The sequence below is a fragment of the Ensifer sp. 4252 genome, assembly GCF_050434565.1.
Taxonomy (GTDB): Bacteria; Pseudomonadota; Alphaproteobacteria; order Rhizobiales; family Rhizobiaceae; genus Ensifer.
In genome coordinates this window covers 1-56,861 of the sequence record NZ_JBNDIU010000023.1, presented here as the reverse complement: position 1 = coordinate 56,861, position 56,861 = coordinate 1, and the positions used below count along the sequence as shown (strand labels likewise).

Genomic DNA, 56,861 nt, shown 5'->3' with positions numbered 1-56,861 from the left:
ACTTCGTCTTCGAAATCCAGATGGAGAAACTGCAGAGCGGCGACCGCTTCTACTACCTGCAGCGCCTCGATGGCCTGCATCTCTTCGGCGAGATGGAGAACAACTCCTTCGCAGCCATGATCATGCGCAATACCGACGCGACGCATCTTCCGTCCGACGTCTTCTCGACGCCCGGCCTCATTCTCGAGATCGACCGGACCAAGCAGTATAACCCCGGCCTCGGCGAGACGGCTGGCGCGGACGGCATCATGGACGACAACCCGCTGACCACTAACGTCGACGAAAGCGCCGACAATCTCGGAAACGACCCCACCGGCGGTGGTATTCTGACGCCGCTGGTCGTGCGCAACAATCCGGCGACAGCCGGTCCCGACACCAACTACCTCAAGTACACCGGTGGCGACCACGTCGTCCTCGGCGGCACGGAGCAGAACGACATCCTGATCGCTGGTATCGGTGACGATACGCTTTACGGCGACGGCGGCAACGACCGGCTGGAAGGTGGCTTCGGCAACGACATCATCAATGCCGGGGCAGGCGACGATATCATCGTCGACTCCGGCGGTGACGACAACATCAAGGCAGGCGCCGGCAATGACGTCGTTCACGCGGGCCCCGGTCTCGACCTGGTCATGGGCAATGACGGCCAGGATTTCATCTTCCTCGGCACCGACATGGGTTCGGAAGTCTTCGCCGGAACCGGCAACGACTTCATCTACGGTAACAAGAACGCCGAACGCATCCTCGGCAACGAGGGCAACGACTGGATTGAAACCGGCACATTCGACGGTGCGCCTGGCGACAACTTCGACGAAGTCTTTGCCCATGACGGCGTTGACGGACACGACGTGTTCCTCGGCGATGGCGGCTTCGACGAGTTCATCGGGGAAGGCGGCGACGACATCATGGTCGGCAGTGCCGGCCGCGGCAAGATGGTGGGTATGTCCGGCTTTGACTGGGCGACCTACAAGGACAACGCGCGTGGGGTGAACGCCGACCTGTCGATCCCGATCATCTTCGACGAGGCACCGGTTCTGCCGGAGAATGCCGCGCTCGATGAATTTGAATCGGTAGAAGGTCTCTCCGGAACGAGGTTCAACGACGTCCTGGCCGGCACCGAAGACGTTGCGGCCGATCGCGCTCCGCTCAGCCAGGGTGGGACCACTGGTTACCTCGGCAGCGGGCTTGATGCCCAAGGTATCGCTCTCGTCAACGGTCTGCAGGCGCTGCTTGGCGCTGGCGTCACCTCGTTCGACGGCGGAGATATCATTCTCGGCGGCGACGGCAGCGACCGTATCATCGGCAACGCCGGCGACGACATCATCGACGGCGACAAATGGCTCGACGTTCAGATCGGCGTCTATGCCGCCAATGATCCCGAACATACAGGCACCCCTGTCCTGCACAACAGCATGACGACGCTCGCCGCCGCCATGTTCGCCGGCACCATCAATCCGGGTCAGCTGGCTATCGTGCGGACAATCCGCGACAGCAACGACCAGCCCGATAGCGACGGAATTGCCGATATCGACACGGCCGTCTTCTCAGGGGTCCGTGCAGACTACGACATCACCTTCAACTCCAACGGCACGGTCACAGTTGCCCATGCCCGCGGATTGGCGACCGACGGTACGGACACGATCCGCAATGTCGAGCTTCTGGATTTCACCGACCAGGACATCTCGCTACAGGCGCCGACGCTTGATCTGCACGGCCCCTCGACCACCACGACCACCACGACGGTCGCACAGGCCTATCGCGACACCTTTACCGCCGCCGCTTACACGAACAACGACGGCACTTCGAGCTGGGGCGGGCCCTGGGTCGAGGCCAACGATACCGGCGGCGCCACGGGGGGTGATGTCAGTGTCAGTCTCGCTAATGGCAGACTACAATTCATCGAAGGCACCGATGGCAATGAGACCCTTGCGCGTGCTGTCAATCTGACAGGCATTACCAGGGCGACGCTGAGCTTTAATTATGTAGCAGACGACCTGGATGGCGGCGAGAACGTCGTGGTCGAAGTTCGCAACACCACCAATGGCGCGTGGACTGAGCTTGGAACCGTCGGTGGCAATCAAACGAACGTCTTTACCGCACCAATCCCTGTGGGCTTGATCGGCGCGAATACTCAGATCCGCTTCAGAGCCGCAGGGACTTACGAAGGCGGTGAAAACCTCTTCATCGACAACGTTAACATCCAAACCGAGGTCGATACAATCACGCCGGTGGCTGGCGCGCCCGGGAACAACTACCAAACGAGCTACACTGAAAATGCCCCTGCCGTTGCCGTTGCGCTTGGCCCTGTCATCACCGACGACGGTACGACCCTGGCGTCTGCCCGGGTTGTGCTGACCAATGCCAGCGCCGGTGACGTCTTGTCGACGCAAGGCGCCCTGCCTGGGGGCATTACCGCAGCGGTGGACACTTCGGTTGCCGGCCAGATCACCTTGACGCTCTCCGGCACGTCTTCGATCGCAAACTATCGCACTGCGATCCAACAGGTGCGATATGGCAACAACTCGGACAACCCCACTGCAGGCGCTCGTACCATCCAGGTCACCGTCAATGACGGCCTTTTGACCAGCGCTGTCGCGACCACCACGGTCACGGTGAACGCAGTCAACGATGCTCCGTCCGTAAACACCGATACGGTCATCACCAATGTCGCACAGGGTGTGAATTTCACGATCTCTCACGCAGCCCTGCTCGCAAACGATACCGACCCGGAAGGAGCTGCACTAACCATCACAGGCGTCAGCACTCCGGATGGCGTCAGTGCTCCGGTCCTTGGGGCAGGCATCATCACTCTGAATGACACAGGCGGCGCAGGCGGCTCGTTCGTTTACACCGCAACCGACGGCGCTCTGACCGATACGGCGCAGGTCAACATCAACCGCGTGATCGGCAACATCACCGGCAGCGGCGGTGCCGATATCATTATCGGCAATACCGCGGGAACGACGATCAGCGGCGCAGGCGGCAATGACAACATCGATGCCGGCGACGGCGGAGACACGATCAATGGCGGCACTGGCAATGACATCATCGATGCAGGTACCGGCAACGACATCATCAACATGAGTTCTACCGAAGGCTTTGATCGTGTCGATGGCGACCTTGGCACCGACACCTTCCAGCTCACTGGTAATGGTGAGGCAGAAACGTTCCGCATCTATGCAAGGGCCGCTGCCATTGCCGCGGGGGTTCCAGTCACCGGGACGGACGCCGAGATCATCATCACCCGAACGGTCGGGCTGAACACCACAGTCATTGCGGAGCTCGACAATATTGAAGAAATCACGGTCAACGCTCTGAACACGACCCAGAACAACAACAACAATCCGAACACGCCTGACGGCGGGATCAGCAATGGCGACACGATCCAGGTGTTCGGCAATTTCAACGCGCCGTTCACCAGCCTGAACTTCAGCACCATTACCATCGATGGCAATGCCGGCAACGACACTGTCGACATAACGGGGCTCAGCTCCGAGCACCGGATCGTCTTCCGGTCCAATGGTGGTAACGACACGATTATCGGCCAACTGCGTTCGCAGGACGTGATCGAACTCGGGGGCGCGCTGACTGACTTCGTGACCACTGAGGCCAATGGCAATGTCACTGTCAGCAACGGCACGAACTCCGTCACGTTTAAAAAGCAAGAAGGAGGCGGGCCGCAGATCACAGGGACGGAGGACGATGCCGGTGAAACACCGAACACGCCTGCTCCCTCCGCAGGATCGCCGATCGCCGGTACAGCCAGCGCAGATGTGCTGCTTGGTACCGCAAACGCGGAAACGATCGTTGCTCTTGCAGGCAATGACACCGTCATTGGCGGCGAGGGTGCAGACGTCATCAGAGGCGATGAAGGCAACGACTTCATCACGTCCGGCGGCGGAAACGACCTGGTCTTCGGCGGTGAGGGCAACGATGACATTCTCGGTGGTGAGGGCAATGACATGCTCTACGGCGATGCGGGATCGGACCGTATCTTTGCCGATGCCGGGAATGACATGATCCAGACCGGTGCCGGCAGCGACTTCGTATCCGGGGGTGCCGGAGACGATATCATCGTGGCGGCCAAGGATGACGGGGACGACATCTACTACGGCGATGCCGGCAACGACACTTTGGACATGTCGGCCATAACCGCCAATCTGACTGTCGATATCGGCTCGGGCTTCATGAGCCAGGGGAGCGTGTCCAGTAGCCAAACCGGACAGGATACCCTGTGGGGCATCGAAAATGTCGTGACCGGTTCGGGCAACGACACGATTGTCGCCAACGCCTTCGTCAACGTCATCGAAGGCGGAGCCGGCAACGATACCTTCCGGTTCCTGTCGGAAGCCAATGCCGATGGCGATACGATCACCAGCTTCCAGGCCGGTGACAAGATCGACCTCAGCGGCACCGATGCCAACAACGGGGTGGCGGGAAATCAGTCCTTCACCCTGGTCTCGGGGGCCAATCTAAGTGGTCCGGCACAACTCGCCGTGACCCATGAAACCAGGGCCGATGGCGATTACACCGTCGTCTCGGGTAGCGTCGACAGTGACGGAGCCGCAGAGTTCCGCCTGAACATCAAGGGGAACCACAACCTCACCGGTTCTGACTTCAACTTGTAACCAGCGTTTTCCGGCGCGCCGACAAAGGGCGCGCCGGCCTACTCCATCAAACGCGGATTGGTGAGTATCATGCGCACAAAGACCCCATTGACTGGCACGAAACGCAAGAACGCCGAGAAGCTTACGCAGAGATTCAAAGGAATATTTCTCTTTCTCTTCATCACTTCCGGAATAATCAACATTCTGGCGCTGACCGGCTCCTTCTACATGCTGCAGATCTACGACCGGGCTTTGACCAGCGGTAGCATCCCAACCCTGCTGGGGCTCTCGATCCTCGCGATCGGGCTCTATCTGTTCCAGGGGTTCTTCGACATCATCCGGTCGCAGATACTGGTGCGTGTCGGAGCAAGGCTCGATGCAAAGATCGCTCCGCTGGCGCATGAGGTTGCGATCGACATGCCTCGTTTCGGCTTCTCGACGGCAGAGGCTCTCGAGCGCGGCCGTGACGTCGATACGGTCAGGGGATTTCTCGGCAGCCAGGGGCCGATCGCCTTTTTCGACCTTCCCTGGATGCCGCTCTACCTGATCTTCGTCTACATGCTGCATCCCTATCTGGGCGCTCTGACATTTGGCGGCGCTTTTGTCCTCACGATCCTCGCCATCCTGACCGAGGTGATGACGCGCAGATGGGCCGCCGCCACGCACAAGGCCGGCATTGAGCGAAATGCCATTGCCGATTCAAACACCCGCAATGCCGAGGTGTTGAAGGCCATGGGCTTTGCTCCGCGTGCGGTGAACCGGTTCAATGTTGCCAACAAGGAACATCTGGCGCTTCAAACCCGGACGAACGACATCAGCGGCACCTTTGGGGCGATTTCCCGTGTGCTTCGGATGGTATTGCAGTCTGCGGTTCTGGGCCTGGGGGCGTGGCTGACGATCCAGGGGGAAATGTCTGCCGGCGCCATCATCGCTGCGTCAGTTGCCTCGGCGCGTGCCCTTGCACCGGTCGATCTTGCTGTCGGCAACTGGAAGAGTTTCGTGACAGCACGAACCGCCTTCGGTCGTCTCAAGGAAACGGTGGTCGCATTGACGGCTGCTGTTGCGCCGATGGATCTACCTCCCCCTTCGAAGACCTTGAAGGTCGAAAAGCTCACGGTCGCAGCCCCCGGTTCCGGTCGCGTTCTTCTGACTGACGTCAGCTTCGACATCGAAGCCGGCCAGGTATTGGGCATCATCGGTCCGAGCGGCGGTGGCAAGACGACGCTCGCGCGTGCGCTGACCGGGATCTGGCCACCCCTTCGCGGTGGTGTTCGGTTGGATGATGCGGAGCTGACGCAATGGTCAGACAGCTGTCTCGGGCAGCACATCGGATATCTTCCGCAAGACGTGGCGCTCTTGGATGCCACGGTTGAGGAGAACATTTCCCGGCTTGACCCTGATGTCGATGCACGGGCAATCGTGGAAGCTGCGCAGACCACTGGAATTCATGAAATGATCGTGCGTCTGCCGGATGGCTACCGCACGGCACTCGGGCCCCAGGGCGCATCCCTGTCCGCCGGTCAGAGACAGCGGATCGCGCTTGCACGCGCATTGTACCGCAATCCTTTCATCGTCGTCATGGACGAGCCCAATTCCAATCTTGACGGAGAAGGCGAGTCCGCACTGACCCAGGCCATACAAGCGGTGCGCGCGCGCAACGGAATTGCCGTTGTCATTGCCCATCGTCCGAGCGCGCTGACCGCCTGCGACCTGATTGCCGTGGTTCAAAACGGCAAGCTGGTGGCGTTTGGGCCCAAGAACGAAATCCTGAAACCAGCCGCGATCGGGGACGCCGGTGGCCGACCCGCACTACCCGCGCGCATGACGTCAAAGGTGTCGGAATGATCGAGGCAAAGGGAACAAAAACGGTCAAAGAGGAAGACCCGCACCAGCGCTACAGCCTGAAGAACGAGGAAGCGCCGTCGAGAGCGCCGGCTGTTATCGCGATGTTTCTGACCGGCATAGCGCTTTATCTGAAGAGCGCCTTCAGCACGGCGTCAGAGCCGGTGGAGGAGCGTCCGCAAGCCAAGGAGCCACAGGAGGATATAGCCCCATTGCAGTTGGTGGCGGAGAACAAGCCTGAAGAAGTCAAGGACGAGGAACCGGAAGCGCCTGCCAAAAAGAAGGCTGGCGGCGCAATGCGGAACTATAACAGCCAGAACGAAGAGATGGATGCCGTCGACATTCGACCGCTCTCATTCCAGCTGGACGATTTCTCAACCTCGATGTCCGAGCGTTGGGAGCCGGGAAGTCCATCGCCCGTCTTGAGGGCATCAAACGACAATGTCGCGCCGGGGTCTTCTACTGGCGTCCCTCCCGTCGGATCTTTCCCGACGAAGGGAGACGAAGACGATAAGCCGGGCGATGATGACGACGATGATGATGATGACGACAACGAAGATAACGATCCCGTTAACCGCGCACCGCGCGTGAACGGCTCGGTCACGCTGAAAGATGTTTCAGGTTGCGCGGCGGTCGTCATCGCTCTTTCGGATCTATTGCGCGGTGCGTCCGATCCGGACGGCAATACGCTTTCCGTCACGGATATCGTCGTGACATCCGGCACGGTCACGGCGACCGCAGAAGGTTGGCTTTACGATTGGACAGAGCTTGGTCCGGTCACGATTACCTACCAGATCACAGATGGCCAGCTTTCGATTAGCCAGACCGCGTATTTTTCGGTGGTCAACGCCCCGCCAATCGTCGGGACGACGGGGGACGATCTGCTGCTCGGCACCAATTGCGGTGATGCCATCGACGGCAGGGCGGGCGATGACAGCATCGATGCCCGAGGTGGTGCCGACACGGTGGATGGTGGCGAAGGCAACGACAACATCGTCGCGGGCGGGGGCAACGACATTATTTTCGCAGGGATCGGAAACGACGTCGTCTTCGGCGGTACAGGCGACGATCAGATCCACGGCGGCAGCGGCAATGACCGTCTGTTTGGCGAAGAGGGGCGCGATATCCTGTCTGGGGATGAGGGAGACGATGCCCTTCATGGAGGCGCTGACGACGACTTGGCCTTCGGCGGCGACGGAAACGACTTGGTTGCCGGTGATGAAGGCAACGACGCCATCGACGGGGGTAGCGGAGACGATCGCCTGTCCGGCGGTAGCGGTAACGATACCCTGCTCGGGCAAGCGGGCAAGGATCATCTTTTCGGGGATGACGGCGCCGACGTTCTGGTGGGGGGGGCCGACCAGGATATCGTCATAGGGGGTGCTGGTAACGACACGATTGCCGGCGAGTTGGATCTCGTATCGGACCAATATGATGGCGGAGAGGGCTCCGACACGCTTGATTATTCCAGCGCGTCACAATCAGTCGCCATCGACCTGGGCGACGGCAAAGCCTCAGGTGAGGAAATTGGCGAAGATACCGTTTCGAATTTTGAGGTGGTCGTGACCGGTCAGGGGGATGACAGCGTGATCGCCGGCATTGAGGCCGAGACAATCGTCACGGGCGCCGGCAATGACACGATTAGAGATGTTGGAGGGGATGTTCTCCCAGATCTTTACGATGGCGGAGGTGGCACCGACACGCTCGATTATTCCAGCTTGTCACGGTCGATCGACATCGACCTTAGCGAGGGCAAAGCCTCGGGCGAAGACGTCGGCGAAGACACGGTCTTGAATTTCGAGGTGGTCCTGACAGGTCAAGGTGATGACAGCGTGATCGGCAGTAACAACGCCGAGACGATCGCCACGGGAACCGGCGACGATACTATTGACGATGGAGCAGGTGCAGATGTCGTTTCGGCTGGGGCGGGAAACGATACCGTCATGGCTGCGGCTGACAGCGCCGACGATCATTATAACGGCCAATCGGGTTTGGACACCCTGAATTATTCCGCAGCAACGCACGGGGTGATGATCGACCTTACGACCGGCGTTGCGACCGGTGTCGATATCGGCACCGACGCTGTCACGAGCTTTGAACAGATCGTGGGCAGCGCCCAGGCGGATGTCTTCCACGTCGGTCAAACCGCCTTGATCCTTGAGGGAGGCAGCGGCGATGACATCTTCCGTTTCAGTGTGCCGCCCGGCTCATCGACCAGCGACGCCATCCATCACATCCTCGATTTCATGGTCGGGGATCGGATCGAAATGTCCCGGTATCAGATATTCGAGGAGATCGTCGATAATCTCGAGGATCACTTCGAGGCTGTCTATGGGCAGGATGTCGATGAAGATGCTCTCCCCATCAGGATGCGGCATGAGGGGACAGAGGAAGACGGCATAACGCTGATCGAATTCGATACCGACAATGACCAGGAATACGAGGTGGCTGTCACTTTGAGCGGTCATCACATGTTGGTGGTCGTCGAGACCGCTCAAATATAAACTGGGGAGGGAAACAAAATGCTGAAATCACAACGAAATCCTCCAGCCATCGGAGACGATGAGCCAGACGCCGCCTTCCCGGTTACCTTCCGGGTCATCGCCGGCGCGATGCTTGGGGTTCTGCTTTTTGCCGGCGCCGGCGGATGGGCCGCCACGGCCCAGCTTACAGGTGCGATCGTTGCGGCGGGAATGGTCAAGGTCGATCAGAACCTGAAGGCAATACAGCATCGCGACGGCGGCATCGTCAGCGAGATCCTGATCAAGGAAGGCGACGCAGTCAGAAAAGGCGACATCATGTTGCGGCTTGATGACGTACAAACTCGAGCCGAACTTTCCATTGTCAAGAATCAGCTCGTCGAACTGGCGGCGCGAAAGACCCGCCTTGTCGCCGAGCGGGACAATGTGGCCGAATTGCAGTTCGGAGCAGAGTTCAGTGAAGCGATGACTGTGGTTCCGACGGTCTTCATGGGTGAGGCGCGGCTTTTCTACGGGAACCGCCAGAACCGGGAAAGCCAGAAGCAACAGCTGCAGTTGGGGATTTCCCAACTGGAAGAGGAAGTCAATGGCTTGAAGGTTCAGCTCTCGGCAAAGCAGGACGAACTGGCGCTGATTAAGACCGAGCACAAGAAGATCAAGCGCCTCACCGACAAGAACCTGCTCGAGAGCTCGCGCAAGTACATCATCGATCGCGAAATGGCGAAGATCACTGGCGAGTACGGCGAGATACAAGCCAACATCGCGCGGTCCAAGGCCAGAACCAGTGAAATCGAGCTCCAGATCATTGCCATCGACGAGGCCGCTCGAACCGAAGCACAGCGTGATCTAACGACCGTCGAACAGAAGATCTCGGAGCTGAGTGAACGAAAGGTGGCTGTCGAAGATCGATTGCAACGCACCGATATACGTGCCCCTTTGTCGGGAACCGTGAACGAGCTTTTCGTCCACACGATCGGTGGGGTGATTACACCAGCGGAAAGGCTGGTCACGCTTGTCCCTACCGATGCAGCACTTAAGATACAGGCCCGGCTTTCTCCCACGGATATCGATCAGGTGTTTTCCGGTCAGGTCGCGAAGCTTCGCTTCTCGGCATTCAATCAGCGCACTACTCCGGAGCTTTCCGGGCACATCACCTATGTGTCGGCTGCAACGAGCAATGACCCGAGCTCAGGCGAGACCTATTACCTGGCAGACGTCGGGGTTAGCCAAGTGGAATTGGCCAAGCTCGGCGACAACAAACTGTTGCCCGGCATGCCGGTGGAGGTTTTCGTTTCAACGGAGCAAAGAACAGCGCTGTCGTTCCTATCGAAGCCGCTCACCGACCAATTCAGCCGGGCCTTTCGAGAACAGTGAACAATTTTCGACCTTCCGCGCCGGGGCGTGACGTGCCTCGGTTCGGGGACGGGGTCATCCCAAGGCTGTTTCCGCGACATCCTTGGGATGACCGTCTGTCGCCGGACTGTCACGGGATATGCTTGACTGGACTTTAGTCCAAATAGTGGTGCGACTTCAGGCCTTTGACACCATGCTGAACCGATCGCACGATGCTGAGCAGTCTTGTTTCGGTATTGCAACGATGACGACCAAGAGGACTCTCCAGACCCAGATTTTGTCGTTAACAACGCAGCCTATCCCTGCGCGCCGGCCAGCTCTGGAAGTTTTTCTGGACTTCTGGCTGGCCTTCAACGCCGCCTCTTCGGAGCTGCAGCGATTGCGAGACGAGCCAAATCCGCGTCAAGGTCTGATCTGTGAATTCGAAGGGCTCTGCCGGGACACCGAGACGAAACTCACGTGGTTTCTTAAGGCGCCGGGTCGAAGCGGGCCTTGATGGTCGGCGACCAGGGGGCGAGCGATGCGCGCCCGAAATACTCGATACGTGGAGGCAGTGGACGGTACTTAACTGAGCGGCGACGATTTATAGTCGATCGCAGAGGACCATGCCGTTCGCCGGGTTCGGCACATGCCGTCCAATTCGAAAAGGTAAAACTGCACATGTGCGATACTTCAGCTGCGATCGCCTAAACAGCATTGCGACTTCGTTCAGGGGAATGGGTGATGGAATGCTCCTACTGTGGCGCAGATGCGCTTGTCCGAGATACACGGAACATTTCCTATGACTACAGAGGTGACAGCGTTCTTATAGAGAATGTCACCGGTCGCTTCTGCGGGCAATGCAATGAAGTCGTTCCGGATGATGCTGACGGGCGGCGGGTTGTCAGGACAATGCTCGAGTTCAAGAGAAAAGTGGATCTGGAGCATGTCGACCCTTGCTTCATAGTTACTGTTCGTAGGAAGCTTAAACTTGGTCAGCGTGAGGCAGCTGAGGTATTTGGTGTTGGCGTAAATGCGTTTTCGTCTTTCGAAACGGGCAGGTCGAAACCGTCAGTGCCTTTGGTAAAACTGCTCTGCATCCTGGATCGGCATCCAGACTTGCTGTCGGAAGTTCGGGCAGCGTGCCCAGTCCTGCCAGCAGAGTAGAGCGCTTGCCGTAGATTGAAACTCCGCGGCTCTCCCAATCTCCGACATCGATCGACTGCGAGAGGAGCCAAACTGGCGTGGGGACGACCAGGCCAAAGGTCATCATGAAACCGCGGATTTGATTTGCCAGATCAATGGTCATGCGGACCAATCGGGTGCGGGCCGCGACAAGCGTGCGCGTCAGCCTGCTGTCGAACCCTTTGACGCGCGCTTGCCATGCCAAACGCGCTTGCTGCGCATCGAATTGAGATCGCGAAGTGCTCGGCGGCTTCGTCGCGGCGCTGGGCCTCGGGCTCGTGTTCATGTTGGCCATCCTCGTTCTGCTGTTCAGTGCCCTTCGGCAACCCCTTGTCATCATGCTGTCGCTGCCGCTGTCGCTGCCGCTGTCGCTGACCGGCGCCATCCTCGCGATGTTCGCGACCGCGACGACGGTAAACCTGCCTGTCGTCATCGGCATCCTGATGCTGATGGGTATCGTTGCCAAGAACGGTATCATGCTGGTGGATTTTGCCGAGGAAGGGATCCGACATGGGATGACGGCGCGAGACGCCATCGTTCACGCCTGCCGAACACGCGCGAGGCCGATCATCATGACGACGATTGCCATGACCGCGGGCATGGTGCCAAGCTCACTCGCGCTCGGCGGCGGTGCGGCAATCCGCGCGCCCATGGCGATCGTGGTGATGGGAGGACGGACCTTTTCCACGCTGTTGTCATTGGTGACAATACCGGCGCTCTACCTGTTGGCCGAGGACTGCGTGAAGTTGACTGCACGAATGCGGCGTCCCAGGGAGCCGTTGCAGCCCGCTCGTGACGATGGTCGCGCAACGTGTCGGTGCGACGGAGCAGTCCTCTTTACTCGTCGATCCGCCGCCTCTGTTTCGCCCGTATCTCCTTCAAAGCTCACGCGTCGGATCGCGTCGTTTCTTCTTCGCGGGTGAGGCCGTCGCGCAGCATCTGAACCTTTTCGTTGAGCTCGATCATCTGCGGTACGGTAAATCCGGATCGCCTGAGCAGCGTGTCGGTGAGGCATGCGGTCTTGGGGTGAAGCTCCTTGCCCTTTTCGGTCAGGAAGACCTCGACCAGCCGTTCGTCGACCGTGCTTCTACGTCTTGAGAGGAAACCGGCCGCCTCGAGCCGCTTGACCGCCGGGGTGATGGTGCTCGGCTCCAGACAAAGCCGGTCGGCAATCGCCGAGATGCTCAGGCCGTCCTGTTCCCACAGGGTGCTGAGCGCGAGATACTGGGTGTAGGTGACGCCGAGCGCGTCCAGCATCGGCTTGTAGGCGCGATTGATGGCGATCGCCGTCGAGTAGATCGAGAAGCAGAGCTGGCTGTCGAGCGGAAGCGGTGCGGGTTCGGTCATGGTGGTCTCCATTTAAGTCTGTGGCTTTTCATGAGCTTAGCACAGAAATCATTATTGCGATAATAAAATGCTGGACAGGCGATTGGGTGAGGTATATCTAATGATTATCGCGATAATAAATATTGAGCCAACAAACCAAGGAGTAACGCACATGTTGAAGACATCGCTGCTTGCCGCCGCCGCCTCGCTCGCTGGCCGCCACCGGCACCACCGCTTCCGCCGCTGACGCGGCGGCAAAGAACGTCGTCCTCGTCCATGGCGGTTTCGTCGATGGCGCCGGCTGGAAGGGCGTCTACGACCTCCTGAAGAAGGACGGCTACACCGTCAGCATCGTCCAGAACCCGACGACCTCGCTTTCCGACGACGTCGCTGCCACCCGGCAGGCAATCGACAAGCTTGACGGACCGGTGGTGCTGGTCGGCCATTCCTATGGCGGCGTCGTCATCAGCGAAGCCGGCACCCATGAGAAGGTGCAATCGGTCGTCTATATCGCCGCGTTTGCCCCGGACAGGGGCGAGTCCGCCTCGTCGCTCATCGCCAATCCGCCGGCCGGCGCCCCGGTGCCGCCGATCCTGCCGCCGGTCGATGGTTTCCTGTTCCTCGACAAGGCAAAGTTCGCCGCATCGTTTGCCGCTGACGTCGATGCCGAGATCGCGGCCTTCATGTCGAAGACTGCGCGCAATTTGATCGACATTGCGAATTTAACCAAGCTTGGGCGCACTGCCTGACTTGGAATGCTAACGGGCGGCTTCGCAAATCCCGACTGCTTGGCGGGAATGCATTCGCCTCGCTGAGGCTGCTTGTATCGTTCGCGGCGTTTCAAAGACAGCGGCTCGTCTCATGGGTCGGGCCGGTTATAGACAGCACCGCTCTGCAAGGCAGACATCGGTATGGAGCGCGAAGCCCGCCAGCACACCGAAGACGGCTGGATCTCGATACTTTTTGGCGAGTTGCATGTCATCCCTTGCCTGAGCGGAGCGACTTGCCGGGTGGTCTGTCGCGAGGCAACGCGAGCAGATCCAAGCCTACGCCAGGCTGTTGGTGTTCTGGTCAGGCGAACCGGATCGCCATTCTGGCGCGGGCCTTGGCTGCTTCTTCTTCGCGGTTGCGTGGGGGCTGCGAGGTCTCAAGCGAAACGAGCAATTCTCGGGCGCATGCCGCGATCGAGTCGACCGCGTGCACGAAGGCCGCCTGATTGCGTTTGGACGGTTTGGTGGTTCCGCTCAGCTTGCGCACGAACTGCACCGCGGCGTCATGGATCTCCGCGTCAGTCGCTGGAGGGTCGAAATTGAACAGCGGTTTGATGTTTCGGCACATGGCTGGCTCCCGGTCCGCTTTGTTCTCGCGTGTCTAGATTATTCCATTGTTTCGTTGAAACAGTGGAATAATCTAGCTCTTTGAAATGACGCAATTCCGGACGGACAACCGTTTCGCACTTTCCTGGAATTGCTCTAGAAGGCGAGATCTTAATGCCCACACCTCGCTGACGAAAGGCCTTCGTCACGATGTCTTCGCTCAACCACTCGACTGTCGCGGGGCTACAAGGTGTTCTTTCCGTTCGATGCCATATACATGCCGGCCGCGCGCCCGCCGCTTGGAACCACGACGATCTGCCTGACCTTGCCTTTTTTGAACGCCGTGAGGAAACGCGCGTAATCCTTGAAGGCGACGCAGCCGTGCGATTCCGCCCGGCCGCCGCGCAGCAGGTAGCTGTGCGTCAGGAAACCGTCGCGGCCGTGCTTGTTCTTTCCGTCGACAGGCAGCATGCGGATCGCCTCGACCCCATGGAAGCGCGTTTCGCGCATCTTGAGATTGTAGGTGTGCGGTGGGGTGGGGCCGGTCATCTTGACATTCACGTAACGCGGATTATCGGCCATCTTGCCGATGCCGGAATGGGCCTCGAGCACACTGCCGTCGGGCATGTATACCTTCGCGGCGGTGATGTCGTAGACCGCGACGCCATTTCCTGCCCGGGTTCCGCCGCCGAATAGGTTGCGCAGCGTCCCCAGACCACTGCGGGATCTGTTGTCGGCCGGATTGTCCGGCCGCACAAAGGCAAGTTTTTGCTGCTTTTGCGTTTCGCGTTGATCGGCCTTCGGCGCTGCATCGTCCTGGGCCCGCCTCGTCTCGGATTTCGCCGCTTCAGCGGCGGGCTTTTGGACTTGATCGGCGCCGGGACGGAACTGTGGTAGCGGTCCGGAGGGCGGCGTATCCTCAAAGTCTGGCAGGGCAGCGGCCTCATCTTCGGCGTTCGGATCCTGCGAGGCCGCGAGGTTGTCCTCCATTGGTACCGTCAGCAACGCCGAAAATACAGCGCTGTCCGTTGCGCTCTGGGAGGGGCCCGCATAGGCCAACGAGACCAAGGGCTTGTCGGTCGCTACGGCGCGCGGTGGCCCGAACCGTTCCGGCGCAGGCGCGTCGATACTGGCGATCGCGCGGCGCGGCGTGATGGAATGAGAAGCCTTGAAGTGGCGGGCGAGCTGCTCGGATGTCAATGCAGCCTGCTTCGCCACGGGAGTGAAGCGTGCAGCCTTGCCACTCGTCTCGGCATCTCCAAAGATATTGACACTGCGGGGGAGTTTCCCTTCGGCGCCGCTAAGGCTAGCGAGCTCGACGGGCTCGGCCACGGCGACCAGCCTCGGCGTCTGTTCGACCCTTGCCTGCTTGACCCATGGACGCTCTTTTTTGTGCTGCGTCGCATAGAGCTGTGGTTTGGGCAGGAGGTTGCCCGAACCGTGACCGAAATAACTGCCCATCGCGACTGCACCGGCCACGGATCCCACAGCCGCGCCGGCAAGGGCGATGCCGCAACAGGTGATCAGCAATGGACGCAACAGGCGGCGCAAAGACTGTGAACGAACGACCTTACTCAACAACGCATCTCAAGCCAGTACATCTCGCAAACGTCCTCAGGCCGACGAGCGACCACCGCTGCGCGAATTCCCGGATTGTCCCTTTTTTGACGACGGATCGACAAAGAATGAACAAGTATGGTTAAATTTTGCTTTCCATAAACCGCGATCGATCCGAACTGGCTTCAAGGCGTCCGCTGGCCGACCTCCGATAGGCTTCTGTGTCCTGTCGGGGCTGGGATGCCTGCTGTTGGTCATGCCCGGAATGCCCGTGCTGATCGGCGCCTCGTTGCTGATCATGAGCTTCGCCTTGCTCGGTGCCTGGGGTGCTCTCTATGCCCTTAAGCCGGAACTCCACCCGACGGCATCGCGGGCAGCCGGTATGGGCATGGAAGAGCCGCGGCCCGGCTCGGCGGTTTGCTTGCCCCATCGTTGACAGGGCTTGTGGTGGAACGGAGTTTCGGCCTCACCATCGGCATCTTTGCCGGCTTTCTGTTCGCCGCCGCCGTTGCGGCCTTCCTGATCGACGCATCGGCGTCAGTCGGGCATTCTTGTGGATGTTCATTCGGAGCGATCCTGGAAACTGAGGTGCGGTAGCTCCAGTCTCCTAAATCCGCTCCGAATGGACAACCTCCTGAAAACTCACACCTCGAGCGCTTCCCAGAAACGCTCTAAGCTCTTTTCTACGCATTTCCTGACGGAAAACCGCTTCGCGCTTTTCCTGGAAACGCTCTAGTTGAGGGGAATTGCATTGCCCCCCTTGCTGGCTTGATAGACAGCAGAGAGGTCGTCGTATTTGCGGCCTATTGCCGATGCTCTTTCCTTCAAGCGAGAATGCTGTGGCTCCGAAAGCCGATCGATCAGCCCCATGATCGACTGTCCTTTCCAGAATGAGTTCGACCGATTGTAGCCCCCTGGCTCCAGCGTGAAGACTTCCTTCAGAATCTTCAAATCGTGCGGAATGGAAAACGCATCCCGGGAATCTTCGTGGCTAAAGAAGTAGAAGAAGTTGTCGAATCCCGCCCAGGTGATCGCCGAAAGGCACATCGAGCAAGGCTCATGTGTCGATAGGAAAATGAGATCTGTCGTATCCGGCCGCTCGGATCCGGTCATCTCATAGAAGCGCTTCAGGGTGTGAACCTCCCCGTGCCACAACGGGTTCTCGGTTTCGTTGTTGGTTTCGACAAGCACGGTCGAAAGGTCCGATTTCCGCAGCAGCGCCGCTCCGAAGATCTTGTTGCCGGCCGCAACGCCGGCCTCCGTGGCGGGGATGATGCCAGCCTCCATGGTGGTGAGCAGGGCCTCGAGCAGACGCGTCGTTTCGATTTCTTCTGACATTCTTCATCTCCTTGAAATGTCGGGGATAAATTTGATCCATTCCAAAGATTGGACTTCGTTCCGGAACGCTTTTTCAAAGCAATGCTCAATGAGCGCCCTCGGGAACCATCGGTATTTCGATGCCTTTTTCGTCATAAAGCTTGCCGTTGAGGAAGTAGTCACCGTCGCGAAGCCGCACGATGTCCTTGTAGCGGATCGTCCGTTCTGTCCCCGCCACAAACACTGACTGCTGATCGGCATTTCCTGCTTTGAAATGGTTGAACAGCAGGTTGAGGACAATCGCCATCAAAGCAGCGGAACTGATCCCGGAATGAAAGATCGTCGCAACCCAGGCCGGGAAGTGCTCGTAGAATCCCGGTGACGCGATGGGGATCATGCCGCAACCGATCGACGTCGCGACGATGATCAAATTCATGTTGTTGTGGTAGTCGACCTTGGAGAGTGTGCGTATGCCACTTGCCGCGACCGTACCGAAAAGGACGAGGCCGGCCCCGCCGAGAACGGAACTTGGCACCGCTGCAACAACGCGTCCCATGACAGGCAGAAGGCCGAGGACGACGAGGAAAAGGCCGCCTGTCGCCACCACATAGCGGCTCTTCACGCCGGTTACGGCGACAAGTCCGACGTTTTGCGCAAAGGCGCTCTGTGTAAACGAACCGAAGATCGGTGCGAGAATGCTCGACAGCATATCGGCTCGAAGACCATCGCCCAGGCGGCGGGAATCGACCTTTGTTTCGACGATCTCGCCAACGGCGAAAATGTCGGCCGATGTCTCGACGAGCGTTACGATGATGACGATTAGCATCGAGACGATGGCGGCGATCTCGAAGGTGGGGTAGCCGAAATGAAATATCGTCGGCAGGGCGAAGAAGGGGCCATTTGCCACTTGCGAAAAGTCCGTCATGCCGACGGCATAGGCGACGGCTGTTCCGATCACGAGCGCAAGCAGGATGGAGAGCCTTGAAACCGATGCGCTTCCGAGTTTGCTGAGCAGGAGAACAATGGCGAGCGTGGTAGCGGCCAGCTGGATATTTGCCGGACTCCCGAAATCGGGTGAACTATTGTTGCCACCCATTGCCCAGAACGCGGCAACCGGCATCAACGTCAGTCCAATGGTGGTGATGACGATTCCGGTGACAAGGGGCGGGAAGAAACGGGTAATCCGTGAGAATACAGGCGTAATCATCAGCCCGATCAAAGAAGCCGCGATAACGGCGCCCAGAATCGACGGAATTCCCCCATTGCCGGAAATTGCGACCATTGTCGCAACCCCCGAGAACGAGACGCCCTGTACAAGCGGCAGACGGCTCCCGAAAAATGGCAATCCCAATGTTTGCAAGATGGTGGCCAGACCACCGGCAAAAAGCGACGCCGTCACCAACAGGCCGATGTCACCTGGGCTGAGCCCCGCTGCCTGACCGACAATAAGCGGTACGGCGACTATGCCGCCGTACATCGTCAGAACGTGTTGCAGCCCATATGCGATGTTGGCGCCGATGCTGAGCTTTTCGTCTTCCGGGCGCCGGTTTGATACACTTCCCTCTTCTCTATTTGCCAAGGTAAACTCCTCCATTCCTTTGCGAGTGTTGCGCTTTGCGTTGAACCCCATTTCGATCAGGCACTGCGGCAGTGCCATCGGGGCACAGGCCCGTGCCGAGCATTGGCTCATGCCTGAAGCAGAGATCGTTGCCGATTGCCGTCGTCGTTGCTGGAACGCGCACGAGAATCGTGTCGTTGCGCAACAGGGGCGGGGTGCCCGAACGGATTTTCAGGAGCGGTGCCCAGCGTCGCTGCGCTCTCTAAGAGGCGAACCGGGCCATCGAAGGGGGCGGGCGGCGAGGTAGTTTTACCATCCTCAATGGAACGGATCCCGATGCCGTGAGCCGAAAAGAGACTGTCGCCAATTTCATTGGCAACCGCGGACCGCGCAATGCTTGTGACGCGCTTTGAGTAGGCGTCGATCAGCTCTGATGCGACCACGTCGCTATTGGCGGAGACCTTGTAACCTGCGTCAGACTGGCTTCCGTTGCGACAGGTAACGCAATGATAGCCATAGATTAACCCATCTTCGCATGGGGTCTCCCAACGATGATCAAAGCAAAAGATATTGCGAAAGGGAATATCGGTTTCCATGCCCCCACCAGCTCCATAGTTGAACTGGCAATCGGCCAGTTTCGCTAGGACCCTGTTCCAGGAGGTGCGAACTCCGGATCGTCATCAACGTGGGTTGAACGGGGCAATTCTTGCGAGGCATAAGCCTACGCTTCAATTAACGATGCAATGTTTTTATAGATACTGTCAAGAGGGCCAAGGAGACGATATCGCTCATCGAGATCGTTCCTTCACGAGATCGATGAAGGCGCGCAGCTTGGCGGGCGCGTGCCGCCGCCCGGGATAGTAGAGACTGAGGCCGGGATACGCCGGGGTCCAATCATCAAGCACCTGGATCAGCCGTCCCGTCGCCAGATCTTCGGCCACCAAGTCCTGCGTGATCAGCAACAGTCCCGCGCCGGCGAGAACCGCCTCGTGCATCAATGCGGTTTCGTCGAGCGTCAGGACGCCGGGAACGTCAATCTCCACCGCCTCGCCGCGCTTCTCGAACTCCCAGCGATAGATCGAACCGGAGGCCATGCGCATGCGGATGCAGACGTGACGCAGCAAATCGGCGGGCACGCGCGGGTGTTCGCGGCCTGCAAAATAGGCGGGCGACCCGACAACGATGGAACGGATCGTCCGGCTGAACGGCACGGCGATCATGTCCGCCGGCAAGCTTTCCTGAAGGCGGAAGCCGGCGTCGAAACCTTCCTCCACCAGATCGATCAGCCGATTGTCGGTAACCAATTCGACCTTCATCTCCGGATGGCGCCGGAGATATTCGAGGATGAGCGGGGACAGGATCATCCGCCCTGCGCCGAGCGACGTGTTCAACCGCAGCGTGCCGGAAGGCCGCTCGCGGTGCTGATCGACATTCTCGATGGCGGCATGGATTTGCGAAAGGGCCGGAGCGACCTCCGCGATGAACTGTTCACCCGCCGCCGACAGGGAAACGCTGCGGGTGGTGCGATCGAACAGGCGTACGCCAAGCCGGGCCTCGAGACCCGCGACCGCGTGGCTGAGTGCCGAGGAGGACATGCCGAGGTCGCGGGCGGCGGCGCGAAATCCACCACGTCGAGCCACCGCCACCACGGCTTCCAGTTCAATCAGACCGCTGCGATTCATTGTGCTGGTTTCCGGGACATTTTGCGCCTCTTTCGTGGACTTATACACGCAATTGAAAGGCGCTACATCCCGTTTAGTTAGGAGAACGACTATGCGTGATATCAACGAGATCTATATCGACGGCGCCTTCGTCACACCGCACGGGACCGAGCGGTTCGAGCTTTTCAACCCGTCTACCGAACAAGTGATCGGCGCGGTGCGCCTGGGCGACGTCGAGGACGCCCGCGCCGCAATCACTGCCGCGAAACGCGCGCTGCCCGCGTGGTCGCAGACCAGCAAGGAGGAGCGGGTCGCCCTGCTGCGCCGCTTCCATGACGCGGTTGCCGCCCGGTTCGACGACCAGCTTGACGCCGTCGTTGAGGAATATGGCGCACCGAAGAGCCGCGCGGGATGGATGGCGAGCATGGCGGCAACCGCCTTTCTGGAGGCGGCGGAAACGCTTGAGGCTTACGATTTCGACCAGACCATCGGCCGTGCTGAAGTGCGCATGATGCCCTTGGGCGTCGTTGCGGCGATCACGCCCTGGAACAGCAATGCCAGTTTTATCTGCGGCAAGATGGCGATGGCTATCGCGGCCGGCTGTACTATCGTGATCAAACCCAGCGAAATGAGCGCGATCCAGACCCAGATCGTCACCGAGGCGCTGCATGAGGCGGGCGCTCCTGCAGGTCTGTTCAATATCGTCACCGGACGGGGCGATGTCGTCGGCGCGGAGTTTAGCTCCCACCCCGACATCGCCAAGGTAACATTCACCGGTTCAACCGCAGTTGGCCGGTCGATCCTGCGTTCGGCGGCCGAAACGATGAAGCGCGTGACGCTGGAGCTCGGTGGCAAGGGGCCGCAGATTATCCTCGACGACGCCGATCTCGATGAGGCGATCCCGGTGGTGGTGGCGTCCGGTTTCATGAACAGCGGTCAGGCCTGTGTTGCGGGGACGCGGGTTCTCGTTCCGGAAAGCCGAATGGCAGAGACTTTGGCCCGCCTGAAGGCCGAGGTCGAGGCGGTTCGCGCTGGCGATCCGACCGATCCCGAGGTTTCCGTCGGTCCGATGGTCAGCGGCCAGCAGTGGGATCGGGTGCAATCCTATCTGAGGCTTGGACAGGAGGAAGGCGCGACGCTGCTGGTCGGCGGAGAGGGTCGGCCCGAAGGCCTCGATCGCGGCTGGTTCGTACGGCCGACCGTCTTTGCCAACGTCACCAACGACATGCGGATCGCACGCGAGGAAATCTTCGGACCTGTGCTGAGCGTGATCGGATACGCCACTGAGGAGGACGCCATCGCCATTGCCAACGACACGAGCTACGGCTTGCAATCCTATGTCCTGTCGTCCGATCCCGGGCGGGCGCGGCGGGTTGCCGCGCGCCTGGAGGCCGGGCGCGTCGTGATCAACGGAGCACCCCACGAGCCCCTGGCACCCTTCGGTGGGTTCAAGCAGTCGGGCATCGGCCGCGAACGCGGCGTCGTGGGCCTCGAGGCTCATCTTGAACCCAAGGCGGTCCTTGCGTGAGGCAATCGGTAGCGCCGTTTCGAGGTCTGTCTCGACCTCGAGCGGCGCTGATCGTCCTGCTCGACGCTTATCATTTGGATACCGCCGGAACGGATCGCTTCGCAAGCAGCGACGACGCCGCCTCCCGCTTCCAATGGGCAGCCACTGCGGGCGAACATTGGTCACATTGGCGTTCAGGTTCATGTCAGTGGTTGCATCCATGGTGCTTGAAAAGGAGCACATTGGATGAACATTGGATCCATCAAACCAATTCTGTGGGCAACGCTCTCGGCCGCATTGATCATCGGCGGGTACCTCGGAGGAATCCAGCTTTCCGGTAACTTTCATGAGGTCGTTCCGGGTGAGCTCTACCGTTCGAACCAGCCGACGTCGGCGCAGATCGCCGACTATGCCAAGCGGTATGGCATCAAGTCGATCGTCAACCTTCGTGGTGTCGACAACGGCGCGGCCTGGTATCGCGATGAGGTGGCAACAGCCGCAGCGCTCGGTGTGAAACATGTGGACTTCAGGATGTCCTCGAGCCGGGAGATGACGCTCGATCATACCTTGATCCTTGTTTCGCTGCTGCGTGATGTTCCCAAACCGGCCCTCATTCACTGCCGGTCGGGTGCCGACCGCACAGGGCTTGCTTCGGTCATCTATCTCCAGCAAATCGCCAGGGCCGACGAAGAGACCGCGGAAAAGCAGCTGTCGATCCGCTTCGGGCACATCGGGATTCCGTACCTCTCGCCAAGCTACGCGATGGACGAGAACTGGGAGAAGTTGGAGAAAGCCTTCGGCCTGGCCGGTTAGAGCATTTCCAGGAAAAGTGCCAAGCGACTTTTCGTCAGGAAATGCTTGGAAACAAAGAGATAGAGCGTTTCTGTCCCACCGCTTGAACCGGAAACGCTCTAGCTGCCGGTGCGCTCCTCGGGGCGGGGCAGATAACGCCTGGCGATCATCCAGCAGATCGTTGCCCATGTCGCACCCGCACACCAACCGCCAAGAACATCGGTCGGATAGTGAACGCCGAGGTATATCCGGCTCAATCCGACCATCAAAGTCAGCACCAGCGCCACGGCGATGACGTAGAGGCGCGTGGCGCGGCTCGATTGGACCCGCGAGAGAAGAAGTCCAAGCGTCAGGTAGGTGACGGCCGACAGCATGGCATGCCCGCTTGGAAAGCTGAGATCGTGGACATCGACCAGGTGGGGCACGATGTCGGGCCGAGGTCTCGCAATCCCGAGTTTCAGAAGCGTGCTCAGCAACCATCCACCCAGAACCGAGAACAGCACGAACATACCGGTTGCGCGACGCGAGGCGAGAACCAGATAGCCGACTGTAACGATGGTGACAAAGGTCAGTACGGTGGTGCCACCGAGACTGGTGATGTCGGTGACCACATGCGTCAACCATCCAGGCCCGATGGGAGCGGAGAGGTCGCCGGCCTGGCGCAGGGCGCGCAGGATCGCCTCATCGAACGCGCGCGTTTCTCCCTCGACCACCTCGCTCGTCAGCCTAAGGAAGACGAAGGCGCCTCCGCAAACCAGTGCAAAGGCGGCGATGCCCAGCGGCCCATACGCGCTCATGCGTCTGGAAATCCCTGCGGTTAGCGCGGCGATCTTGGACAAGGCGGGCTCCCACTGGGTTAAAGGCGCACGGCGGCCTCGAAGCCGCCCAACCTGCCGGTTGCTGGAGATTGGAGCGTCAAGCTACCGCTCATCTGCTCGGCGAAGCGCTTGACGATCGACAGCCCAAGTCCAGAGCCGGCCGCTTGCGTCGGCCCGCGCGTGAACCGCTTCGTCAGGCCCGCCAATGTCGCTTGATCGAGGACGGCGCTTTCATTGACGACGCGGATGCCGTCGTTGCCGAAATAGACATCGACGATACTGCCCGGCGGGCTGTGGACCAACGCATTCTCAAGCAGGTTGCGCACGACGATCGCGAAGGCATCCGGGCGGATTTGCCGATCGAGGCGCGCCTTATCCGGCGCATGAAGCACGATACGCCCCGCACCCAATGCAGATCGTTGGAGGTCTTCGATGACAACCTTCAGGATTGGGAAGAGGTCCGTTTTTTCGTCCGACATGCCGATGCCGGCTTCAGCGCGCGACATCTGCAGCAGTTTCTCCGCCAGCCGCCCCAGGTGTTGAAGCGATCGTTCGATCTGTCCGGCACGGGCAGACAGCGAAGGCGGCACCTCGGCGAGCAGGCGTTGGGTCTGCGCCAACGCGCCGGCAATCGGTGTGCGCAACTCGTGTGCGCTGTTGGCGGTGAATTCCCGCTCGGATTCGAGTGCGGCCCGCAGTCGGTCCAGCAGCAAGTTGACGGAGCGGGCGATCGGGCGAAGCTCGACCGGGAGCCCGGCTTCATCCACCGGGATCATGTTGCCGCCGTCCTTGGTGCCGATATCGTCGCGCAACCCTTCGATTGGAGACAGCGTCATCCGCACAACGAGGATGATGGCAATGATGCTGGCGGGAATGAGTGCGAGGATCGGAAGAAAGAGGGCCATTCCCCCCTCGATTGCCGCCTCGCGCCTGTGGTCCAGAGAGTCCGCCACTTGGATGTAGAATGAGCCGTCTGCGGTCCCGGCCGTGTATATCCGGTGCGTATCGTTATGCGAGAAGCCGACCTCAAGCGGGACCGGGAAGGGCTCGGCAGGCGCATCCCTCGATTTCAACAGGATCTGCCCGTCCCGACCGCGAACCTGGTAGATAAGATATTCGCGGTTGCTGGCTGCTTTTTCTGCCGGGCGTCGTAGCGCATTGCCCGCATCCCGCCCGGCCAGATCGTCGATTGCGACGGGAAGCAGGCGTTCGGCAGTTTCCTGCATGCCGCTATCGAATATCTCGGAAAACTCGTCCTGCATGATCAGCATGCCAAAACCCATGGCGACGAGCCAGAAGACAGCAACGACGCTGGTGATCGCGACGACGAGCTTGCGGGTCATGCTTGGTCTCTGGAACATGGTCACTCACTTGATGCAGTAGCCGACGCCCCGCACGGTTTCGATGCGGTCATGGCCGATCTTTTTTCGCAGCCGGCTGATATAGACCTCGACCGTGTTGCTTTCGATCTCGGCGCCGAAGGCATAAAGCTCATCGTGAAGCTGAGCCTTGGACACAATCGCGCCGGGTCGGGCCGCCAGCCTGTCCAGAACGGCCCATTCACGGGCGCTTAAGAGCTGGATCTCGTTGTCCACCACCACGTTTCGGTTGATCTGGTCTATCTCGATCCCGGGCAGGCGAATGGTCGAGGTTGGCTTGCCCGCATAGCGCCTCGACACAGCCAGCATGCGCGCGGACAACTCGTCGAGGTCGAAGGGTTTGACGAGATAGTCGTCTGCCCCGATGTTAAGTCCCGCGATCCGATCCGATACCTGATCGTGCGCTGTCAGGATGATGACCGGTGTTGCATCCTGACGTGAGCGCAAAGACCGGAGCAATGACAGCCCATCTCCATCCGGCAATCTCAGGTCGAGAAGGATAAGCCCGTATTCGACTGTCCCCGTTGCCGACATCGCATCAACGACGCTCAAGAACCAGTCTACAGCATGGCCCGCGGCGGCGACGTGATCACGCAACGCCTCTCCCAGGACCTGATCGTCTTCCACAAGCAGAACGCGCAAGCTACCACCCGTCACCGAACAACCCCTGCCTATTGTCGCCCATAGGCATGCGTCAAGTCGATTGTTTTTCGATCGGTCGGATTGCTCACGAGGCCATGGCTCCCTTGCCTGCCGAAAAGGCGCCGAGTTGTGGATCGCAGGTCGCGGGATCTCTGACATGAAACTGAAAGGCGCGAGGCGATGGATGCCATTGTCTCCGGGCAGGGGCACGCGCATGTGGCGCTGTTCGCGAAATGCACCGTGCTTCTTGAGGTGGCTGACCAATGCGGTCGCCAGGCCGACAAGCGCCATCAGGGCACCGAGAACAAGCAGGTAGGATCGCTGGTGCTCATGGTTCTCGGCGATGGCGAACCGATCCATTTCCGTTGCGAGGATGGCCAACAGAGCTGCTGAGACGGTCGAAGGCGATGACACGCTTGAAATTGAATGCCATCCCGTCGATCGAGCGGCGGAAGTTCTCAAGCCGCAGCGCCCAGCGCGGCACGTCTCGACAATAGGCGCGATAGGCATCGCCGAACTTCTGCTGCAGGAAAACTTCCTCGGCATAGACGATGCACTGGTACATGAAGGCAAACAGGCCAACGCCGATCGCAATGACGAGCGGATCGCCGTGCAGCAGGAAAATGCCGGTATAGACGAGCATGTTTCCCACATAGAGAGGGTTTCGGCAGACGCCGAACATGCCTTCGGTGACCAGGTCCTTTGCGTAGACCCTTTTGTTCAACCCACCGCGCTGAATATAGGCATAGCCAACCACGACCATGCGCAATGCCAGACCGACGAGAACGACGGCAATGGCGGTCGCGGCCTTGATCAGGTTCGCCGTCCTGCTGCCCCACATCTCGGTTGGCGGCAGCGCCAGGATGAAGAGTGCCAGGATGATGGCCGGGAAGACCTGGTTGCGGTATCGAAAGAAGAAATTGCCGAGTCGAATCATCACCGTCTTCATGTCCGCACTCTACTTGACCGCGACGATGCCGCAGAAGTTGTACCAGCGGAAAAAGACGTCGACGCTGCGGAAGCCCACTTCTCTCAGCAGCTGCAAGTTTTCCTCCAGCCGATAGGGGATCAACACATTTTCCAGGGCTTCGCGCTTCTTGGATATCTCTATCTCGGAGTAGCCGTTGCGCCGCTTGAAATCATAGTAGTGCTGGATGAAGAGCCGGTTGAAGGTCGTATCTTCACCCGTCAGCTTCTCGACCAGAAGCAGGCAGCCAAGATCGTTGAGAGCTTGATGCATCATGCGGATAACGCGTTCGCGGTAGAGCGGGCGAATGAACTACAGCGTCAGCAACATGGTGACAACGCTCGCATTGTCCATGTCCACGCCCTGGTGGAGGTCGGCGACCTTCAGGTCGATCTGCCTGCGGGGTGCCGATGCGTCTATCTTCTGGCGCGCTTTGTCGAGCATGTCGGGCGCATTGTCGATGCCGATGAAGCGAACGCTCGGCTCGATGACGCCGTCGAGGGTTAGAAGGGTCGTGGCGGTGGAGCAGCCGATGTCATAGAGGTTGGTATCGGGTTGCGCGAAATCATGTGCAACGGAGCGGCCGACCATGTCGTCGAACACATCCGCGACCGTTGCGTTGAAGGCGAAATCCCCGACCTGTTGATCGTCGCGGGCAAAAACCTCGTCCTTTCTGCTGGAGCGAAGATGCAGGTGTGGTGCGTTGTTGGCCATGGGTTGCGATCCGATTGATGCCTTGCGTCATGACCTTCATCGCACGCGATGAAGGTCCACCGACAATCGCAGGAGGCCATTCGAACCTGACATGAACCTGAACGACGGGGTGACGCGCAGGGCTCCGGTTCGCGCTGCGTTCGGCCTGAGCGGAAAGCAGCAGTTGGGCAATGCTGAGGGCGCCACCATGCCGCCGCGCAACGTGGACCAGTGACCTGTCACGGCTGATTTCCTGCGGATTGGATCAGAGGTCCGCCTATTGAAGGACTGAGGAAAGCGGAGATTTTAGGGAAGAGCAGATTGTTGCGGTGAAGCCCGAAGACGCTGCCCGTCGTCTGCGTCTGGAATAGGATCGGCCTGGGACAAGCGATCGTACTATTGGAGTGCTTTCGGCGATCGTGGCTTTTGCAACGGTGTTCCACCGAGAGGCACCCGGAAATAGTGCTCTCCCGAGGCTGTGGCTTCGAAATTTCCATGAACCTCGAAGGTTGTCTGAAGGTAGCTGGTGCCGGGCAGTTCTCGGCTCCGACCTTCAAAGATGAGCTTGCCCTTGGAGAGCAATACGACGTTGTCGGCAACGGCCATCGCATGATTTAGGTCGTGGATAGCAAGCACGACAGCGATACCCCTCTCGGAGCTTAGTCGATCAAGCAGTTCCAGCACTTCGACCTGATGACCAATATCGAGGAATGACGTCGGCTCGTCCAGCAGGAGGATTTCCGCTTCCTGTGCCAATGCCGCCGCGATCCAGGCTCTCTGGCGTTCTCCTCCCGAAAGATTGGCGAGATCACGGTCAGCGAGCTCGACGAGGTCTGTCTGCTCAAGCGCCCAGCCGACGGCCGCGAGATCCCTCCGCGAAAAACCCTGGAACAAACCGAGATGGGCGAACCGGCCTTGGCGAACGAGTTGCTCGACCGACATATTCTCGGGTGAGGTAGGATTTTGCGGCAGGAAGGAGAGCCGCTTGGCAAGGTCGCGCCGCTTCCAGGTTTCGATCGGCTTCGCATCAAGGCTGACTGTACCGTGTGTGCACCGCGCAAGACCGGCCAAAGCATGTAGCGCCGTACTCTTGCCGGAGCCGTTCGGACCGATCAGCGATGTTATCTCGCCCGGTCGGACCTCGATCGATAGTCCTTCCAGCGCGGTCATCGCTCCGTACTTGATTGTAATTTCATCGGCTCTCAATGGCATAACGGCCTCATCGATATCGGCGGAGCAGGAAAAACAGGAACGGCGCACCAGCAAAGGCCGTGACCACTCCAATCGGTATTTCTTCAGGCCCGCCGATCAGTCGGCCCGCCAGATCGGCACCAGTTACAAGAACCGCCCCGATCAGCCCAGCAAACGGAATGACCAGCGGGAAATGCCTGCCGGCGACAAAGCGTGCGAGGTGCGGCACGACGAGGCCGACGAAGATAAGCGGCCCAACGGCACCCACGGCACTGGCGGCCAGGATCGAGGCGACGCCAAGCGTCAGGCTGAAGTACAGCCGGTATGAGAGGCCGAAGGAACGCGCGACATCCTCATCGAAACGCAACATCAGCACAGGTCGATGGAGCACCGGCAGGACGGCGAGGCCAGCCACTGTAAACGGCAGCAGGAAGAGCACATGTTCCCAGCCGCGCGCATAGAGACTGCCGGAAAGCCACTGCATGACGATCTCGAAACGAGAGCTACCCCACCCGACGACGATGCCCATGGCAATAGCATGCAGGAACGCGCCAATAGCGATCCCGCATAGCGTCAGTTGTAGCGCGGCCATGCGTTTGGCGATTGCAAGACTGTAGATGACAATGCCACTCATCAGCCCTCCGACACAGCCGACCAGCGGTAACCAGGAAACGGGCAGTGTGTAAAGCGCGTTGGCATCTGAGTTGAATCGGTAGACGGCAAAGAACAGGAACACGGTCACGGCGAGGGTTGCACCCTGCGATATGCCCATAATGGTTGGATCGGCGAGTGGATTGCGGGTAATGGACTGCAGCAGTGTCCCGGCCACCGCGAAATGAATGCCGGCCAATGTCCCTGTCAGAATGCGTGGAAGACGGATCGTCAGAATGATCAGATCCGACTGCTCTGAGCCGTTGCCGGTCAGTGCCGCAATCACTTCGGCCGTCGGGATATCGACGACGCCCAGGAGAACCGCGACCAATATCAAACCCACAGCCAGAAGTGTGAGGGCGAGGATGGCGCGCGTTGGCGTCGCTCGTGTTGCATTGTTGGTGCCTGACGTCATCGGTGTGGCCCCGTCGCCATTCCCAGCTGCCGTCGCTGGATCAGATAGATGAACACCGGTCCACCGATCAACGCCGTGAAGATGCCAACGGGGATTTCGCGCGGAGCTGCGACGGAGCGTGCCAATGCGTCCGCCGTCACCAACAGGGCTCCACCGAGTGCGATGTTGAGCAGGATCGCCCAGAACGTGTCTGCCGGTCGCAGAAGACGAACGAGATGGGGAGCGGCCAAGCCGATGAATGCGATCGGGCCGGCGACAGGCGTCACGCCGGCGACCAGAATGATAGCGCAGATCAGGACGATCGGTTTCCAGACGGCGGTGTTGACGCCCATGCCTGCCGCCGTCTCGTCGCCAAGACCAAACAAGCCAATCACCCGGTGGCTAACCAGGGCTCCGAGGAGGCCGATGACGATCCAAGGAAGCATGTAAACGACTTGTTGCCAGGAGCGACCCTGGAACCCACCGGAAAGCCAGAACAGCACCGATGGTGACTGGGGCCCACCGCGGAGCAGTACATAGGTCGTGATTGCGCTTAGGAAAAGCGCGACCGTAACGCCGGAAAGCGCCAGATGGAGTGGCGAGCCCCGTCCGCCGTTGGATGCAAAAAGCGTCAGGCCCGCGGCGCACATGCCGCCTGCCATGCCGATTGGCGGATAGTAGACGGACGATACGGCAGGAAAGAATATGAAAGTCGTGACGATTGCGGTGACGGCTCCAGCTGAGACACCTGTCAGGTCAGGCGCTGCAAGCGGGTTTCGCGTGACCGATTGAAGCAGGAAGCCGGCGGTCGCCAGTGCCGCCCCCGCGAGAAAAGCCGCCAGGCTCCGGGGCATCCGAAGCGTCCAGACGATAATTCCGTCTGTTCCCTGATTTGGAGACAAGAGCGCGCCGACGGCCTTGGTAATCGTCATGGGCTTGGCACCGTAGAGCAGCCCGAGAACGAATATGACGAGCGCGCCGGCTAGGATGGTTAGAAATACGGACGCGGAGCGCGAGTGCCGTGTCATGACGTGGACCCGAAAAATTCGAGCTTGGCGGCGGTCTGTTCGAAGAGAAGCACCATGCCAATTCCGGCGGCGACCAGACCTGCGCCCATTCCCAGCCAGACCCCGTATGCGCCGAGTTCTGTTTGAGTACCCAGGACCCAGGCCAAGGGCAGGCCAAATGCCCAATAGCAAGCAATCGTTATCCAGAAGCCGTGGCCCGCCCGGCCGACACTGCGCACTGCACCAACGCCGATGTTCTGGATGAAGTCAAACACCTGAATGAACGCGGCCATCAATATCAGAATAAGAGCTATCCCATGAGCTTGGGCGGCAGAGGCCGGATCGAGTGAGAACAGTCGCAGAACCGGCGCGGGAAGCAGGCAGAACAGCACCGAGAAAAGGCCGACGACAGCTAGGCCAAGGCAGAAGCCGCTACGCCCAACGCGCAGGGTGCCATTCCTATCCTTGTTGCCGAAAGCCTCGCTGACGCCCACGGATGTCGCATGCGACATCCCGATCGATAGCATGAAAACGACATACATTATCTGATTGACCACCGCGTGCGCTGCAAGTGCTGAAGCACCAAACGCTCCCATCATCAACGCGATCGAAAGTGTAAAGCCCGCCTCCGATCCGTAAGACCCGGCGGTCGGCAAGCCGATCGCGAGCAGCCTGCGGAGAGATCCAAGAACCTCCGCGGAGGACCGCACTGGCGCAAACCGGGTCGTTCGATGCGTCGCGACAGCGACGGCGATAAACTGCAGGAGGAAGGCAAGGGAGCTGGACGCAGCAACGCCCGGAATGCCAAGCATAGGCAGGCCGAAAGCTCCGAACAGGAAGCCGTAGTCGAGGAACGCGTTGACGACGACCGTTCCCAGTGTGATCACGAGCAGCACGTTGGCCTTGCGCTGCCCGACTACCACTCCGCGGTAGGCGTAGAACCAGAATAACGGCAAATACCCGGGAGCAATGAAAACCAGATAATCCCGAACTTGCGCTGAAATCCCCGGGTCTTGCCCGAACCATTCCAAACTGGGCCCAGCCAGGGCGAGGACAACCGCGGCAGCAACGGCCGCGATCGATGCCATGATCAAGGCGGACGCCAGATGCTCCCCGCCGACGTACTCGCCCCTGTCTTGCGCCACCAGGTTGGACGTTCCGATGATCATCCCGAACCCCATGGTCCGCAGCAGGTTGAAGAGGGCATAGCCGAGGGCGCCGACCGCAATCGCAGTGCCACCGAACCAGCCGAGCATCACCATGTCGGTCGTCGAAATGGCAACCTGGGCGAGTTGGATGAATGAAAGCGGTAGCGCCAACTCGGCGATGCGCCGGGCTTCGTGAAGGGTCGGGGTGCTGTCTGACACTGCGGTGGTCCAGATTGGGCCGGCCGCGACAGGCCGGCAGCTTAGTGCTACTTGACCGATTCCGGTATCAGTTTGCGGGCCTCGGCCTTAACGTCCACTGCCGGGAACGTATCGGGATGAAGCAGATGTGCGGCTTCCTTCAGCACGAGTTCGCGGGCGATCGGCCCATGCGCTTCAACCCAATGGTCGCCGACATAATGGACGCGGCCGTTCTTTACAGCGCTCAGCTGCTGCCAGATCGGGTTGTTCTCCTGCGGACGGTCCGGACCATAGTCGTAGACGAAGATAACCTCGGGGTCCTTCTCCAGCATCGTTTCGAGACTCATTTCCAGGCCCCAGTTGTCGGGTACTGATGGTGTCGGATTCTGACCGCCGATGTTGTCACCTCCGAGTGCCACGAGAATGGCTGCGGTCATGTTCTCCGAACGAAAGACCCACGGCGTCTCTCCGCCCCACATCACCACGAAGCGTGGATGCACATCCTTTGGAGCTTTCGCTGCGTAGGCTTCAAGGTCCGTCTTGAACTGTTTGTTCAGTTCCTGGCCGCGTTCCGGCTTGCCGAGGATCGTTGCCAATTGGCCGATCGTACGGTCGCTGTCGGCGTATAGTTCGAGGTTGTAGGCCAGATACGGCGCTACTTTCTGATACTGAACGGCATTGCCTTCCGTGTAACGCCGGATGGCGATCGTTATGTCGGGCTTAGCTTCGGCGAGCAGCTCGATATTTGGTGTGGCTCGCTGACCAATCTGCTTAACACCTTCGAGATAGCCACCGAGAAAGTCAGGATTTCGGCCTTCGACCATATAGGTGGCAGCGACTGGCTTGATACCAAGAGCCAGTGCCACGTCCGCAGCGAAATATGAGACTGACGCCACCCGCTTCGCGTCGGCCGGCACTGCAACGATCACGCCACGGTCGTCAATCACGTTGAGCGTTGACGGAGATTGGGCGTTGGCAGGCAGTATGCATGCGTTCCAGGCAAGGAAGGCGGCTATGACATGTCCTGCGGCCGCAGTGCGGGCCAAACCGGCGTATAGCATCATGGTCTCCATCGACTTTTGGTCCCGGCATGTGCCAGGCATGAACAATCATCATCTCAGCAACGTGTCGTGGGACCGGCTCGTTCTCGAGGTCGAGCATGTTAGCCTTTACACCGCTTTGCTTTATGAGATTGTTGATATTAATAGTCCACTTTAAAGCAATCGAAAGTTTCTCAAGCCAGCATGAAAAAAACTCAAGCCGAGAATCTGAAAAACCCTCCGTTGAACACCCTCGTTGCGTTCTCAACCGCAAGCAGGCGCGGCAGCCTGACATTGGCGGCTGCGGAAATGCACCTCACCCCCGGGGCTGTCAGTCGACAGGTTAAGCAGTTGGAAGACGCGCTTGGGGTGAGTTTGTTTCACCGTTCCCACAATGCCATCGCGCTGACGGATGCCGGGCAACGTTTCCTGACCTACGTGAACGCCGCCCTCGCGATGCTCGAGACGGGCGCGCGCGGTCTGAATACGCAACGGTCGCGGCTCATTATCCAGGCTCCGATAACTCTCGCCCGTCGATGGTTGATCCCACGCATCGGGGCATTCCGGCAGGAGAATCCGACCGCCGATCTTGTTATCCAATCGCTCGCGTTGGGCTCGCTTGAGAGGCCCGACCTAACCATCACATATCGGCGAAGCGCCGCTGCTGGGGAAGTGTCATCGGCATTCTTGTTGGATAGGACGATGGCGGTTTGCTCGCCGAAATTGATATCCGCAAGCAGGGGGCAACTCGAGGCCAGTGACATCCTCGATTTGCCCATCTTGCTGGACACAGCAGACGCATGGTCTTGGCGATGCTGGTGCGATTCTGCGGCCCTCACGTTCGAGCCTCGGGGCGGAAGCATCGCTTTCGATACCGACGAGGCGTCGATTGACGCTTGTATTTCGGGATTGGGAGTAGGGCAGGCAAGCCCGCTGTTTATCGAACACGAGCTGAGATCGGGTCAGCTTATAGCCTTGGCGGCGTCGGTGGTACCTGTCGTCGGTGCCTACGAAATCTCAAAGCCTGTCGAATTCGGCATGGCAGGGGTTTTCCTGGATTGGTTGGAAAAATGGACGAACGTCGAGGTTGATTGACCAGAGATTCGAAGTTCATGCTTTGCGATGCGAAAGGCGCACAAAAGCTGACTTGTTTCTCTGTATTCTTCAGTCAGCCACTCCAATCGATCCGACGCCATGCGCGCGAAGGCGCGGCGGCATCCTGAGGCCCAGGCCGTGTGGCGGTCGGGCGAACTGGGCCGCTTAATCATCATCTGCCGTTTCCACCATCGCAACGGTCTCCGTACACGCGTTTGGGCGGAGACCGTTGAAATCGGTTGGCTAACTGCTTCAGGACTTGGCAGCGCCGGCACGCAGCGTGCGGTATTGCATCGCCGGGAGCCCACCCCAGCCCCAGTTGTCAAGATCGACCTCTTCAATCACGACATAGGTCGATTCAAGCGGCTTATGCAGAACATCGAGAAGCACCTCGCTGACGCCCTTGATGATGGCCGCCTTTTCCTCCGCCGATACCGATTTGCGGTCGGGCGTGGTTCCTTCGCGGGTAACCTGTACAATGACAATAGGCATTGCAGTCTCCTTCGCTTCACCAGCGCCCGGCGTTCTGGCCGCCATCGACATGAAGGATCTCGCCGGTGACGAAGCTCGCGTTCTCCAGATAGAGTACGGCGTCGACGATATCGCGGATTTCGCCCATCCGACCAACTGGATGCAGTGCAGCCAGGGCCGCGTGTGTCTCCGGCGAGTGCATGGGGGTCTTGACAATCCCCGGGGACACCGCGTTGACGCGAACCCCGCTCTTCGAGAACTCCATGGCAAGCGACTGGGTCACGGCGTTCAGTCCGCCCTTGGTTAGGGACGCAAGCGCTGAAGGCAAACCGACAATCGGCTGATTAACCAGGCTCGTGGTGATGCTGACAATGTGGCCCGAGCCCTGCCTCAGCATTTCGGCCGCGGCACGCTGGGTAATGTGGAAGAAGCCGGCGACATTGACGCCCAGGTTGTTATCATAGTCTTCCTGGGTCATTTCAATGAACGGCTTGGCAAGAAACACGCCGGCGTTGTTTACCAGCGAGTCGATGCGACCGAAGCGCTCCAGGCCTTCGCGGACGATCCGTTCGGCGGTCTCCGACCTGCTGATGTCGCCCGGCACGGCGAGAATGTCCGGATCGGCAGTTGTCTCGATCGACCTGGAACTGGCTATGACGCGAAAGTTCCGGTCACGATAGGCGCGAACCAGGGCGGCGCCGATGCCTTGTGACGCGCCGGTGATGATGACGACCTTCTGTTCGGTACTCATGATGTGATCCTTTCTCAATGGCAGCGACCGTCTGATCGACGCTCGCCCGACGCCCTCGGCGTTGGTGCTATTAATTTAGATCCATCCCAACAAAGGGAGAATGGTCAGCAATTGAAGGTCAGTCGTCCGTATTTCGGCATAATCAAGTGAGCGTGCCCGCTTCCGCAGCCAGTCGTGCAAATTCGGAGCGCAGACGTGGCGTGGCGAAATCGACAAAGGTCCGAACCTTGGGTACGGACATGCGCCCCTGCGGCGCGAGCAAATGAACGGGCAGGGGTGGATGCTCGGCGTCGGCGAGGACGATCTTCAGTCGCCCGTCTTTGACATATTCGGCGACATGATAGGAATAGAGCCTGGCCAAGCCTCTACCCGCGACGGCCGAAGCAGTGGCGGCCCGAACGCTGTTGACGATCAACCTCGGCGTGATGTGAACCGTCCGCGGGATGGTCGAACCTTCCGACGACGTGAAATTCCAGGAATCGAGACCGAAATTGGTAAAGGCGATGATTTGGTGCTTCGCGAGGTCGGCTGGCATCTGGATGAGAGGATGATTGGCGAGGTAGCGGGGAGAAGCGACCACCACGCGCCTGACATCACCGCCCAATCGTGTGGAAATATGTGACGAATCCGCCAGATGGCCAATACGCAGCGCAATGTCGACGCCTTCGTCCACGAGGTTGACAAACCGATCGAGCAGCAGGAGCTGGGCAGAAACAGCCGGGTGAACGTCGAGGAAATCATCCAGAATCGGACGCATAACCTCTTCCCCTATGATCGGCGGCACGGAAATGGTCAGCATTCCACGAGGGGCCGCACGCTCGCCGCCGGCGAGCATGTCAGCCTCCTCGAGATCGATCAGCACCCGCCGACAGGCAGTGGCGTAACGTTGGCCGGCCTCGCTGAGCTTGAGTGTGCGGGTGGTTCGATGCAGCAGTTCGGCACCCACATGCGCTTCCAGGAAGCTCAGCGCGCGACTGACCGCCGTCGGGGAGCGCCTCAGCCGCCGGGCGGCGCCGGCGAGGCTGCCCTCGTCGATTGCGGTAACGAACACTTTCATTGCATCAATGCGGTCCATTATTCTGCCGATCTCCGGTGTAGTGTCCATCAGCAGGCAAGTATTCGCCCGAAACTGGCAATAGGTAAATATGCGACTGAGGGCACCGTCGGTGCCACTCGGTCGAAACAAGGATCGATATCGGCGATCATCGCCGGCTGTGAGGAAACGCGGGCTCCAATCACGTATGCTTCAAGGCTCGGCGCAGCGAGCCAAATCTGAGGCGATAGTGTGCGGCGGTCAGGCCCGTTTCGCGGTGGAACAGGCGACCGAAGAAGCTTGCGTCCTCATAGCCTGTTTCGTTGGCGATCGCCTCAATCGTCAGGTCGGTCGTTTCCAGCATCTGCTTGGCTTCTTCGATGCGGAGCGCGTGCGCGTAGGCCAGCGGCGTCATACCGGTCGCTTTGGTGAAGCGACGAATGAACGAGCGTTCCGACAGTCCGGAAAGAGCCACCATCGCGGCGACGGGCGTGCGGGCCCTGTAGTTCAGCGAAAGCCACTGCTGGCAGGCATTGATTACCGCGTCGGCGTTCTGCCGCAGGCTCATGAGCGATGCGAACGGCTGCTGTCCCAGGTCATGCCATTGCAGCATATAAACCTTGGCCACCTCCATCGCCTCCTTGAGGCCGACAAACCGCGCAATGAGGTAGAGTGCAAGATCCTGCCAGCTTGACCCGCCCCCCGCCATGACGATGCGCTGCGCCTGGCCGCTCAGCACCAGAGACCGATCCAAGCGCACCCTGACACCAGGATAGTTGTTGGAAAGGGTCGCGACATAGCCCCAGTGGATCGTCGCTTCACAATTGACGAGCAGTCCCGCCTCGCCGAGCAGGACGGCACCGGAACAGGCGCTCGCCAGCATCGCTCCATCCTCATGCGTTTGCCTCAGCCATTTTGCCTCAGGTTCATACAGTCCCGCGACGCTGTCGCCCGGATTGACGAAGAAATCCGGAATGCACACGATTTGCGGTGAAGGGCAGTCGCCGAGTGCGAAGTCTGGTTTGATCCAAATGCCGTTGGCAGCCCGGAAATCCTTGCGTGAACGGGCAACGACGTAGGGACGCATGCGCTGTTTTCCCGCCTCACCCTTGACGATGAAGGGCCAGTCGCGGCCGGGAGACGAAAACAGATCAAACATGCCGAACAAGGCGGAGGCCGTGACTTCGGGCACCGCGAGAAGGGCTACATTGATGGGGCTTTCCTGATCAAGCATGGCAGAAATGACCGCCTTCCAGCATTTTCGACTTTAGTACCAAGCTTCGAACGCGACTAGGCTCTTGTCAGCCAAGAGGAGGTCTCGACATGTCCCATGATGCGCTCCGCAGAGTAATGCGTGGCGAACTGCTCGAGCCCGGAAGCTTGGCTTACGACGCTGCACGAGTGGTTTGGAACGGGTTGATCGACCGGCGACCGGTCCTGATTGCCAGGTGCCGCAATGCCGCCGACGTCATCGCAGCGGTAAACCACGCTCGCACGCATCGGCTCACCATCGCCGTTCGCAGCGGCGGGCACAATGTCGCCGGCTACGCCGTCTGCGATGATGGCTTGATGATCGATATGTCGCTCATGAATGCCGTCCGCATCGCGCCCGAACTTGACCATGCTTCTGTCGAAGGCGGGGCGACATGGGGCGATGTCGATGCGGCGACCACGCCTTTTCGGCGGGCCACGCCGGGCGGACTGATTTCGATGACAGGTGTGGCTGGGCTCCTTCTTTCGGGCGGCATCGGCTGGCTGCGCGGCACCCACGGTCTGAGCTGCGACAACCTCATTGCTGCGGATGTGGTAACTGTGGATGGCCGCCTCGTCCGTGCGAGCGAAGTCGAGAATATCGACTTGCTTTGGGCATTGAAGGGCGGCGGCGGGAATTTTGGCATCGTCGTGAACTTCGAGCTTCGCCTTCACGAGATCGCCCATCAGGTGATGTTCTGCGCGCCCGCCTATCCCGAGGAGTGCGCCATCGACGTCATCCCGAAATGGCGTGACTACATGGCTTCAGCCCCTGACGAGGTCAGCGGTCTCGCCGAATTCTCCACCATACCCGGTGATCAGGCCTATCCGGAAGAGACATGGGGCAGGCGAGTGATAACGCTTGCCACCGTCTATGACGGTCCCGCTGAAAAGGGGGAGCGCGTCATGCAGCCGTTGCGCGCTCTTGGGGAGCCGTTGCTCGATTTCAGTGGCCGGATGCCCTATCAGGAGCTCCAGTCCATCTATGACGGATTGTTCCCCAAAGGGCGTGATCGCTGCTACTGGAAATCGACCTACCTTTCGGGCCTTGGTGACGATGTCATCGGCGAGATCATCGCGCGCCTGGCCAAACGCCCCTCCGAGATGACCTACGCGTCGATCTGGAGATTTGGCGGAGCCATGCAGCGGATTGCTTCCGACGCCACTGCCTTCGGCGATCGCAGCATGCCTTACATGTTGAGCCTTGATGCGATCTGGTCCGATCCGTCAGATGATGACGCGAACATCAGTTGGGTTCGCAATGCATGGCAGGATATGCAGCCCCATTCCACGGGCCGCCTTTATCTGAATTTTCCCGGGCTCGGAGAAGGCGACAACCTGGTTCGCAATGCGTTCGGCGCTGAAACGTACTCGAGACTTCAGAAGATCAAACGCGTCTACGATCCGGATAACGTCTTCCACTTGAACCAGAACATAGCGCCGGACGTTCGATTGTTGTGATCTGTTCGCGGTCGCGGCAGGCGGACAAGGTCCGCACTCCGTCGAGGGGCCGGATCGACCTGTGGATCTAAGCGTGCGCCGTGCCGGAGCGGTACGCCATTTAGATCGCGCCGTTGTCCCGCCCTCTCCTGTTACCAGCGGAACAGTCGAGCTGACGCCGGTGAGGTAAACTCTATCAGCGGATCTGTGGAGGAGAAACGTGATGGCGATAGACATGACTATGGCCGAGGTTTTGAGAGACCCACTAATCAGGCAGGTTTTGCGCGCCGATGGTATCGCACTTGACGTGTTCTCTGCTGCTTTAAAGCAGGCCGCCGCAGGTTTGCGGCGCGGTCCCGAATCGTCTCGCTCCTCGACTGAGACCCAGAACGTATCCATATCGACGTGAGTGATCTTCCAGAGGGTCTGGGCGCCTCATCGTCCACGGTGGTTCGCGCCTAGCCATCGAGCAAGGGGGCGAGATCGTTTGGTGGCAGGATTTCTCCCTAAACCTTTCAATACGCGACCCCATCCTGTTTGCCGAGAAGTGGCCTGGATCGTGTCATTTACCGCGGGCAAACCGTTGAGGTCATCCCGAACACCTGCGTTTTTCAGCGCGCAAGTCTCATCAAAAACCCATAAATGCAGGCGGTGCCACGGCCTGCCGAGCGATGTTAGCTTGCCTCCGGGAGGAAACGAAGGAGCTGACTATGCCAAAATCGATCGTCAACGCCGTGGGTACCCCTCTTTTTTACAGTGGACCATCGAGTGCGTGGTTCTCTGCGACGGGGTCGGGGCCAGTGCTTTACGGCACTGAGGCAAACGACTCGATCTGGGGCGATAGCTCCGTCGATGTCACCATGGCCGGCGGTAAAGGTGATGACATTTACTACCTCTATTCGGGCATCAACCGGGCCATGGAGACGGCTGGGGCTGGTGTCGACACCATCAACACCTGGATGAGCTATGCTCTGCCCGAGAATTTCGAGAACTTGACGGTCACCGGTAGTGGCCGGCATGCGTTCGGCAACAGTGCCGACAACATTGTCTCGGGAGCTTCAGGCAGCCAGACGATCGACGGTGGCGGCGGCAACGACATTCTGGTCGGCGGCAGCGGCGCGGACATCTTTGTCGTCGGTCGAGGTGGCGGCAGCGATCTGATTGTCGACTTCGACAGTTCCGATACGGTTCGGCTAAATGGTTACGATCTCACAAGCTTCCAACAGGTCATCAGCCTTGCGACCCAGGAAGGCGCAGATTTAAGGCTGAACCTCGTCGATGGCGAGAGCTTGTTATTTGCAGACACGACAGTGGCTGATCTCGCACCGGAGCAATTTCAGCTCAGTCTCGATCGCTCCAACCTTGCGCTGAGTTTTGCCGACGAGTTTGACAGCCTCTCCCTTCACGATGGCGATCAGGGCGTATGGGATGCCAAGTTCTGGTGGGCGCCTGAAAAAGGCGGAACCTTGGCCAGCAACGGCGAATTGCAGTGGTATATCAATCCCGCCCATGCGGGGACAGCCGCAATCAATCCGTTTTCGGTCGAAGATGGCGTGCTGACGATCAAGGCAGAGCCGACGCCGGATGCACTGAAACCGGAGATCGACGGGTACGACTACACGTCCGGAATGCTGACGACTTTCTCGACCTTTGCGCAGACCTACGGATACTTCGAAATCCGAGCGGACATGCCGACCGAAACAGGCACTTGGCCGGCGTTCTGGCTGTTGCCGGCAGATGGCTCGTGGCCCCCCGAACTCGATGTTGTCGAGATGCGGGGGCAGCAACCGAACATTGTCAACGTCACCGTTCACAGCAACGAGACCGGCGAACAGACAAGCGAGACGACCGCAGTCAAAGTCGCCAGTACCGAAGGATTTCACACTTACGGCGTGCTATGGGAAGAGGATGAAATCGTCTGGTACTTCGACGACGTCGCGGTGGCGCGCGCCGATACACCCGCCGACATGCACGACCCCATGTACATGGTGGTCAATCTTGCCGTTGGAGGAGCAGCGGGGGAGCCGAACGCAGATTTCGGCGACGGAGCGGAAATGCAGATCGACTATATTCATGCTTATTCTCTGGATGGAACGCCGTCGGCAACTGGCGAAGCGTTGGCGGTGGACGACTGGTAGTCCTGATTCTTCGTTTGAATGCGCTGCCGAGGGTCAGCAAGCGACCGGACCAATGGGAACTTGGATGGCGTCCTGTTCCCCAGCTGCAGCGCTTCGGCCTGCAGCAGACGGTTCGACACTGACGTCTTTGGCAGGCGTGGAACGCGTTCAGGCCCCCGTGGGGCCAATGCTCGACCGTTAGGATGGCGCCACGTTCGGCCTCACCGTATGCGCGCGTCGATGATGATGCGCTTTGGCGTGAGCCATTGCTTCTTTGGAAACCGGATCAGTAATCGCTTTGCAGCCTTGGCATGGCGGCGGGTCTGGACGATCGTCGTCGCGCGATGATGAAACTAATCACCGCCAACCTCTGATGGCGGTTAAACGCCAGATCGGCCTGACCGAGTGAACGAGGTCGCGTCCTTTGGATGTTTGCGACCTGACAAAGACTGGTGCCCCCATAGCCTGCTAGCTTCCGATTGTCGCCGGCGGCGCCACCGCCGACCGGGATGATGGTTCATTGGATCAGGGAAGCAACGATATGGGATCTTTTAGCGTCTGGCATTGGGTGATCGTGCTGGCAGTCGTGCTGTTGCTGTTCGGGCGCGGCAAGATCCCGGAACTGATGGGCGACGTCGCCAAGGGCATTCGCAATTTCAAGGCCGGCTTGAACGACGACACCACCGACCCGGCCGAAAAGACGATCAAGGCCGGACCCGGCGAATAGTCGATCAGACGTCGGTTGCCGCCGACGATGTCAGCGATGTTGGCATCGTCGGCGGCACCGAGGATCAACTCATCTGACACCGCCTGCCTCCCTCGGGCGAGACGGCCGGGGCTGCGATCCACGATGCGCCGGATCGGCCATGATGAAAGCCGTTCGACAACGGCACGCCGGGATAGGCGACCACCAGCCGCTCGAGCCCCTCTATGGCCGAGACCCGCCCGGTTGCAACATCCTCGTAGATCCTGGCGACTGCCACCATGTCGCAATCCTGCGGCGACAGCCGGATTCGGCTGATGCCGACGGCCGCCAGCTCGACAAGCTCCTGCAACAGGCTCTGGCAGGTGTGCGACAGGGTCTGGACACCATTGAGGGTGAGGAACGGCTGGCGATCGAGCGTCTCGACAATGAGGCCGTCGCTGTCTTCGCCGCAGATGAACTGGCAATTGTCCTTCACCAGCCCCTTGGAACGGGTATGGGCACAGCGCGCCGAGATTGCCAGCGGCACGCGGCCAAAGCCGAAGATTTCAAACATGACATCAGGCGCATCGCGAACGATCTCGCGCACCGACGCTAAGGGCAACTCCGGCGGCAGACAAATGCTGGTCGCGCCGCGCGACGCCAGCAGTCGGGCGGTGGCACCGTTGTAGACGTTGATCAAAGGTCCGACCGAATGCGGTTTGCCGGCAAGCAGTCCGAGAGCGGACAGATCATTGGCCTCGATCGGGTGGATGCTGTCGCGCACCAAGCCGCGCACGAGTTGGCTCTCACGTTCCAAGGTGACGAGCGCAAGCGAGGCGAGGCTGACCGTCTTGCCGGCGCCTTCCAGGCGGTCGATCACCTCTGCAACATGCGGCTCGATGAAATGCAGACGCTTCGAGCAGACCGTCTCGCCGAGGGTGACATGTTCGACCGGGGCTTCGTCGGCGATACGAAAATAGAAGTCGCGCCACTTCGGTCCGTCCCAGAGATAAAGCACCGGACCGAGGCTGAGCGAGAGGTGAGTTGTTGCGGACATGTCGTTACCTCCACCGCTTTTCATAGGCGCCCGATGTCGTCTTCTGTCCCTCGCTGAGCCGCCTGAGACGCGACAGCAAGGCGGGCCTTTCGGTCGCATCGGCGGCGACGGCGCGGCGCATGATAGAAACGACCTCGGCGACATAGGCCTTGCCGCGCTGGCGACCCTCGATCTTCAGTGCTCCGACGCCGGCATCACGCAAGGCGTCGATATGGTCCATGACGTCGAGCGAAACCGGATCTTCGAAGGCGTACCCACGCTCCTCGGCAATGTCGAAGCGGCCCTTGCAGAGCGTCGGATAACCGGCGGCTTCGCCGGCCGGAAAGCGGTTGATGGTGTAGTCGCCGAGTTCCGACACCAGTTCGCTGCCATCCTCGCGGTAACGCACATGGCTTGCCGGCGAGCAGACGCCGTTCATGTTGGGAGACTTGCCGGTGGCATAGGAAGAGAGCGAGCAGCGCCCCTCTGCCATCACGCAAAGCCCGCCGAAAACGAAGACTTCGATCTCGCAGCTGATCTTGCGCGCCAGACGGGCGATATCGGGAATGGTGAGAATGCGTGGAAGCACGACGCGCTTCGCACTGAAGGTTTCGACCAGGAATTTGACCGCGTCGGCGTTGGAGGCCGAAGCCTGGACCGAGACGTGCAGCCGTTGCTGGGGATGGCGCTCGGCGGTGTAAGCCATCAATCCGAAGTCGGCGAGGATAAGGGCATCGGCCCCAAGACGCACGGCATCGTCGACGGCGTCATGCCAGAGCTTTTCGTGGCCTGCCCGCATGAAGGTGTTGATGGCGACGAAGGTCATCACCTTGTGCCGGCGCGCATAGGCAATCGCCGTCTTCAGCTCGTCGCGCGAAAAGTTCAGGCCGGGAAAGTTGCGCGCATTGGTCTCGTCGCGAAAGCCGCAATAGACGGCATCGGCGCCGGCATCCACGGCCTCGCGAAAGGCAGCCGGCGTGCCGGCCGGACAGATCAGTTCCATCTGGCTGCCTCCCCGGACAATGCGCGTGTCCGGATCGCCGACGCCGCACGACGGACCAAAGGCGCGAACGGCCCGCTCATGCGGGCGATATCTGCGGGCAGGTCGATGTTGCAGTCGTCGAGCGCGTTGCGTAGCGCCAGCATTGCTTCCATGTCGCCCGTTATCGTCAGGCTTCTGGAGAAGAACACGGCATCGCCGTCGATCTGGCCCTCGAGCAGCGCCAGAAGCAGCACGAACTTGCCGCCCATGCAGGCATCTGCGACCGGCAAATGCGGTGTGCGGTGTACGGAGATGCGCCGGGCGGCCGGCTCTACCAGAAAACCCACAGGAAGGTCCGTCGGGACGAAGGCATAGCGTTTGCCGGCGTGCTCCCCGAGCCGGTCGAAAAGATCCGGATGCTGCTGAACGACCTGGGCAAAGACGAGCCGCGCGGCGTGTTCTAGGATGGGGATTGGCACGATCCGCAACGGCGCGGTCATCGCAAAGGGTAGGGTCATGGGCTGCCTGCATGAAAACGGAGCAAAGAATGGCCGCATGCTAGTCGGCGCGTCGCCGCCGCTGTTTGTCCCACCTCAAAGACATTGGGCATTTGCCGACCCTAAGAGGCGGCATGAACAAGAGCTTCCGTTCCGCCAAGGGTTTTGTCTCGCTTCAGGATTTTGCCTGCGCGCTGGAGCGTGAGGGGGAGCTGAAGCGCATCTCCCGTCCCGTCTCCCTGGTGCATGAGGTGACCGAAATCCACCGGCGCGTTCTGGCGGATGAGGGACCGGCCTTGCTGTTCGAGCAGCCGGTCGATGCCTCCGGGCGGGTTCACGACATTCCGCTGCTTGCCAATCTCTTTGGCACCGAGCGCCGAATCGAGCGTGGTTTCGGTTTAAAGCACGGCGGATTGTCCACTTTTGCCGGCGAACTGGCAGAGCTTCGAGATCCGCGTGCCCCCGGGTCGCTGCGCGATGCCTGGGACCGACTACCGCTGCTGCGGTCGGCACTCTTCATGCGGCCGAAACATGTGACATCAGCACCGTGTCAGGACGTCGTCTGGCGCGGCGCGGACCTCGACCTCGGCCGTTTGCCGATCCAGTGGTGCTGGCCGGGCGAACCTGCGCCACTGATTACCTGGCCGCTGGTGATCACCCGCGCGCCGGACGATCCGTTGGATGTCAATGTCGGCATCTATCGCATGCAGGTGCTGAGCCGAGACCGGGTGATCCTGCGTTGGCTTGCCCATCGCGGCGGTGCGCGACACCATCGTCTCTGGCAGCGCCAGGGGCGCGATATGCCGGTTGCCGTAGCGATCGGCGCCGATCCAGCCACGATCCTCGCCGCCGTCATGCCGCTGCCGGAAGGGCTGAGCGAACTCAATTTCGCGGGATTGCTCCGGCGCAGCCGAACGCAGCTCGTGGCCGCACGATCAGTACCGCTAGCCGTTCCGGCAAATGCCGAGATCGTGCTCGAGGGAACCGTATCGGCAACGGAAACCGCCGACGAGGGGCCCTATGGCGACCACACCGGCTACTACAATTCGGTCGAACCGTTTCCGGTCATGACGCTTTCCGCCATCACCACACGCCGTGCCCCCTATTATCTCTCCACTTACACCGGCCGCCCGCCGGACGAGCCTTCGCGGCTTGGCGAGGCGATGAACACGCTTTTCGTTCCCCTCGCCCAGAAGCAGTTCCCCGAGATCACCGATCTCTGGCTGCCGCCGGAAGCTTGTTCCTATCGCGCCATGGTCGTCGCGATCGACAAGCGCTACCCCGGACAGGCGAAACGCCTGATGATGGGTTTGTGGTCGATGCTGCCGCAGTTCAGCTACACCAAGCTGATCATCGCGGTCGACCCGGATATCAATGTCCGCCATTGGCCCGATGTCATGTGGGCGCTGGCGACGCGCTTCGATGCCAGCCGCGACGTCACAATCATCGCTGACACGCCGATCGACTATCTCGACTTCGCGTCGCCGCGCTCGGGCCTCGGCGGCAAGCTCGGGCTGGATGCCACCACGAAGATCGGCTCTGAGACCGATCGGGAATGGGGGCAGGTCCTTGATATGACGCCCGATGTCATCAGCCAGGTCGATGCCATCTGGGCCGATCTAGGGCTCGAAAGGAAAGCATCATGAGCAGGCACCGAATTGTCGTCGCCATTACCGGCGCATCGGGCGCGGCCATTCCACTGCGCATTGCCGAGCGGCTTGCGCAGATTGAAGAGGTGGAACTGCACTTGGTGTTGTCGCCATCGGCCCACCGCACGCTTGCCCACGAAGTTGGCGCCCATGCGCTGTTGCGGCTGCTGGAGAAGGCGGACCGGACCTACGACCATGACGATATCGGCGCTGCGATCGCCAGCGGGTCGTTTCCGACTGCCGGCATGATCGTCGCGCCCTGTTCGATGCGCACGCTTGCCGCGATCGCCAACGGGCTGGCCGACAATCTTATCGTGCGCGCCGCGGACGTGCACCTGAAGGAGCGTCGGCGTCTTGTGCTGATGGCACGCGAAACGCCGCTGCATCTCGGGCATCTGCGCAACATGTGCGCAGTGACCGAGATGGGAGCGATCGTCATGCCACCGGTGCCGGCCTTCTACCATAGGCCGGAGAGCGTCGAGGCGATCGTCGATCATCTCGCCGCAAGGGCGATCGATCTCCTCACACTGCCGATCGGGCCGCTTGCCGTCGCCTGGCAGGGAGAGGTTCAGTCGAAAGGCAATGCCTGCAGCAGCGGGTCTGCGCCGAACATCGCGTAGTGGCCACCGGCGAGCAGCCAGAAAGTGACCGCTGCGGTCGCGAAGGCAGACAGGATCATCACGGGATCGGCGCGCAGGCGCACTTGGCCTTCCAGGATCGCGACGAAGGGCCAAATCGAGGTGCCTTGCCTTGCCGCCGGCCATCTTTCCCCGAGGCGCCGCCGCGCGCGCTTCTCCACCATGAAGAACCCACCGAACGCAAACAGTGCGAAGCTGCCGAAGAGCACCAGCGAGCGCAGATCGCCATTGGCGATGACATGGCCGACGGCCCATAGAAGGAAGCCCCAGAGCACGGGGTGACGCGTGACGCTGACTATAGCACCCCTCCGGTCGCTGCCCTGAAAGATGGAGATCGACAACGGGTTTTCGCTGAACAGGCCGGCGAGCACCAGGAAGAGCCCAAGTGGCGCAAGGATGAATGTCGTCCAGGCCTGCCACGGGGCCGGTTCCCATAGTGGGATGAAATCGAGCGCGAGGGCTGCCTGAAAAACCCAGATCAGTGCGACGATCGACAGCAGCGAATAGATGCCGAAATAGGTCCGCCGCCCCAATAGTGTGATCAGCCGCTGACGTAGGGTCGGCAATGCCGGCACCATATGAAGGGCAAGAAAAACCGCGAATGCGGCGAGAAAATTGTACATCGACCGGACCTCAGATCCTTTCCGCGAGGAGCAACCGTTCCGTCGCGACATGGCGCCGGACGGTTTCGAAAAAGGCGCGCAGCATGTAGCCGATCGCCTCCCAGCTGTGCGGACTGCGGCTATGGAGTAGGTCATTGAGGGTTCTGGCGACCTGTGCTGCCGCTTCTCCGTCATGCCGGTGCTCGTCACGCAAACGTTCGATCAGCCGCTGCCCGTCATCGGGGCATCTCGCGGCGGTGATGGCTGGAAACAGGATCTCGTCCTCCAGCCTGTGCACGGCCAGGAGCGTCGAAGGAAGCCGGATTGCAACCTCGCGGCAACCGGCCGTATCAATGCGGCGCGGCAGGGAATCAGCAATGGCCTCGAGGCGATCGCACAATCCGAGAAGGTTCTGATAGCCTTCTTCCAAGGTATCTTGTCCAGACATCGGCAGCTCCGTGATCGAGATTTGTCATTGCTCAATCGTCTAGGCGCGATCGATCGGGCGATCTTTGACATTTCGCAAAGTCGATGACGACCGCTGGGGCGGGCATCCCCGGCATGACACTGCTACTGCGAGGGGTCGAGAAAGAGCATGATGGCGATCGCGACCGAGAACAGGATAGCCGACAGCGTCGCCGCGCGCTGCAGGACCCCCATGCGATAGAGAAGGATGGCAAACCCGACAATGATCGGGGTTGCGACGGAAAGGCCGATTTGAGCGTCTGTCATCGGAAAACTCCTGCAATGATCCTGCTGCTATCAGCCCCGTTGCCCTGCCTCTTTGCGCAATCGCAAAGACAGGGGGCGCCCGCCTGCCTAGCTGACGGCCGGTTCCGGCAAAGGAGTTGGCGCATGGACGGACGGGCACTCCCGGTTCGAGAAGCAGACGAGCACGCAACCGCGGATGACCTTCTGCTTTGGGTGCTCGTGTGGAGCGAGCTTGCAGCCTTTGGCATCCTGCTCGGTGGTTTTCTCGTCGTCGGCGTCATCCAGGCGGACGCATTTGCCGTGGCCCGTTCGCAGCTCAATCCGCTGCTCGCCGGCATCAATACGCTCGTTCTTCTGACCAGCGGCTGGCAGGCAGCCCTGGCATCGCGTCCGGCCGCTTCGACGCCCACGCGCCGGCGTGCGCTCGTTCTCGCCGCGCTCTTCGGTCTCGCTTTCGTTGCCATCAAGCTATTCGAGTACTCGACCGAAATCGGCGCAGCCGGGCTGCCGCAGTTCGGCGCCTTCTTCGAACTCTATTTCCTCATCACCGGCTTCCACCTGCTCCACGTCGTCTTCGGCAGCGCTATCCTGCTGTTGGTCGCCTGGCGCCCGAGCCCTGAGAACATCGCTCTGATCACCACGCTCTGGCACGTCATCGACCTTGTCTGGATCGTGATGTTCCCGATCATCTATCTCGTGTGATTGTCATGACCCATCACAATGCGCGCCGACTTCGCAACACCTTTGTCGCTCTGATCGCGATCGTGCTTTCGGGCATGGTCATCATGACGCTCTGGGGCGGATCTGCTGCGGTAATCCCGGCCCTGCTGGTGCTGGCGGTGATCAAGTGCCGGCTTGTTGCCCTCGATTTCATGGGCCTGCGTCGGGCGCCCGCAGGCCTGCGGTTTGGCCTCTTGGCCTGGCCGGTTGTCCTTGCGCTTCTGGCCCTGGCAAAGCTTGCAATGGACGCGGTGCTATCCGCTTGAAACCACTCTTCCTCTTGTTTGCCAAAACGCAAAGAAGGCCTTTCGGAAATCCCTAGACATGGTCCGCGCCCCGATAGTTCGTCGGTGCCGCACGTCGCGGCGCCAAGCGGGGAGGGGATCAGATAAGCCGGCTACCGTCTTTGCGGCCGGCCGAAGTCGAAAGGATGACGTGATGGCAGAACGCCTCACCAAGACCGGGGCCCGAAACGTCTTTTACGGCGGGTCCTTCTTCTTTTTTGCAATCTTTGTCGGGCTCACCGCCCACAGTCACTACTACATGCGCACGGTCTCGACCGATGAGTCGACCCTGACGGACGCGGTCGCCCGCGGCAAGCATGTCTGGGAGAAGAACGCCTGTATCAACTGCCACACGCTCCTCGGTGAAGGCGCCTATTTCGCGCCCGAACTCGGCAATGTCTGGAAACGTTGGGGCGGCGAGACCGATCCGGAGGGCGCACGGGAGACGATGAAGGCATGGATGGCCGCCCAGCCGAGCGGCATCGAAGGGCGTCGCCAGATGCCGCAGTTCAACCTGACCGAACAGGAACTCAACGACCTCGCCGATTTCCTGGAGTGGACGAGCCGCATCAAGACCCAGAACTGGCCGCCGAACGAGGCCGGCTAAGCGTCGCGATTGGAGTGTGAAATCATGAAATACCAGACCCAGAAGGTCGCAATGCTCTATTTCTACGGAGCGATCGGCCTGTTCCTCGCCCAGGTGCTGTTCGGCGTCCTTGCCGGCACCATCTATGTCCTTCCCAATACCTTGTCCGAACTGTTGCCCTTCAACATCGTTCGGATGGTGCACACCAACGCGCTCATCGTCTGGCTGCTGATGGGCTTCATGGGCGCCACCTACTACCTCCTGCCGGAAGAGGCGGAGACCGAGCTCTACAGCACCAGGATCGCCATCGCGCAGTTCTGGATCTTCCTGATCGCGGCCGCCATCGCCGTCGTCGGCTATCTCCTGCGCATCCACGAGGGGCGAGAATTTCTCGAGCAGCCCTTCGCGATCAAGGTCGGCATCGTCATTGTCGCGCTGATGTTCCTCTACAACATCACGTTGACGGTCCTCAAAGGCCGCAAGACAACCGTCACCAACATCCTTATCTTCGGGCTCTGGGGTGTGGCGATCTTCTTCCTCTTTGCCTTCTACAACCCGATCAATCTCGCGCTCGACAAGATGTACTGGTGGTACGTCGTTCATCTCTGGGTCGAAGGCGTCTGGGAGTTGATCATGGCGTCCGTGCTCGCCTTCCTGATGATCAAGCTCAACGGCATCGACCGGGAGGTCGTCGAGAAATGGCTCTACGTGATCGTCGGTCTGGCGCTGTTTTCGGGCATCCTCGGCACCGGCCACCATTACTACTGGATCGGCGCGCCGGGCTACTGGCAGTGGATCGGTTCGCTGTTCTCGACGCTCGAGGTCGCACCGTTCTTCACGATGGTGATCTTCACCTTCGTGATGACCTGGAAGGCGGGCCGCAAGCATCCGAACAGGGCGGCGCTGCTGTGGTCGATCGGCTGCTCGGTGATGGCCTTCTTCGGTGCCGGTGTCTGGGGCTTCCTGCACACGCTGTCGTCGGTGAACTACTACACCCACGGCACGCAGGTTACCGCCGCGCACGGACACCTCGCCTTCTTCGGCGCTTATGTCATGCTCAACCTCGCCGTCATGGCCTATGCCATTCCGGAGATCCGCGGCCGGGCGCCCTACAACCAGATGCTTTCCATGGTCAGCTTCTGGATCATGTGCACGGCGATGTCGGTGATGACCTTCGCGCTCACCTTCGCCGGTGTGCTGCAGGCCCATCTGCAGCGTGTCTTGGGTGACAGCTACATGGACGTCCAGGACCAGCTTGCGCTGTTCTACTGGATCCGGCTCGGCTCCGGCGTCTTCGTGCTGATCTCGGCCCTGTTGTTCGTATGGGCGATCTTCGTCCCCGGTCGGGAACGCAGCGCGAAACTCAGCGCATCGATCCAACCTGCAGAATGAATGAACGCGCCGGTCCGGGTTGCCCGGACCGGCCAATCTCCTCCCTCCTTTTTCACGGAGACATGCCATGAGCATTGTTCAACCAAGCCTGGTTCCGGTATCGATCGACATTCCCGCCTATAGCCCCTCCGGCAACGAATGCGCGCTGTTCGAAAATGCCTGGGTTCGGCAATTGCCGCTCCTGCTCAAGGGCCCGACCGGCTGCGGCAAGACGCGCTTCGTCAGCCATATGGCGGCAAAGCTCGGCCTGCCGCTTTCGACCGTCTCCTGCCACGACGATCTGGCGGCTGCGGACCTGACCGGGCGCTACCTGTTGAAGGGCGGCGATACGGTCTGGGTCGACGGCCCGCTGACACGTGCGGTGCGCGAGGGCGGGATCTGCTACCTCGACGAGATCGTCGAGGCGCGCAAGGACGTCACCGTCGTGCTGCACCCGCTGACCGACGACCGGCGCATGTTGCCGCTGGAGCGGACCGGCGAACTGCTCGAAGCGCCTCCGGCGTTCATGCTGGTCGTCTCCTACAATCCCGGCTACCAGAACCTGCTCAAGAGCCTGAAGCCGAGCACGCGGCAGCGGTTCGTCGCGATCGAGTTCGACTTCCTGCCACGCAACGAGGAGATCGAGGTGGTTTCCCGCGAGAGCGGACTGGCCGCAAGCCAGGTGGCGCCGCTGGTCAACCTCGCTCAGCGCCTGCGGGCACTCAAAGGGCATGATCTCGAGGAGGGTGTGTCGACCCGACTGCTGGTCTATTGCGCCTGCCTGATCGATGCCGGAATGCCGGTCAAGGACGCGGTGCGCGCCGCGATGATCGAGCCGTTGACCGATGAGCCGGACGTGCGGTCAGCACTTCTCGAGGTTGCCGCCTCCTTGATCGCCTGAGGACTGGGTCATGCTGGATTTCCTCGAACTGGAAGAAACCGTCGGGCGCGCCTGGCACCGTTTCATCGGCAATACCGGCACCTGGCGGCGTTATCCCGGACAGGCTGTCAAACTGGCCGACATGATGCCGATGTTGGCGATCTGCTTCCGGGGACACGGCGGCGAGGCCGCGGTTCAGATCGTCCCGGCGCGCGGCCGTACGTCCGGCCACCGTTTGAAGTGGCGACAGAAAATGGGGCTCGGCGAGGAAAAGCTGGTGCAGCCCAGTCGGGATCATGCCTCTTTGATGTTGCCCGGCGAGATCGACATTTTCCCCGACCGGAAACTCAACATCGATCTCTATCTCTGGCTGGTCGCCTATATGGCGACCATGCCGCTCGCCCCGCGCGATGACGTCGACCCGTTACAGGCCGACCTGACATATCTGTCGCGGGCGCAGGAAACAGTGGCCGAGGTCTTTCAGCTGTTTCCGGGCATGCGCCACAAGTACTGCCACCTGGCCGAGGCCGTTCTCGTCGAGCGCCAGCGCGGTTCTCTTCCGTCTGTGGAGCAACATGTCGAAAACCGCGTCCTGCGGCTGTTGCGCAAGGCGGCCGGCCAGCCGGATACGACCTTGCCGGTGATCTTTCCGCATCGTGCTCCGCCGGGGTATTTGCCGCTGCTGCCGGTGCCGCTGTGGCCCGATATTCTGCAGCGACCGGAGACTTCCACAGAACGCAATGACGATATCGCGGCAGCGGGCGCCGCCTCCAGCCAGATCGCCGAGACCGAACGGCACGTTGCCGTCAGGGAAAACCCGGAGAACCGCAAGGGCGACCGCAGCCCCTTCATCCTCAACCGCTTCGAGAAAATTCTGGCAATGGCCGAGATGGTCAATGTCGACCGACCGTCCGACGACAGCGACGAACACGACAACAAGGCTGCGCAGGATCTTGACGAGATGACGCTTGGCGAGCGGAAGGGCCGCCCGTCTGCGCGCTTTCGCTTCGATCTCGATCTGCCGCCGGAAGCCGTCGACCCGACGCCGCTGACGGCTGAGCTTACCTATCCCGAATGGAACTACCGGACGTCGAGCTATCTCAAGGATCATTGCCGGGTGTTGGCCGGCCCGGCCTCGGGCATGGAACACAGGGCTGAGCTGACGCCGGAAACCAGAAGCCTGATCCGGCGGGTGCGGCGCCAGTTCGAAGTGCTGCGCCCACGCAACGAAATCCTGCGCGCGCAGATCGACGGCGCCGACCTCGACCTTGACGCCGTGGTGCGCGCCCGCACCGATTTGGCGGCCGGCGGGCAGGGGAGCGATCGCATCCATCTGATGAGCCGACCGCAGGTCCACGACCTTGCCGTTACCATCCTGGTCGACGTGTCGCTTTCGACCGATGCCTGGTCCGACAATCGCCGGGTGCTGGATGTCGAAAGGGAGGCGCTGCTCATTCTCGCCCACGGCCTTTCGGCCTGCGGCGACAATCATTCGATCCTCACCTTCACCTCGCGGCGACGCGATTGGGTGAAGGTGGAAAGCGTCAAGGCTTTCGACGAGCCGATGAGCCCGCTCGTCGAAAGCCGCATCGCCGCCCTGAAGCCGGGGTATTACACCCGCATCGGTGCCGCCATCCGCCATGCCACAGCCGAGCTGCAGAAGCAGCCCAACCGCAAGAAGCTGCTGCTTGTCCTGACCGACGGCAAGCCGAACGACGTCGATCACTACGAGGGGCGCTTCGCGCTGGAGGACAGCCGCAGGGCGGTCACGGAAGCACGTCGGAGCGGCATCAGCGCTTTTGCCGTAACCGTCGACCGCGAGGCGCGGTCCTATGTGCCTGCCATGTTCGGACAGAACGGCTATGCCGTCGTCGGCAACATCGCCCGGCTGCCGGCGGCACTACCGGCGATCTACCGAAGCCTGGCGGGATAGAACGACCAGATGAAACACGAAAAGGCCCGGTCGCGACCGGGCCTTTTCGTGTTTGGTGTTGGCAGCGGTTCAGGCCGCCTTGCTGTGGGTGCGTTGCGCGTCATCGATATAGGTATCGAATGCCGCGGCCACGGCGCGGATCACGAAGCGATGATCCTGTCTTACCGTTATGACGCCGTCGGCGATATCCAGCACGCCGTCGCTGGCCATCCTCGCCAGACGCTCGTTGCCGCCGAGAAGGAAATCAGGGTCCCGTCCATGTGCAGTGGCGATTGCCTTGATGTCGACCGTGAAGTCGCACATCAGTCTTTCGATGATTGCCGCACGCAGGCGATCCTCGTCGGTCAAACGATAGCCCTTCGTCGTTGCCAGTCGGCCGGAGGCGATATGGCTTGCATAAAGCCCGGGGGGGACCTCATTCTGCACATAGCCGTCTTGTGAGCGGCCGATCGCTGAGGCGCCGAAACCGATCAGCGATTCGCAATTGTCCGTCGTATAGCCCTGAAAATTCCGCCGAAGCATGCCGGAGGTCTGCGCGAGCACCAGATCGTCGTCGGGCAGCGCGAAGTGGTCGAGGCCGATCTGGCGGTAACCTGCTTCGCAAAGCGCTTCGCTGATGGCGAGCGCCTGCTCAGTGCGCGCTGCCGCGTCGGGCAGCACGTTCTCGTCGATCATACGCTGGTGTTTCTTGAACGACGGCACGTGCGCGTAGCCGAAGACGGCAAAGCGTTCCGGCCGCATTGCCGTGGCGGCCTTGACCGTTTCGACGCAGGAGCGAACCGTCTGGTGCGGCAATCCATAAATCAGGTCGAAGTTGATGCCGGTGACACCTGCGTTGCGAAGATGCGCCGCGGCATCGGCTGTCTGCTGTTCGCTCTGGATGCGGTTGATGGCCTTTTGGACAATCGGGTCGAAGCTCTGAACGCCGAGGCTGGCACGACCGACGCCCCCTTCGCCAAGCGCCTGCGCCATGGCTACGGTCAGGCGTCGGGGATCGATTTCGACAGCCACGCCTGTCTTCGGACCAAATAGGTAGAGTTTGCGCAGGAGCGCCATCAGCGCCAGGAATTCTTCCGGTTCGATGATCGTCGGCGTCCCGCCGCCGAAATGGACCTCGCCGATCGGCAGCGGCGCGGACACGTGATCGGCCACCATGCCAATCTCCTGCCTCAGCACATTGAGGTAATCGAGGATCGGCTCGTCCTGCCGGGTAATCGTGGTGTGACAACCGCAATACCAGCACATCGAACGACAAAAAGGGATGTGCAGATAGAGAGATACATCGCGATCTCCAGGGACTGCGCCCAGCCAATCTGCATAGGTCTCGCGACCGATTTCGGCGGAAAAGCGCGGTGCGGTTGGGTAGCTGGTGTAACGCGGCAAGCGCATCTCGGCATATTTCAAAAGGGCGGTGGACTGCATGGCGGTTCCTATCGGCTTGTCGAAACAATCGATCCGTTTCTAGGCCGAATGCCCACCGTCGTTCTTTGCGAAAAGCCAAGCAGCCGAGCAACAAGGTGCAAAGCGGGATTTGTTTGCGCTTCGACAAAATGTCGCGTTGCCGTCGGCATTAGGCTTTGCAAATCCGGGCCGTTTGCGTCGGCGGCATCCCGGAAACTGAGCCAACGACGGCGCCCTGAACGGACTGAGATGACAACTGCAGAGACAGAAACAAAACCCTTCATCGACGTGCGCACGATCCCGCCGGTGGAGCGCCATCCGAAGATCTTCGGCATGCTCAATGCGCTGGCCGAGGGCGGCTCCTTCATCATCGTCAACGACCATGATCCGCGTCCGCTGCACTATCAGCTGGAAAGCCGTTATCCTGGTGAATTCACTTGGGATTACCTTAAGCAGGGACCCGACGTCTGGCGGGTCGAGATCGGCCGGCAACAGGCCTCCGGCTGCGATTGCTGCTGCGGCAGCAGCAGCGGCCACTGAACAAGTGCACCCCGCTAGAGCGTTTCCGGTTCAGGCGGAGCCGCAGAAGCGCTCCAGCTCTTTTTCTACGCATTTCCTGACAGAAAACCGCTTCACACTTTTCCTGGAAATGCTCATCGTTCAGGATGAACCGCGATGTTCGGAGCCACGCTTTCCCGCTGGACGATGTCCTATTTCGCGGCCGCGCTGATCTTTCTTGCCATCGGCGAGATGATGATGGTGCTCGGCTTCGGATATCCGGTTTCCGCCATCGAAGCGCCTGAGACGCTGGCACTCGTTCATACGATCGCGCTTGGCTGGCTCAGCCTGCTGATGGCGGGAGCGCTGTTGCAGTTCGTGCCGGTTCTCGTTGGCCGGCCGCTTTCCCTCCCGAGCCTGGCTCTCCCGGCCCTGGTGCTGCTGGTTGTCGGCATAACTAGCCTGGTGCTTGGTTTTGCCAGCCTCGCCGGGGCCGACAGCCTTTCACCGCTTCTGCTACCGTTCGGCGCGACTGTAACGATCGTCGGCTTCGGCCTGCTCGTCATCGTCTTTGCAGTAACGTTGTGGCAGGCGCGTCCGTTGCCGTTGCCTGCGCGGTTCGTCGCCGTCGGTCTCGGCTCGCTGGTCGCGACCATCGCCCTTGGCGGCACCTATGCGTTTGTCCTTGTCGGGCTCTCCGATGCACAGGCCGCGATCGATCTGACGCTGGAAGGGCTTTCGCTGCATGCTGCGCTGGGGTTGGGCGGCTGGCTGAGTTTTACGACCATGGGCGTCAGTTACAGGCTTTTGACCATGTTCATGCTTTCCCCCGAACGAGAGCGGCAAAGCAGCAGGATCGTCTGGGCGCTCGGAGCCGCGGCGCTCGGAATTGTTGCCTGCATCGTACCGATGATCCTTTCCGGTTCCGCCGGGCGCTTCGTCCTGCTTTTGGTCGCCGCGCTTGCCGGCGTGATCGCCATCGGAATTTACATGGTGGACATCGTGCGGATCTATCGCGGACGCAAACGCAAGCGCATCGAGCTGAACAGCCGCGCCGGCATCGGGGCTTTCGCGGCGCTGACTGTTGCGACCGTATTCTTCGTGGCTTTGGTCGTCAGTGGCCAGATCGAAAGAGGCGTGGGTTCGCTCGTCTATCTCGTCACCTTTGGCTGGCTGACGGGCATGGGCCTGGCGCAGCTCTACAAGATCGTTCCGTTCATCACCTGGCTCGAATGTTACGGCCCATTGCTCGGGCGTATGCCGACGCCGCGGGTCCAGGATCTGGTCGTCGAGGTGCGCGCGGCGTTCTGGTTTCGCGTCTACTATCTGACCGTGATCATCGCCTCGACAGCGCTTTATCTCGACACCGCATTGCTGTTTCGGGCGAGCAGCTTTGGCCAGTTGATTGCGGTCAATGCGCTTCTTTGGGAATTCGTGGCAACACGAAGGCTCAGCAACGTGCCCAGTAATCTTCAACTCCCTAGCGGCTTCGCCCGTCCGCATCTCTTCTTCCCATCGTTTCAGTCACGGAGGTGGCATGAAAGAGGCCGCGCCCGCTGAGAGAACGGACCACTGAGATGGAGATGATAATGATCGAGGGACAGTCACGCTTCCGGCCTTTC

At 60.3% G+C, this 56,861-nt stretch carries 53 protein-coding genes and 2 pseudogenes (1 of these 55 running past the window's edge); 25 read left to right on the top strand and 30 right to left on the bottom strand.

From position 1 onward, the window contains the following. The 5 genes from ABIE33_RS29275 to ABIE33_RS29255 all read left to right on the top strand — a co-directional run. Positions 1-4,628 carry the 3' portion of a peroxidase family protein gene (locus ABIE33_RS29275; protein ID WP_429131597.1) on the top strand. The gene continues 2,635 nt to the left of window position 1, outside the view, so the window shows 4,628 of its 7,263 coding nt (coding positions 2,636-7,263); its start codon lies off the left edge, out of view; it ends in the stop codon at positions 4,626-4,628. Between the two features lie 69 nt (positions 4,629-4,697). After that, on the top strand, positions 4,698-6,452 hold the full coding sequence (locus tag ABIE33_RS29270; RefSeq protein WP_429131596.1) for a type I secretion system permease/ATPase: 1,755 nt from the start codon (positions 4,698-4,700) through the stop codon (positions 6,450-6,452). Beyond that, positions 6,449-8,953 carry a calcium-binding protein gene (locus ABIE33_RS29265; RefSeq protein WP_429131595.1) on the top strand — a complete coding sequence of 835 codons (2,505 nt, stop codon included), beginning with the start codon at positions 6,449-6,451 and terminating at the stop codon, positions 8,951-8,953. The genes ABIE33_RS29270 and ABIE33_RS29265 overlap by 4 nt, the downstream gene beginning before the upstream one ends. A gap of 18 nt (positions 8,954-8,971) precedes the next feature. After that, the gene (locus ABIE33_RS29260; protein WP_429131594.1) at positions 8,972-10,303 is read left to right on the top strand and encodes an HlyD family type I secretion periplasmic adaptor subunit; all 1,332 of its coding nucleotides are present in this window, start codon (positions 8,972-8,974) and stop codon (positions 10,301-10,303) included. A 702-nt stretch (positions 10,304-11,005) separates the two neighbouring features. Continuing rightward, positions 11,006-11,428, top strand: a complete 423-nt coding sequence (locus ABIE33_RS29255; RefSeq protein WP_429131593.1) for a type II TA system antitoxin MqsA family protein — start codon at positions 11,006-11,008, stop codon at positions 11,426-11,428. A 79-nt stretch (positions 11,429-11,507) separates the two neighbouring features. On the opposite strand, the pseudogene ABIE33_RS29250 reads toward ABIE33_RS29255, so the two are convergent. Beyond that, a pseudogene (locus ABIE33_RS29250) lies at positions 11,508-11,642 on the bottom strand (IS110 family transposase); the annotation flags it as partial. 43 nt (positions 11,643-11,685) lie between these two features. On the opposite strand from ABIE33_RS29250, the gene ABIE33_RS29245 reads away from it, so the two are divergent. Beyond that, positions 11,686-12,369: an efflux RND transporter permease subunit gene (locus ABIE33_RS29245; protein ID WP_429131591.1), complete on the top strand. Its 684-nt coding sequence runs from the start codon at positions 11,686-11,688 to the stop codon at positions 12,367-12,369. On the opposite strand, the gene ABIE33_RS29240 is transcribed toward ABIE33_RS29245, so the two are convergent. Continuing rightward, positions 12,332-12,793: a MarR family winged helix-turn-helix transcriptional regulator gene (locus tag ABIE33_RS29240; protein WP_429131589.1), complete on the bottom strand. Its 462-nt coding sequence runs from the start codon at positions 12,791-12,793 to the stop codon at positions 12,332-12,334. The genes ABIE33_RS29245 and ABIE33_RS29240 overlap by 38 nt on opposite strands. Positions 12,794-12,963: 170 nt before the next feature. Here ABIE33_RS29240 and ABIE33_RS29235 point away from each other — a divergent pair, with 170 nt between their 5' ends. Next, positions 12,964-13,521 carry an esterase/lipase family protein gene (locus ABIE33_RS29235; protein WP_429131587.1) on the top strand — a complete coding sequence of 186 codons (558 nt, stop codon included), beginning with the start codon at positions 12,964-12,966 and terminating at the stop codon, positions 13,519-13,521. A 322-nt stretch (positions 13,522-13,843) separates the two neighbouring features. On the opposite strand, the gene ABIE33_RS29230 is transcribed toward ABIE33_RS29235, so the two are convergent. Both ABIE33_RS29230 and ABIE33_RS29225 read right to left on the bottom strand, forming a co-directional pair. Next, the gene (locus ABIE33_RS29230) at positions 13,844-14,110 is read right to left on the bottom strand and encodes a DUF2277 domain-containing protein (protein WP_429131585.1); all 267 of its coding nucleotides are present in this window, start codon (positions 14,108-14,110) and stop codon (positions 13,844-13,846) included. A 221-nt stretch (positions 14,111-14,331) separates the two neighbouring features. Then, entirely contained in the window at positions 14,332-15,666 is a 1,335-nt protein-coding gene (locus ABIE33_RS29225) for a tlde1 domain-containing protein (RefSeq protein ID WP_429131583.1), read from the bottom strand. Between the two features lie 178 nt (positions 15,667-15,844). On the opposite strand from ABIE33_RS29225, the pseudogene ABIE33_RS29220 reads away from it, so the two are divergent. After that, a pseudogene (locus tag ABIE33_RS29220) lies at positions 15,845-16,242 on the top strand (hypothetical protein); the annotation flags it as partial. 135 nt (positions 16,243-16,377) lie between these two features. On the opposite strand, the gene ABIE33_RS29215 reads toward ABIE33_RS29220, so the two are convergent. From ABIE33_RS29215 to ABIE33_RS29200, 4 genes are all read right to left on the bottom strand, one after another. Further along, a complete protein-coding gene (locus ABIE33_RS29215) occupies positions 16,378-16,983 on the bottom strand; it encodes a nucleoside deaminase (RefSeq protein ID WP_429131581.1) in 606 nt (201 codons plus the stop codon). Positions 16,984-17,068: 85 nt separating this feature from the next. Next, on the bottom strand, positions 17,069-18,541 hold the full coding sequence (locus tag ABIE33_RS29210) for a nucleobase:cation symporter-2 family protein (RefSeq protein ID WP_429131578.1): 1,473 nt from the start codon (positions 18,539-18,541) through the stop codon (positions 17,069-17,071). 107 nt (positions 18,542-18,648) lie between these two features. Then, on the bottom strand, positions 18,649-19,116 hold the full coding sequence (locus ABIE33_RS29205) for a hypothetical protein (protein ID WP_429131576.1): 468 nt from the start codon (positions 19,114-19,116) through the stop codon (positions 18,649-18,651). Between the two features lie 192 nt (positions 19,117-19,308). After that, positions 19,309-20,202 (bottom strand): LysR family transcriptional regulator, encoded by an 894-nt coding sequence (locus tag ABIE33_RS29200; protein ID WP_429131574.1) that lies wholly within the window; start codon positions 20,200-20,202, stop codon positions 19,309-19,311. A gap of 91 nt (positions 20,203-20,293) precedes the next feature. Here ABIE33_RS29200 and ABIE33_RS29195 point away from each other — a divergent pair, with 91 nt between their 5' ends. Together ABIE33_RS29195 and ABIE33_RS29190 are read left to right on the top strand one after the other, a co-directional pair. Further along, the gene (locus ABIE33_RS29195) at positions 20,294-21,709 is read left to right on the top strand and encodes an aldehyde dehydrogenase family protein (protein WP_429131572.1); all 1,416 of its coding nucleotides are present in this window, start codon (positions 20,294-20,296) and stop codon (positions 21,707-21,709) included. 225 nt (positions 21,710-21,934) lie between these two features. After that, a complete protein-coding gene (locus ABIE33_RS29190; protein ID WP_429131570.1) occupies positions 21,935-22,501 on the top strand; it encodes a dual specificity protein phosphatase family protein in 567 nt (188 codons plus the stop codon). Between the two features lie 98 nt (positions 22,502-22,599). Here the strand turns inward: ABIE33_RS29190 and ABIE33_RS29185 are convergent, their stop codons facing one another. The 6 genes from ABIE33_RS29185 to ABIE33_RS29160 form a co-directional block, all read right to left on the bottom strand. Then, positions 22,600-23,277, bottom strand: coding sequence for a phosphatase PAP2 family protein (locus tag ABIE33_RS29185; RefSeq protein WP_429131692.1), 678 nt, complete (start codon positions 23,275-23,277; stop codon positions 22,600-22,602). Between the two features lie 59 nt (positions 23,278-23,336). Beyond that, complete coding sequence (locus ABIE33_RS29180; protein WP_429131568.1) at positions 23,337-24,659, bottom strand: histidine kinase dimerization/phospho-acceptor domain-containing protein; 1,323 nt, start codon at positions 24,657-24,659, stop codon at positions 23,337-23,339. 6 nt (positions 24,660-24,665) lie between these two features. Further along, positions 24,666-25,319, bottom strand: coding sequence for a response regulator (locus ABIE33_RS29175; RefSeq protein WP_429131690.1), 654 nt, complete (start codon positions 25,317-25,319; stop codon positions 24,666-24,668). Between the two features lie 328 nt (positions 25,320-25,647). Continuing rightward, a complete protein-coding gene (locus ABIE33_RS29170) occupies positions 25,648-26,268 on the bottom strand; it encodes a methyltransferase family protein (protein WP_429131566.1) in 621 nt (206 codons plus the stop codon). A gap of 9 nt (positions 26,269-26,277) precedes the next feature. Next, on the bottom strand, positions 26,278-26,562 hold the full coding sequence (locus ABIE33_RS29165; protein ID WP_429131563.1) for a hypothetical protein: 285 nt from the start codon (positions 26,560-26,562) through the stop codon (positions 26,278-26,280). A 36-nt stretch (positions 26,563-26,598) separates the two neighbouring features. Continuing rightward, positions 26,599-27,000: a methyltransferase domain-containing protein gene (locus ABIE33_RS29160; protein WP_429131561.1), complete on the bottom strand. Its 402-nt coding sequence runs from the start codon at positions 26,998-27,000 to the stop codon at positions 26,599-26,601. Positions 27,001-27,091: 91 nt separating this feature from the next. Between ABIE33_RS29160 and ABIE33_RS29155 the strand changes: the two genes are divergently transcribed. Continuing rightward, positions 27,092-27,214: a hypothetical protein gene (locus ABIE33_RS29155; protein ID WP_429131560.1), complete on the top strand. Its 123-nt coding sequence runs from the start codon at positions 27,092-27,094 to the stop codon at positions 27,212-27,214. 161 nt (positions 27,215-27,375) lie between these two features. Here the strand turns inward: ABIE33_RS29155 and ABIE33_RS29150 are convergent, their stop codons facing one another. From ABIE33_RS29150 to ABIE33_RS29130, 5 genes are read right to left on the bottom strand one after another with little or no spacing between them, the layout of a single operon-like run. Further along, entirely contained in the window at positions 27,376-28,191 is an 816-nt protein-coding gene (locus ABIE33_RS29150; RefSeq protein WP_429131558.1) for an ABC transporter ATP-binding protein, read from the bottom strand. Positions 28,192-28,198: 7 nt separating this feature from the next. Then, positions 28,199-29,236 (bottom strand): FecCD family ABC transporter permease, encoded by a 1,038-nt coding sequence (locus ABIE33_RS29145; protein ID WP_429131556.1) that lies wholly within the window; start codon positions 29,234-29,236, stop codon positions 28,199-28,201. Further along, positions 29,233-30,243, bottom strand: a complete 1,011-nt coding sequence (locus ABIE33_RS29140) for a FecCD family ABC transporter permease (protein ID WP_429131555.1) — start codon at positions 30,241-30,243, stop codon at positions 29,233-29,235. The genes ABIE33_RS29145 and ABIE33_RS29140 overlap by 4 nt, the downstream gene beginning before the upstream one ends. Continuing rightward, positions 30,240-31,589, bottom strand: a complete 1,350-nt coding sequence (locus ABIE33_RS29135; protein ID WP_429131553.1) for an MATE family efflux transporter — start codon at positions 31,587-31,589, stop codon at positions 30,240-30,242. Before ABIE33_RS29135 ends, ABIE33_RS29140 begins: the two co-directional genes overlap by 4 nt. 47 nt (positions 31,590-31,636) lie before the next feature. Further along, positions 31,637-32,641: an ABC transporter substrate-binding protein gene (locus tag ABIE33_RS29130; protein WP_429131551.1), complete on the bottom strand. Its 1,005-nt coding sequence runs from the start codon at positions 32,639-32,641 to the stop codon at positions 31,637-31,639. A 171-nt stretch (positions 32,642-32,812) separates the two neighbouring features. Here ABIE33_RS29130 and ABIE33_RS29125 point away from each other — a divergent pair, with 171 nt between their 5' ends. After that, positions 32,813-33,703: a LysR family transcriptional regulator gene (locus tag ABIE33_RS29125; RefSeq protein WP_429131549.1), complete on the top strand. Its 891-nt coding sequence runs from the start codon at positions 32,813-32,815 to the stop codon at positions 33,701-33,703. Positions 33,704-33,955: 252 nt separating this feature from the next. Here ABIE33_RS29125 and ABIE33_RS29120 read toward each other — a convergent pair whose 3' ends face one another. The 4 genes from ABIE33_RS29120 to ABIE33_RS29105 form a co-directional block, all read right to left on the bottom strand. After that, positions 33,956-34,195 carry a tautomerase family protein gene (locus tag ABIE33_RS29120; protein ID WP_429131547.1) on the bottom strand — a complete coding sequence of 80 codons (240 nt, stop codon included), beginning with the start codon at positions 34,193-34,195 and terminating at the stop codon, positions 33,956-33,958. Between the two features lie 16 nt (positions 34,196-34,211). Next, positions 34,212-34,925, bottom strand: coding sequence for an SDR family NAD(P)-dependent oxidoreductase (locus ABIE33_RS29115; RefSeq protein WP_429131546.1), 714 nt, complete (start codon positions 34,923-34,925; stop codon positions 34,212-34,214). 142 nt (positions 34,926-35,067) lie between these two features. Continuing rightward, positions 35,068-36,000, bottom strand: a complete 933-nt coding sequence (locus ABIE33_RS29110; RefSeq protein WP_429131544.1) for a LysR family transcriptional regulator — start codon at positions 35,998-36,000, stop codon at positions 35,068-35,070. Positions 36,001-36,160: 160 nt separating this feature from the next. Then, positions 36,161-37,192 carry a GlxA family transcriptional regulator gene (locus ABIE33_RS29105; RefSeq protein ID WP_429131542.1) on the bottom strand — a complete coding sequence of 344 codons (1,032 nt, stop codon included), beginning with the start codon at positions 37,190-37,192 and terminating at the stop codon, positions 36,161-36,163. A gap of 89 nt (positions 37,193-37,281) precedes the next feature. Here ABIE33_RS29105 and ABIE33_RS29100 point away from each other — a divergent pair, with 89 nt between their 5' ends. The 3 genes from ABIE33_RS29100 to ABIE33_RS29090 all read left to right on the top strand — a co-directional run bounded on the left by ABIE33_RS29100 (position 37,282) and on the right by ABIE33_RS29090 (position 41,493). Further along, positions 37,282-38,670, top strand: coding sequence for an FAD-binding oxidoreductase (locus ABIE33_RS29100; protein ID WP_429131540.1), 1,389 nt, complete (start codon positions 37,282-37,284; stop codon positions 38,668-38,670). 689 nt (positions 38,671-39,359) lie between these two features. Next, positions 39,360-40,787 carry a family 16 glycosylhydrolase gene (locus tag ABIE33_RS29095; protein ID WP_429131538.1) on the top strand — a complete coding sequence of 476 codons (1,428 nt, stop codon included), beginning with the start codon at positions 39,360-39,362 and terminating at the stop codon, positions 40,785-40,787. A gap of 520 nt (positions 40,788-41,307) precedes the next feature. Further along, the gene (locus tag ABIE33_RS29090; protein ID WP_429131537.1) at positions 41,308-41,493 is read left to right on the top strand and encodes a twin-arginine translocase TatA/TatE family subunit; all 186 of its coding nucleotides are present in this window, start codon (positions 41,308-41,310) and stop codon (positions 41,491-41,493) included. Positions 41,494-41,557: 64 nt separating this feature from the next. On the opposite strand, the gene ubiV is transcribed toward ABIE33_RS29090, so the two are convergent. From ubiV to ubiT, 3 genes are read right to left on the bottom strand one after another with little or no spacing between them, the layout of a single operon-like run. Beyond that, positions 41,558-42,508 carry a ubiquinone anaerobic biosynthesis protein UbiV gene (gene ubiV / locus ABIE33_RS29085; protein ID WP_429131535.1) on the bottom strand — a complete coding sequence of 317 codons (951 nt, stop codon included), beginning with the start codon at positions 42,506-42,508 and terminating at the stop codon, positions 41,558-41,560. Positions 42,509-42,512: 4 nt separating this feature from the next. After that, positions 42,513-43,490 (bottom strand): ubiquinone anaerobic biosynthesis protein UbiU, encoded by a 978-nt coding sequence (gene ubiU / locus ABIE33_RS29080; RefSeq protein ID WP_429131533.1) that lies wholly within the window; start codon positions 43,488-43,490, stop codon positions 42,513-42,515. Beyond that, complete coding sequence (ubiT, locus tag ABIE33_RS29075; protein WP_429131531.1) at positions 43,481-43,987, bottom strand: ubiquinone anaerobic biosynthesis accessory factor UbiT; 507 nt, start codon at positions 43,985-43,987, stop codon at positions 43,481-43,483. Before ubiT ends, ubiU begins: the two co-directional genes overlap by 10 nt. A 113-nt stretch (positions 43,988-44,100) precedes the next feature. On the opposite strand from ubiT, the gene ABIE33_RS29070 reads away from it, so the two are divergent. Both ABIE33_RS29070 and ABIE33_RS29065 read left to right on the top strand, forming a co-directional pair. Further along, the gene (locus ABIE33_RS29070) at positions 44,101-45,612 is read left to right on the top strand and encodes a UbiD family decarboxylase (protein ID WP_429131529.1); all 1,512 of its coding nucleotides are present in this window, start codon (positions 44,101-44,103) and stop codon (positions 45,610-45,612) included. Next, entirely contained in the window at positions 45,609-46,235 is a 627-nt protein-coding gene (locus ABIE33_RS29065; RefSeq protein ID WP_429131527.1) for a UbiX family flavin prenyltransferase, read from the top strand. The genes ABIE33_RS29070 and ABIE33_RS29065 overlap by 4 nt, the downstream gene beginning before the upstream one ends. Here ABIE33_RS29065 and ABIE33_RS29060 read toward each other — a convergent pair. From ABIE33_RS29060 to ABIE33_RS29050, 3 genes are all read right to left on the bottom strand, one after another. Further along, the gene (locus tag ABIE33_RS29060; RefSeq protein WP_429131526.1) at positions 46,184-46,876 is read right to left on the bottom strand and encodes an NnrU family protein; all 693 of its coding nucleotides are present in this window, start codon (positions 46,874-46,876) and stop codon (positions 46,184-46,186) included. The two genes, ABIE33_RS29065 and ABIE33_RS29060, sit on opposite strands and share 52 nt — an antisense overlap. Positions 46,877-46,886: 10 nt before the next feature. Then, a complete protein-coding gene (locus ABIE33_RS29055) occupies positions 46,887-47,303 on the bottom strand; it encodes a hemerythrin domain-containing protein (RefSeq protein ID WP_429131524.1) in 417 nt (138 codons plus the stop codon). A gap of 122 nt (positions 47,304-47,425) precedes the next feature. Then, a complete protein-coding gene (locus ABIE33_RS29050; protein ID WP_429131522.1) occupies positions 47,426-47,587 on the bottom strand; it encodes a hypothetical protein in 162 nt (53 codons plus the stop codon). Between the two features lie 123 nt (positions 47,588-47,710). Here ABIE33_RS29050 and ABIE33_RS29045 point away from each other — a divergent pair, with 123 nt between their 5' ends. The 6 genes from ABIE33_RS29045 (at position 47,711) to ABIE33_RS29020 (ending at position 53,340) form a co-directional block, all read left to right on the top strand. Then, on the top strand, positions 47,711-48,268 hold the full coding sequence (locus ABIE33_RS29045) for a cytochrome c oxidase subunit 3 (protein WP_429131519.1): 558 nt from the start codon (positions 47,711-47,713) through the stop codon (positions 48,266-48,268). A gap of 5 nt (positions 48,269-48,273) precedes the next feature. Continuing rightward, the gene (locus ABIE33_RS29040) at positions 48,274-48,552 is read left to right on the top strand and encodes a cytochrome C oxidase subunit IV family protein (RefSeq protein WP_429131516.1); all 279 of its coding nucleotides are present in this window, start codon (positions 48,274-48,276) and stop codon (positions 48,550-48,552) included. Positions 48,553-48,724: 172 nt separating this feature from the next. Next, positions 48,725-49,177, top strand: a complete 453-nt coding sequence (locus ABIE33_RS29035; RefSeq protein WP_025430210.1) for a c-type cytochrome — start codon at positions 48,725-48,727, stop codon at positions 49,175-49,177. A gap of 24 nt (positions 49,178-49,201) precedes the next feature. Then, on the top strand, positions 49,202-50,548 hold the full coding sequence (locus ABIE33_RS29030) for a cbb3-type cytochrome c oxidase subunit I (RefSeq protein WP_429131512.1): 1,347 nt from the start codon (positions 49,202-49,204) through the stop codon (positions 50,546-50,548). 67 nt (positions 50,549-50,615) lie between these two features. Continuing rightward, positions 50,616-51,428 carry a CbbQ/NirQ/NorQ/GpvN family protein gene (locus ABIE33_RS29025; RefSeq protein WP_429131510.1) on the top strand — a complete coding sequence of 271 codons (813 nt, stop codon included), beginning with the start codon at positions 50,616-50,618 and terminating at the stop codon, positions 51,426-51,428. Positions 51,429-51,438: 10 nt separating this feature from the next. After that, positions 51,439-53,340: a nitric oxide reductase activation protein NorD gene (locus ABIE33_RS29020; RefSeq protein WP_429131508.1), complete on the top strand. Its 1,902-nt coding sequence runs from the start codon at positions 51,439-51,441 to the stop codon at positions 53,338-53,340. A 69-nt stretch (positions 53,341-53,409) separates the two neighbouring features. On the opposite strand, the gene hemN is transcribed toward ABIE33_RS29020, so the two are convergent. Continuing rightward, positions 53,410-54,762, bottom strand: a complete 1,353-nt coding sequence (gene hemN, locus ABIE33_RS29015; RefSeq protein WP_429131506.1) for an oxygen-independent coproporphyrinogen III oxidase — start codon at positions 54,760-54,762, stop codon at positions 53,410-53,412. A gap of 228 nt (positions 54,763-54,990) precedes the next feature. Here hemN and ABIE33_RS29010 point away from each other — a divergent pair, with 228 nt between their 5' ends. Next, positions 54,991-55,281, top strand: coding sequence for a DUF2249 domain-containing protein (locus ABIE33_RS29010; protein WP_429131504.1), 291 nt, complete (start codon positions 54,991-54,993; stop codon positions 55,279-55,281). 135 nt (positions 55,282-55,416) lie between these two features. Further along, positions 55,417-56,799, top strand: coding sequence for a hypothetical protein (locus ABIE33_RS29005; RefSeq protein WP_429131502.1), 1,383 nt, complete (start codon positions 55,417-55,419; stop codon positions 56,797-56,799). Positions 56,800-56,861 lie beyond the last annotated feature (62 nt).

Bases quoted from the DNA above. Each gene is read 5' to 3' on its own strand.
- ABIE33_RS29270 (WP_429131596.1), top strand. From the start codon at position 4,698: ATGCGCACAAAGACCCCATTGACTGGCACGAAACGCAAGAACGCCGAG.
- ABIE33_RS29265 (WP_429131595.1), top strand. From the start codon at position 6,449: ATGATCGAGGCAAAGGGAACAAAAACGGTCAAAGAGGAAGACCCGCAC.
- ABIE33_RS29260 (WP_429131594.1), top strand. From the start codon at position 8,972: ATGCTGAAATCACAACGAAATCCTCCAGCCATCGGAGACGATGAGCCA.
- ABIE33_RS29255 (WP_429131593.1), top strand. From the start codon at position 11,006: ATGGAATGCTCCTACTGTGGCGCAGATGCGCTTGTCCGAGATACACGG.
- ABIE33_RS29240 (WP_429131589.1), bottom strand. From the start codon at position 12,793: ATGACCGAACCCGCACCGCTTCCGCTCGACAGCCAGCTCTGCTTCTCG.
- ABIE33_RS29230 (WP_429131585.1), bottom strand. From the start codon at position 14,110: ATGTGCCGAAACATCAAACCGCTGTTCAATTTCGACCCTCCAGCGACT.
- ABIE33_RS29215 (WP_429131581.1), bottom strand. From the start codon at position 16,983: ATGTCAGAAGAAATCGAAACGACGCGTCTGCTCGAGGCCCTGCTCACC.
- ABIE33_RS29205 (WP_429131576.1), bottom strand. From the start codon at position 19,116: ATGGAAACCGATATTCCCTTTCGCAATATCTTTTGCTTTGATCATCGT.
- ABIE33_RS29200 (WP_429131574.1), bottom strand. From the start codon at position 20,202: ATGAATCGCAGCGGTCTGATTGAACTGGAAGCCGTGGTGGCGGTGGCT.
- ABIE33_RS29195 (WP_429131572.1), top strand. From the start codon at position 20,294: ATGCGTGATATCAACGAGATCTATATCGACGGCGCCTTCGTCACACCG.
- ABIE33_RS29190 (WP_429131570.1), top strand. From the start codon at position 21,935: ATGAACATTGGATCCATCAAACCAATTCTGTGGGCAACGCTCTCGGCC.
- ABIE33_RS29185 (WP_429131692.1), bottom strand. From the start codon at position 23,277: ATGAGCGCGTATGGGCCGCTGGGCATCGCCGCCTTTGCACTGGTTTGC.
- ABIE33_RS29180 (WP_429131568.1), bottom strand. From the start codon at position 24,659: ATGTTCCAGAGACCAAGCATGACCCGCAAGCTCGTCGTCGCGATCACC.
- ABIE33_RS29170 (WP_429131566.1), bottom strand. From the start codon at position 26,268: ATGAAGACGGTGATGATTCGACTCGGCAATTTCTTCTTTCGATACCGC.
- ABIE33_RS29165 (WP_429131563.1), bottom strand. From the start codon at position 26,562: ATGATGCATCAAGCTCTCAACGATCTTGGCTGCCTGCTTCTGGTCGAG.
- ABIE33_RS29160 (WP_429131561.1), bottom strand. From the start codon at position 27,000: ATGGCCAACAACGCACCACACCTGCATCTTCGCTCCAGCAGAAAGGAC.
- ABIE33_RS29155 (WP_429131560.1), top strand. From the start codon at position 27,092: ATGAACCTGAACGACGGGGTGACGCGCAGGGCTCCGGTTCGCGCTGCG.
- ABIE33_RS29150 (WP_429131558.1), bottom strand. From the start codon at position 28,191: ATGCCATTGAGAGCCGATGAAATTACAATCAAGTACGGAGCGATGACC.
- ABIE33_RS29145 (WP_429131556.1), bottom strand. From the start codon at position 29,236: ATGACGTCAGGCACCAACAATGCAACACGAGCGACGCCAACGCGCGCC.
- ABIE33_RS29140 (WP_429131555.1), bottom strand. From the start codon at position 30,243: ATGACACGGCACTCGCGCTCCGCGTCCGTATTTCTAACCATCCTAGCC.
- ABIE33_RS29130 (WP_429131551.1), bottom strand. From the start codon at position 32,641: ATGGAGACCATGATGCTATACGCCGGTTTGGCCCGCACTGCGGCCGCA.
- ABIE33_RS29125 (WP_429131549.1), top strand. From the start codon at position 32,813: ATGAAAAAAACTCAAGCCGAGAATCTGAAAAACCCTCCGTTGAACACC.
- ABIE33_RS29120 (WP_429131547.1), bottom strand. From the start codon at position 34,195: ATGCCTATTGTCATTGTACAGGTTACCCGCGAAGGAACCACGCCCGAC.
- ABIE33_RS29115 (WP_429131546.1), bottom strand. From the start codon at position 34,925: ATGAGTACCGAACAGAAGGTCGTCATCATCACCGGCGCGTCACAAGGC.
- ABIE33_RS29110 (WP_429131544.1), bottom strand. From the start codon at position 36,000: ATGGACCGCATTGATGCAATGAAAGTGTTCGTTACCGCAATCGACGAG.
- ABIE33_RS29105 (WP_429131542.1), bottom strand. From the start codon at position 37,192: ATGCTTGATCAGGAAAGCCCCATCAATGTAGCCCTTCTCGCGGTGCCC.
- ABIE33_RS29100 (WP_429131540.1), top strand. From the start codon at position 37,282: ATGTCCCATGATGCGCTCCGCAGAGTAATGCGTGGCGAACTGCTCGAG.
- ABIE33_RS29095 (WP_429131538.1), top strand. From the start codon at position 39,360: ATGCCAAAATCGATCGTCAACGCCGTGGGTACCCCTCTTTTTTACAGT.
- ABIE33_RS29090 (WP_429131537.1), top strand. From the start codon at position 41,308: ATGGGATCTTTTAGCGTCTGGCATTGGGTGATCGTGCTGGCAGTCGTG.
- ubiV (WP_429131535.1), bottom strand. From the start codon at position 42,508: ATGTCCGCAACAACTCACCTCTCGCTCAGCCTCGGTCCGGTGCTTTAT.
- ubiU (WP_429131533.1), bottom strand. From the start codon at position 43,490: ATGGAACTGATCTGTCCGGCCGGCACGCCGGCTGCCTTTCGCGAGGCC.
- ubiT (WP_429131531.1), bottom strand. From the start codon at position 43,987: ATGACCCTACCCTTTGCGATGACCGCGCCGTTGCGGATCGTGCCAATC.
- ABIE33_RS29070 (WP_429131529.1), top strand. From the start codon at position 44,101: ATGAACAAGAGCTTCCGTTCCGCCAAGGGTTTTGTCTCGCTTCAGGAT.
- ABIE33_RS29065 (WP_429131527.1), top strand. From the start codon at position 45,609: ATGAGCAGGCACCGAATTGTCGTCGCCATTACCGGCGCATCGGGCGCG.
- ABIE33_RS29060 (WP_429131526.1), bottom strand. From the start codon at position 46,876: ATGTACAATTTTCTCGCCGCATTCGCGGTTTTTCTTGCCCTTCATATG.
- ABIE33_RS29055 (WP_429131524.1), bottom strand. From the start codon at position 47,303: ATGTCTGGACAAGATACCTTGGAAGAAGGCTATCAGAACCTTCTCGGA.
- ABIE33_RS29050 (WP_429131522.1), bottom strand. From the start codon at position 47,587: ATGACAGACGCTCAAATCGGCCTTTCCGTCGCAACCCCGATCATTGTC.
- ABIE33_RS29045 (WP_429131519.1), top strand. From the start codon at position 47,711: ATGGACGGACGGGCACTCCCGGTTCGAGAAGCAGACGAGCACGCAACC.
- ABIE33_RS29040 (WP_429131516.1), top strand. From the start codon at position 48,274: ATGACCCATCACAATGCGCGCCGACTTCGCAACACCTTTGTCGCTCTG.
- ABIE33_RS29035 (WP_025430210.1), top strand. From the start codon at position 48,725: ATGGCAGAACGCCTCACCAAGACCGGGGCCCGAAACGTCTTTTACGGC.
- ABIE33_RS29030 (WP_429131512.1), top strand. From the start codon at position 49,202: ATGAAATACCAGACCCAGAAGGTCGCAATGCTCTATTTCTACGGAGCG.
- ABIE33_RS29025 (WP_429131510.1), top strand. From the start codon at position 50,616: ATGAGCATTGTTCAACCAAGCCTGGTTCCGGTATCGATCGACATTCCC.
- ABIE33_RS29020 (WP_429131508.1), top strand. From the start codon at position 51,439: ATGCTGGATTTCCTCGAACTGGAAGAAACCGTCGGGCGCGCCTGGCAC.
- hemN (WP_429131506.1), bottom strand. From the start codon at position 54,762: ATGCAGTCCACCGCCCTTTTGAAATATGCCGAGATGCGCTTGCCGCGT.
- ABIE33_RS29010 (WP_429131504.1), top strand. From the start codon at position 54,991: ATGACAACTGCAGAGACAGAAACAAAACCCTTCATCGACGTGCGCACG.
- ABIE33_RS29005 (WP_429131502.1), top strand. From the start codon at position 55,417: ATGTTCGGAGCCACGCTTTCCCGCTGGACGATGTCCTATTTCGCGGCC.